Annotated in this window: 44 protein-coding genes, 1 tRNA gene and 1 pseudogene (1 of these 46 running past the window's edge); 12 read left to right on the forward strand and 34 right to left on the reverse strand. The window is 46.0% G+C overall.

Features of this window, described 5'->3' with window-relative positions:
* Positions 1 to 260: 260 nt before the first annotated feature.
* The gene (locus LLG96_18885; protein ID MCE5252272.1) at positions 261 to 2753 is read right to left on the reverse strand and encodes a hypothetical protein; all 2493 of its coding nucleotides are present in this window, start codon (positions 2751 to 2753) and stop codon (positions 261 to 263) included.
* Between the two features lie 193 nt (positions 2754 to 2946).
* Here LLG96_18885 and LLG96_18890 point away from each other — a divergent pair, with 193 nt between their 5' ends.
* The 6 genes and pseudogenes from LLG96_18890 (at position 2947) to LLG96_18915 (ending at position 9199) form a co-directional block, all read left to right on the forward strand.
* Complete coding sequence (locus tag LLG96_18890) at positions 2947 to 3063, forward strand: transposase (GenBank protein ID MCE5252273.1); 117 nt, start codon at positions 2947 to 2949, stop codon at positions 3061 to 3063.
* Positions 3064 to 3495: 432 nt separating this feature from the next.
* Positions 3496 to 4332 carry a class I SAM-dependent methyltransferase gene (locus LLG96_18895; protein MCE5252274.1) on the forward strand — a complete coding sequence of 279 codons (837 nt, stop codon included), beginning with the start codon at positions 3496 to 3498 and terminating at the stop codon, positions 4330 to 4332.
* Positions 4333 to 4441: 109 nt separating this feature from the next.
* Positions 4442 to 6322, forward strand: a complete 1881-nt coding sequence (asnB, locus tag LLG96_18900) for an asparagine synthase (glutamine-hydrolyzing) (protein MCE5252275.1) — start codon at positions 4442 to 4444, stop codon at positions 6320 to 6322.
* Between the two features lie 56 nt (positions 6323 to 6378).
* Positions 6379 to 7818: a B12-binding domain-containing radical SAM protein gene (locus LLG96_18905; GenBank protein MCE5252276.1), complete on the forward strand. Its 1440-nt coding sequence runs from the start codon at positions 6379 to 6381 to the stop codon at positions 7816 to 7818.
* 38 nt (positions 7819 to 7856) lie between these two features.
* Positions 7857 to 8801 carry a glycosyltransferase family 2 protein gene (locus LLG96_18910; GenBank protein ID MCE5252277.1) on the forward strand — a complete coding sequence of 315 codons (945 nt, stop codon included), beginning with the start codon at positions 7857 to 7859 and terminating at the stop codon, positions 8799 to 8801.
* 83 nt (positions 8802 to 8884) lie between these two features.
* A pseudogene (locus LLG96_18915) lies at positions 8885 to 9199 on the forward strand (class I SAM-dependent methyltransferase).
* A gap of 457 nt (positions 9200 to 9656) precedes the next feature.
* Here LLG96_18915 and LLG96_18920 read toward each other — a convergent pair.
* The 14 genes from LLG96_18920 to LLG96_18985 all read right to left on the reverse strand — a co-directional run bounded on the left by LLG96_18920 (position 9657) and on the right by LLG96_18985 (position 25733).
* The gene (locus tag LLG96_18920; protein ID MCE5252278.1) at positions 9657 to 10961 is read right to left on the reverse strand and encodes a hypothetical protein; all 1305 of its coding nucleotides are present in this window, start codon (positions 10959 to 10961) and stop codon (positions 9657 to 9659) included.
* Positions 10962 to 11591: 630 nt separating this feature from the next.
* Positions 11592 to 12347, reverse strand: coding sequence for a class I SAM-dependent methyltransferase (locus LLG96_18925; GenBank protein MCE5252279.1), 756 nt, complete (start codon positions 12345 to 12347; stop codon positions 11592 to 11594).
* A gap of 116 nt (positions 12348 to 12463) precedes the next feature.
* Positions 12464 to 13231, reverse strand: coding sequence for a class I SAM-dependent methyltransferase (locus tag LLG96_18930; protein MCE5252280.1), 768 nt, complete (start codon positions 13229 to 13231; stop codon positions 12464 to 12466).
* A gap of 163 nt (positions 13232 to 13394) precedes the next feature.
* A complete protein-coding gene (locus LLG96_18935; protein ID MCE5252281.1) occupies positions 13395 to 15104 on the reverse strand; it encodes a carbamoyl transferase in 1710 nt (569 codons plus the stop codon).
* A 26-nt stretch (positions 15105 to 15130) separates the two neighbouring features.
* Positions 15131 to 15838, reverse strand: coding sequence for a glycosyltransferase family 2 protein (locus LLG96_18940; protein ID MCE5252282.1), 708 nt, complete (start codon positions 15836 to 15838; stop codon positions 15131 to 15133).
* Positions 15835 to 16332 (reverse strand): N-acetyltransferase, encoded by a 498-nt coding sequence (locus LLG96_18945; GenBank protein ID MCE5252283.1) that lies wholly within the window; start codon positions 16330 to 16332, stop codon positions 15835 to 15837. Before LLG96_18945 ends, LLG96_18940 begins: the two co-directional genes overlap by 4 nt.
* Positions 16329 to 17432: a DegT/DnrJ/EryC1/StrS family aminotransferase gene (locus LLG96_18950; GenBank protein ID MCE5252284.1), complete on the reverse strand. Its 1104-nt coding sequence runs from the start codon at positions 17430 to 17432 to the stop codon at positions 16329 to 16331. Before LLG96_18950 ends, LLG96_18945 begins: the two co-directional genes overlap by 4 nt.
* Positions 17433 to 17527: 95 nt before the next feature.
* Entirely contained in the window at positions 17528 to 18487 is a 960-nt protein-coding gene (locus LLG96_18955; GenBank protein MCE5252285.1) for an NAD(P)-dependent oxidoreductase, read from the reverse strand.
* A 10-nt stretch (positions 18488 to 18497) separates the two neighbouring features.
* Positions 18498 to 19205, reverse strand: coding sequence for an NTP transferase domain-containing protein (locus LLG96_18960; GenBank protein ID MCE5252286.1), 708 nt, complete (start codon positions 19203 to 19205; stop codon positions 18498 to 18500).
* A 16-nt stretch (positions 19206 to 19221) separates the two neighbouring features.
* Positions 19222 to 20202, reverse strand: coding sequence for an NAD-dependent 4,6-dehydratase LegB (locus LLG96_18965; protein MCE5252287.1), 981 nt, complete (start codon positions 20200 to 20202; stop codon positions 19222 to 19224).
* Between the two features lie 152 nt (positions 20203 to 20354).
* Positions 20355 to 21428, reverse strand: a complete 1074-nt coding sequence (locus LLG96_18970) for a flippase-like domain-containing protein (protein MCE5252288.1) — start codon at positions 21426 to 21428, stop codon at positions 20355 to 20357.
* A 111-nt stretch (positions 21429 to 21539) separates the two neighbouring features.
* On the reverse strand, positions 21540 to 22955 hold the full coding sequence (locus tag LLG96_18975; protein MCE5252289.1) for a class I SAM-dependent methyltransferase: 1416 nt from the start codon (positions 22953 to 22955) through the stop codon (positions 21540 to 21542).
* A gap of 92 nt (positions 22956 to 23047) precedes the next feature.
* Positions 23048 to 24808 (reverse strand): ABC transporter ATP-binding protein, encoded by a 1761-nt coding sequence (locus LLG96_18980; protein ID MCE5252290.1) that lies wholly within the window; start codon positions 24806 to 24808, stop codon positions 23048 to 23050.
* A 40-nt stretch (positions 24809 to 24848) separates the two neighbouring features.
* On the reverse strand, positions 24849 to 25733 hold the full coding sequence (locus tag LLG96_18985; protein MCE5252291.1) for an ABC transporter permease: 885 nt from the start codon (positions 25731 to 25733) through the stop codon (positions 24849 to 24851).
* Positions 25734 to 26885: 1152 nt separating this feature from the next.
* On the opposite strand from LLG96_18985, the gene LLG96_18990 reads away from it, so the two are divergent.
* Both LLG96_18990 and LLG96_18995 read left to right on the forward strand, forming a co-directional pair.
* Positions 26886 to 27944 carry a glycosyltransferase family 4 protein gene (locus tag LLG96_18990; GenBank protein MCE5252292.1) on the forward strand — a complete coding sequence of 353 codons (1059 nt, stop codon included), beginning with the start codon at positions 26886 to 26888 and terminating at the stop codon, positions 27942 to 27944.
* Positions 27945 to 28138: 194 nt separating this feature from the next.
* The gene (locus tag LLG96_18995) at positions 28139 to 28963 is read left to right on the forward strand and encodes a class I SAM-dependent methyltransferase (GenBank protein ID MCE5252293.1); all 825 of its coding nucleotides are present in this window, start codon (positions 28139 to 28141) and stop codon (positions 28961 to 28963) included.
* Positions 28964 to 29064: 101 nt separating this feature from the next.
* Here LLG96_18995 and wecB read toward each other — a convergent pair whose 3' ends face one another.
* Positions 29065 to 30180 (reverse strand): UDP-N-acetylglucosamine 2-epimerase (non-hydrolyzing), encoded by a 1116-nt coding sequence (wecB, locus tag LLG96_19000; protein MCE5252294.1) that lies wholly within the window; start codon positions 30178 to 30180, stop codon positions 29065 to 29067.
* Positions 30181 to 30457: 277 nt separating this feature from the next.
* Between wecB and LLG96_19005 the strand changes: the two genes are divergently transcribed.
* Positions 30458 to 30961: a PepSY-like domain-containing protein gene (locus LLG96_19005; GenBank protein MCE5252295.1), complete on the forward strand. Its 504-nt coding sequence runs from the start codon at positions 30458 to 30460 to the stop codon at positions 30959 to 30961.
* Between the two features lie 78 nt (positions 30962 to 31039).
* On the opposite strand, the gene LLG96_19010 is transcribed toward LLG96_19005, so the two are convergent.
* The 5 genes from LLG96_19010 to LLG96_19030 all read right to left on the reverse strand — a co-directional run bounded on the left by LLG96_19010 (position 31040) and on the right by LLG96_19030 (position 37392).
* A tRNA-Tyr gene (locus tag LLG96_19010) sits at positions 31040 to 31124 on the reverse strand.
* 52 nt (positions 31125 to 31176) lie between these two features.
* Positions 31177 to 34278 carry an efflux RND transporter permease subunit gene (locus LLG96_19015; GenBank protein MCE5252296.1) on the reverse strand — a complete coding sequence of 1034 codons (3102 nt, stop codon included), beginning with the start codon at positions 34276 to 34278 and terminating at the stop codon, positions 31177 to 31179.
* Entirely contained in the window at positions 34275 to 35354 is a 1080-nt protein-coding gene (locus LLG96_19020; protein MCE5252297.1) for an efflux RND transporter periplasmic adaptor subunit, read from the reverse strand. Before LLG96_19020 ends, LLG96_19015 begins: the two co-directional genes overlap by 4 nt.
* A gap of 15 nt (positions 35355 to 35369) precedes the next feature.
* Positions 35370 to 36722 (reverse strand): TolC family protein, encoded by a 1353-nt coding sequence (locus LLG96_19025; protein MCE5252298.1) that lies wholly within the window; start codon positions 36720 to 36722, stop codon positions 35370 to 35372.
* A complete protein-coding gene (locus LLG96_19030; GenBank protein MCE5252299.1) occupies positions 36712 to 37392 on the reverse strand; it encodes a TetR/AcrR family transcriptional regulator in 681 nt (226 codons plus the stop codon). Before LLG96_19030 ends, LLG96_19025 begins: the two co-directional genes overlap by 11 nt.
* Positions 37393 to 37662: 270 nt before the next feature.
* On the opposite strand from LLG96_19030, the gene LLG96_19035 reads away from it, so the two are divergent.
* Complete coding sequence (locus LLG96_19035) at positions 37663 to 38748, forward strand: aldo/keto reductase (GenBank protein MCE5252300.1); 1086 nt, start codon at positions 37663 to 37665, stop codon at positions 38746 to 38748.
* A 71-nt stretch (positions 38749 to 38819) separates the two neighbouring features.
* On the opposite strand, the gene LLG96_19040 is transcribed toward LLG96_19035, so the two are convergent.
* The 5 genes from LLG96_19040 to LLG96_19060 all read right to left on the reverse strand — a co-directional run bounded on the left by LLG96_19040 (position 38820) and on the right by LLG96_19060 (position 48942).
* On the reverse strand, positions 38820 to 41222 hold the full coding sequence (locus tag LLG96_19040; GenBank protein MCE5252301.1) for a T9SS type A sorting domain-containing protein: 2403 nt from the start codon (positions 41220 to 41222) through the stop codon (positions 38820 to 38822).
* Between the two features lie 249 nt (positions 41223 to 41471).
* Positions 41472 to 42749, reverse strand: coding sequence for a T9SS type A sorting domain-containing protein (locus tag LLG96_19045; GenBank protein ID MCE5252302.1), 1278 nt, complete (start codon positions 42747 to 42749; stop codon positions 41472 to 41474).
* Between the two features lie 93 nt (positions 42750 to 42842).
* Complete coding sequence (locus LLG96_19050) at positions 42843 to 46136, reverse strand: T9SS type A sorting domain-containing protein (protein MCE5252303.1); 3294 nt, start codon at positions 46134 to 46136, stop codon at positions 42843 to 42845.
* A 2-nt stretch (positions 46137 to 46138) separates the two neighbouring features.
* Entirely contained in the window at positions 46139 to 46516 is a 378-nt protein-coding gene (locus tag LLG96_19055; GenBank protein ID MCE5252304.1) for a BlaI/MecI/CopY family transcriptional regulator, read from the reverse strand.
* A 500-nt stretch (positions 46517 to 47016) separates the two neighbouring features.
* Positions 47017 to 48942: a methyl-accepting chemotaxis protein gene (locus LLG96_19060; GenBank protein MCE5252305.1), complete on the reverse strand. Its 1926-nt coding sequence runs from the start codon at positions 48940 to 48942 to the stop codon at positions 47017 to 47019.
* 804 nt (positions 48943 to 49746) lie between these two features.
* On the opposite strand from LLG96_19060, the gene LLG96_19065 reads away from it, so the two are divergent.
* Both LLG96_19065 and LLG96_19070 read left to right on the forward strand, forming a co-directional pair.
* Positions 49747 to 50154 (forward strand): BlaI/MecI/CopY family transcriptional regulator, encoded by a 408-nt coding sequence (locus LLG96_19065; GenBank protein ID MCE5252306.1) that lies wholly within the window; start codon positions 49747 to 49749, stop codon positions 50152 to 50154.
* 211 nt (positions 50155 to 50365) lie between these two features.
* Positions 50366 to 50923, forward strand: a complete 558-nt coding sequence (locus tag LLG96_19070) for a manganese catalase family protein (protein MCE5252307.1) — start codon at positions 50366 to 50368, stop codon at positions 50921 to 50923.
* Between the two features lie 317 nt (positions 50924 to 51240).
* On the opposite strand, the gene LLG96_19075 is transcribed toward LLG96_19070, so the two are convergent.
* The 8 genes from LLG96_19075 to LLG96_19110 all read right to left on the reverse strand — a co-directional run.
* Positions 51241 to 51600 carry an NUDIX hydrolase gene (locus LLG96_19075; GenBank protein ID MCE5252308.1) on the reverse strand — a complete coding sequence of 120 codons (360 nt, stop codon included), beginning with the start codon at positions 51598 to 51600 and terminating at the stop codon, positions 51241 to 51243.
* Between the two features lie 314 nt (positions 51601 to 51914).
* Positions 51915 to 52844 carry a cysteine synthase A gene (gene cysK, locus LLG96_19080; GenBank protein ID MCE5252309.1) on the reverse strand — a complete coding sequence of 310 codons (930 nt, stop codon included), beginning with the start codon at positions 52842 to 52844 and terminating at the stop codon, positions 51915 to 51917.
* A 206-nt stretch (positions 52845 to 53050) separates the two neighbouring features.
* Positions 53051 to 53677 (reverse strand): methionine biosynthesis protein MetW, encoded by a 627-nt coding sequence (gene metW, locus LLG96_19085; protein ID MCE5252310.1) that lies wholly within the window; start codon positions 53675 to 53677, stop codon positions 53051 to 53053.
* A gap of 15 nt (positions 53678 to 53692) precedes the next feature.
* A complete protein-coding gene (locus tag LLG96_19090; protein MCE5252311.1) occupies positions 53693 to 54823 on the reverse strand; it encodes a homoserine O-acetyltransferase in 1131 nt (376 codons plus the stop codon).
* A gap of 88 nt (positions 54824 to 54911) precedes the next feature.
* Positions 54912 to 56207: an O-acetylhomoserine aminocarboxypropyltransferase/cysteine synthase gene (locus LLG96_19095; protein ID MCE5252312.1), complete on the reverse strand. Its 1296-nt coding sequence runs from the start codon at positions 56205 to 56207 to the stop codon at positions 54912 to 54914.
* Between the two features lie 22 nt (positions 56208 to 56229).
* Entirely contained in the window at positions 56230 to 56670 is a 441-nt protein-coding gene (locus LLG96_19100) for an RrF2 family transcriptional regulator (protein ID MCE5252313.1), read from the reverse strand.
* Between the two features lie 597 nt (positions 56671 to 57267).
* Positions 57268 to 57531 carry a DUF2007 domain-containing protein gene (locus LLG96_19105; GenBank protein MCE5252314.1) on the reverse strand — a complete coding sequence of 88 codons (264 nt, stop codon included), beginning with the start codon at positions 57529 to 57531 and terminating at the stop codon, positions 57268 to 57270.
* 3 nt (positions 57532 to 57534) lie between these two features.
* A protein-coding gene (locus LLG96_19110) for a YkgJ family cysteine cluster protein (protein MCE5252315.1) crosses the window boundary here: on the reverse strand, positions 57535 to 57671 show its end. 175 nt of this gene lie beyond the right edge of the window; only the last 137 of its 312 coding nucleotides appear in the window; the start codon falls outside the window, past its right edge; the stop codon is at positions 57535 to 57537.

Genomic DNA, 57671 nt, shown 5'->3' on the forward strand with positions numbered 1-57671 from the left:
ATATTGTTCCCCGGATTTTCTGATGATAGTATCGTAATTCAGTTGTCTGAAATATTCGATATCTTTGGTGGTGTTCATATTTATCCTCCTGTAAAACAACAAAATATATTGAATAATGATGTTCTGCTGATAAGCATGAGGCACATCTGCATGAGGAATTCATGATATCGACAGCTGTATGGTATTCCCCTTGCCGTTGACATCCTCCTTGTTAAGCGAGAAAAGCGGCTGGGTCGATTCAGTACCATTACAGGTAAAAGCTATTTATTCCGTAATTTCAAATATTCGGAAATCAGGTCATCGACATACAGGTTTTCCCTGTCAATAACCGTTAACAATTGTGGCTTGAAAACGGTAAATTTTGATGAGACAAAGGGTTCTTGTATCTGATAATTCTGCACAACGATGGTAATATGATTATTGTTTCCGGTGTTAATATAAAATGGATTATTATGTATCTGGGGATAAATCAGCCATGATTCGTTCTGGTCGAGTATCCCTACTCTTATCTGTCCCTGGTCGACTTTTATCGGAATAACAAGCTTTAAAAAGCTTTTTTGCGGGATTTGTATGGGAGGGCTTTTTATCTGATATCCCCACTGTGATTCATCGCCGCTGACGGTTAAAACAGAATCGGTGGCAGCGAGTATTTGAGCTTCTTCACTCCGTGTGCTGAGCAGCCATTGAGAAAATGGCGGAATCGACAGGGTATCATATTCTTTTTGTAAAGAGACAACAGGTATTATGGTTTCTATCGTGAATGTTGCCTCGGGATTTCGATCTATCTGACTGACATAAAATTCACCCCCCATATGTTCTGCAATCATGAATACTTCGGATTCATAGGGGAAATAAAGTCCGGGCCAAATACCGACACCCATGTCAGTGACCTCGTTTTTATAATCCGAAGTTGAAGTGCCTATCAATATACCCGTATACAGTGTGTGCCTGTTCTCTACCCGGGCACGGATCAGATACGTTCCTTCCGGCAGCTCTGTTTTGACAGAACGGTCACATGTTTTTGTGAGAATCTGTCCGCCATATGAGATAGTCATGGTTACGGGATCGCACGGCTTGAAATCTACCGGCAGCGGATCACTCAGTTGATAGGACCACTGGGAGCTGTATCCATGATTTACTGCAACAAAAGGTGTGGATGGTGTTTCGGTTTCGGAGCTTTTATGCTGATAAATTCGTGTTGTCCCATAGGGAGGCGCATGTACTAAACCAACCAGTGAATATCGCTCTTCGGGAAAAATAAATAGAAAATTCTGCATGAGCGGAGGGGCATTTCTTACTTCAAAAATCAAGATATCTTTTAGAAGGCTGGTTCCTATGAGCAGAAAGTCTGGCACCAATTCCTTTAATTTTTCCCGATCTATACCTTGAGTCATGGTGGTGGCATTATGAAATTCAACAACATTGACCCGCTTGCCGGAGTCCAGACCAAAAACCATCTCACCCCATGCTGTGGCGCCGTCAGGCAGCAGTCTGAGGGTTTGATCCGCATAGTCGTCAAAGGCAACCCACTCCTGTGCTTTTAATGCCCATGATGATGGTTTTGCCATGACATTTTGAATGCGGTTCAGAACGAGTAGTGAAACGATGATAATCGCTGCAATTTCTACAAAATACCATTTTTGGGGGTAATAAATTGATCCAAGCGCTCCGGCTGCGGCGAATAGTGAGGCGAAAGTCCAGGCCGCAAGTGTATGGGATAAAATAGTATATCCGAGATGAAAGTTACTGTAGAAACCCAAGCTGAAAAGGTAACTCAGTCCAAAAGCCGTCGGTGGCAGGACAAGCGCCAGAATAGAGGTTCTTTTCTCGTTCCCCATCCGGAAGGATAGTATGACCAGTATGGTCGAAACAAGGTAAATAAGCATGACAGAATAAAAATAAGAATTCAGTCCTCCCCACGTCCATATAATATGGCTTTCCAGGATTTCCCCATACGACATCTCTTTTTGGACGAAAGAACTATATGCAGAGAAAAAGCTTAAAAGATCCTTGATTCTGAATTCAATAGCAATGAAATACACAAGAGTACTGATTATTCCGCCCAATATCAGACCTGAAAAACACGTGAATACGATCTTTTTTGACCGTTCGGTCCATCCTTCTGTTTTTATGGTATTAAAAACCCATATACCAAACACTAATCCAAGAGCTGGTATCAACCCAAATGAAATCTGGTGTGTTGTAAACGCTCCAATTGTTGAAAAAGCGGCTCCCATCCATGCTTTCCATGAATTGACGGTAAAACCATAGTAGCTGAAAAGAAATGTCAAACCACAAAAAACGGAAATCATGATATCAGGTCTTACCATGGGCCAGTGACGTAGGGTAAAAATTACCGAAAGAACAACGGCAAGAATACCACCGGCGGCAATCGAGGATTTCCTGAAGACCCAAAAAGACATACCGACAATTGATATAAGTCCGAGGGGATGGAGAAATCTCATTATAGTAATTGAATTGCCAAACAGCCAGCACAGAAAAGCACCTATATAAAAATAAAAGGGACCGTAATTGTAAAACCCCCACGTTCTGATAGTGTAAACAGGCGCCATTATTGGTGTAGTGAGCTCTCCATAACGGCCATGAGTAACAAGGGCAAAAGAAACATTCGCAATAGTATCATCTATTGTAACATATGGGGCATTTCGTGTATATCCGAAAAACTGATGTATATGAATGGCTGCGAGAATAATGCAGAGAATGATGAGTATACTTTTAAAAACAGTTTTCATATACCGTACCTCTTATAAAAATATGGCAGATATGTCAATAATATTTTTAACCAAAATAAATAAACTACCCCGGAGTAGAACTCGAGGAATTCTTTTGAATAAAAAGACAGTGCATTAATTAAATGTCTGTATTATATTGTAGTTCTACACAAATATCCTCAAAACCAACCCCTAAAAACAAAGAGGCACTGCCATGGAAGAAAATAAACAACTTTCGCTTCAGTTTGCAAGCAATTCCGGAAAGAAAGTTACGGCTGATTTCATTGGTGGAGACGTCACATCTGAAAGTGAAGTACTGGCTATGAGATAGATAGCCTAAAAAACAGGAATAATAGAACGGCTTACACGAGCAATACATCAGGAGATTCTGATATATTTCCGGCAGTGAGGTACTTTATTTCTTTATCTCAAAACTAATCCCATTAGGAAAAATATTCTGGAAAGTTGACTTTTTACATAAGACATCGAAAATCCATCGTTTATCATAGTATTAATGAAGAATATAAATTAGCCGTATGATGATCGTAAATCATAATATATGGGAACAAAATTTAAGAATCCATATTTAATTGTCTATTATTTCTCGGACTTGATAATTGTGATTTTTCAGAGAAAATACCTTGTTTTCTAACAATACGCTTGTATATAACATCAAAAACTATTATACATTACGCATGAGTGGTTTATAAAAAGTTGTTCTTTTGTTGAATTTTTTTTCACAAATTACATGAGGATAAAAAAAATGTGCTCAAAAGATATTGAAAACGTCCGTCATTTCTGGGAAGAGAATCCTCTTTTCCAAGGGGAAGGTAAAAATGAAATTGGTAGCAAGGAATGGTTTATTGAATGGGAAGATGTTTATATAAATGATTGTTATGCAGGCCATGAACCTGAATCTATCTATACCAAAGGCTTACAAAAAGAAAGCAAGATTCTGGATGTTGGCTGTGGACCCGGTTTCTGGGTCAGGTATTTTTTAAAGAAAGGTTTTGTAAATGTGTCGGCTTGTGATTTGACATCCAAGGCAGTGGAATTGACTCTTAAGAGTCTGGAATTATTTAATATCACGTGTAAACCGAATATAAAAGTGGGTAATGCCGAACAACTCTCATATCCGGACGAGTCTTTCGACCACATCAACTGCCAGGGAGTTATACATTACGTCCCCGATACTAAAAAAGCCATTGTCGAGTTTCACAGGGTATTAAAGCCTCACGGTACTGCTTGCTTCTCCGTTTATCATAAATTCTTTCTGTTACGCCATCCTTTCCTGCTTAAAATAATTTTATTGATTTTAAGAAGAATTATCAATCTCCGTGGAAGAGGGCGTGAAACTATGTTGAACACAGTAGAACCTGATGAAATTGTCAGGCGCTATGACGGAGAAAACAATCCAATCGGACAATCATTTACCATAAAGGAAATGAAAACGATGGTAGATGGGCTTTTTGAAATAACGGAAATCCAACACTTCTATTTTCCAGCCAGAGCTTTCCCTTTTAAAATTCCCAAAATTGTGCACCGCTGGCTCCATAAACATTATGGATTATTAATTGTCATTCATGCAAATAAATGTTAATAAAGATGACAATTAAATGTTCAGAAATCTTTGAAACAATGAGAAAAAAATGATTTGTTGCTGGCCATATAACATTCTGTTATAGCAGAGAGTTATGTAAGAGGTTCATATGTGTGGTATATGCGGATATGCCGGTATCTGTCAGGATGAGAAAAAAATCGAAGAGATGGCGGGATACCTCGATCACCGCGGTCCCGATGATGAGGGTTATTATCAGGATAAACTTATTTCTTTCGCCCATAAAAGACTCTCCATTATCGACCTTGCCGGCGGGCATCAACCAATGTTTTCACGCGATAAACGGTATGTCATAATTTATAACGGTGAAATCTACAATTATCGGGAGTTACGGCAGCGCCTTGAAAAAAAGGGGCATGTCTTTGTTACGCAGTCAGACACCGAAGTGCTCCTTGTATGGGTGATTGAAAACGGTGTCGAGGGATTGACCGAATTGAACGGCATGTTTGCTTTTGCCCTGTGGGATTCACGGGAAAAAACCCTTCTTCTCGCGAGAGACCGTCTGGGAATAAAACCCCTCTATTATTATACGAAAGACGGTGTATTGATTTTTGCGTCGGAAATTAAAGCCATTCTGCCCGCGGTATCACAAAGAGAAGCCAACATGAGAGCAGTTTATGAATTCCTGACTTTTCAAAATATACTTGGTGAGCAGACTTTTTTTAAAAATATCTGGAAACTCTTGCCGGGAACATGGCTTTCCTGGAATCCTCATGGAATAAAAACAGGTATCTATTGGGATGTATCCTTTACGAGAGATAATGCTCGATCTTTTGAGGAGTGCCTCGAAGAATACGGCGAAACACTCAGGCAATCCGTCAAACGTCATATGATAGCCGATGTTCCGGTGGGAGCATACCTGAGCGGCGGTTTTGATTCTTCCGCTGTGGCAACACTTGCATCCAGATACCTTGACAGGCCGCTTCATACCTTTACAGGCGCTTTCAACGACAGCAGCTACTACGATGAAAGAGTCGGCTCAAGGGCTGTTGCAAAGAGTATATCGGCTGTTCCTCATGAAGTTGAAATCAAGGCAGAGGATTATCTGGCCAATATAGGTAAGGTTATTTATCATCTGGACGAACCCACCCTGGGAACAGGGGCGTTTCCTCAATATATGGTGTCAAAACTGGTATCACAGTCGGTCAAGGTTGTTTTAACGGGTCATGGGGGCGATGAATTGTTTGCCGGATACCAGGTCAACAAAGTAGCCTTGATCAAGGAAACGTTTAAAAAAAATCCTTTAAAACTCCTGCGGGTTTTATCAGGTATCAGGAAGGATGAATGGACGAGGGTACTGTATTTTTTGTTTTTCCCGTTATTGTATTCGGAAATCGGACATGGTTTGTTCATCATGACTCCGCGGAGAAAACGCACCTCTTTTTTCTCCCCGGATTTTCTTGCCCGTAATAAAGATTTCGAACCTTTTGATGTTCTTGCCTCATATGTGGACGGCAAAGGGTACCTGCCCGGTGAAGAGTTATTGGTATTATATCTGAAAACCTATCTGCCGACACTCTTCATCCAGGAGGATAAGGTCGGGATGGCTCATTCAATTGAAGCAAGAACGCCGTTGTGCGATAACGAGATGGTAGAACTTGCACTCAGGATTCCCCTTCATATAAAACTCAGAAACAACACCCTGAAAGCCCTGACAAAACAGAGTATGAAAACAGAGCTGCCGGAAGTTCTTTTCAAACTTCCCAAGCGCGGTTTCCCGACACCTTTTACGCGATGGTACAGGAAAGAACCGCTCCATACATTCATGAAAGACCTTCTCTTTGACAAAAAAACCATTCAGCGCACTATCGTCAGAACCGATTTTGTCAAAAACCTGTTCATGAAAAACCAGCAGTCCGGAATGGACACACTCTACGATTATGCCAGGGCAAATCAGCTCTATTCTATAAGTATTGTCGAGCTCTGGTTTCGGACCTTTATTGACAGCCGGATTCCTCAACCCGTTTTATAAGTGAAAGAAATCGGCAATGATACATACCTCTTTGAGGATGATGAAAAGATAAAAATATGAGGTTATTATTACTGTTCCCTTCTTCGGAACAGGGCGTACAATCCCTGTTTGTGCAAACCAAGGGCGGAGGTATCGGAAACAAGCCACCGCTCGGTCTTTTATATATTGCGAGTTATGTACTCGAAAATTCCAGCCATGAAGTTCTTGTACATGATCTGATGGCACAACCCCTCGATGATGATAAACTGATAGATAAAATCCGGGCCTTTTCACCCGATGTCGTGGGGATTACATGCTGGACCGATTTCTGGTATCCGGTATACCGGCTGATAAAGATAATCAAGGAGAATTTCCCCCAAGTACATATCACTCTTGGCGGACCCCATGTCGGTATCTATCCCCGTGAAACGCTGGAAAATGAATATGTTGATTCTATCGTTCTGGGCGATGGAGAAAAGCCGATGCTCAACCTGCTCAATAATCTGGAGCATGGCGAAAAACTTCTGGATGAGGGAATCTACCTTAAAAGAAATGCGCCTCCGCAAAAATTTTCATATTATATTGAAAAAGACATTGACAGTTTGCCTTTCCCGGCCAGGACTCTTCTCCCTCTGGATGATTACACTTCCGTTCTGGCGAAAGAGTCTATGATAACAACAATGATCACCAGCCGGGGATGCCCCTATCGCTGCGTGTACTGTAAGCTGAATTTTCAGAAGACTTTGAGCCGGAGCGCCGAAAGCGTTGTAAACGAAATGGCATTAATAGAAAACATGGGGATTCGTGAACTTGAAATTTACGATGACACATTCACATGGTCACAAAAGAGACTTGTCGATATCTGCCGGGGGATTATCGAAAAGGGAATAAAACTTAACTGGGCTATCCGTGACAGAGTTTCGAATATCGATGAGGAAACGCTGCACCTGATGAAACAGGCGGGATGTGTCCGTATTCATCTGGGTATCGAAACCGGCAATCCTCAGGTTCTCGAGAAGATCAAGAAAAACATTTCGCTCGAACAGGCCGGAAAATCCGTTGCCCTTGCGAAAAAAACAGGATTTAAAGTACTGACATACTTCATGATCGGACTGCCCGACGAGACGGAAAAGGAGGTCATGGAGACCATTGATTTTGCCGTTGCGCTCGACAGTGATTACGCGGAATTCAATGTCTGCATCCCGTATCCCGGCACCGAGATGTATAATGAGGGATTATCCGGAGGTATTATACCCGAAGATTTCTGGCGTGAATATGCCCTTCACCCGGTTCCTGACTTTGTGATGCCCTATCTCTATGAACAGCATTTACGAAAAGAAGAAATGGTGCGATTGAGTCATTATGCCACCAGAAAATTTTATTTGAGGCCGAAAGTAATCATCCGGGAGATAGTAAAGTGTTCGTCGTTCGGAGAATTCCGAAAGAAAACCCGTATGGGATTGAATCTGATAAAAAATGTTTTAGGCGGGAAAATTCATAATTCGGGAAAACCATAAATGCACATAAATATTATGAAATATAGAGGATAGAGACTATGATCTCGATTGTCTGTCCATTCTACAATGAAGATTCGATTCTCGAAAACTCGGTTCTTCTCATGCTGAGTAACCTTGTAAAACTGCAGGAAGAATGGGAGCTGATCATTGTCGATGATGGTTCCGAGGATAATTCCCTGGAAACAGCCCGTGCCCTTGAAAAGGAACACGGGAACCTGAAAGTGATCAGTTATCCGTCGAACCGGGGTCGTGGTTATGCAATCAGAACAGGAGTAGCACAGTCTCGCGGGGACATTATTGTCACCACGGAGATCGATTCTTCCTGGGGCGATGACATTGTATATGACATCGTGGAAAAATTCAAAGAGAAGCCGGACGCGGATATAGTCATTGCATCGCCGCATCTGTCCCCGGGGGGTTATAAAAATGTTCCCCTGAAACGTGTTTTTTTGAGCAAATACGGTAATTTGCTGATTCGCATGGCATTGAGTAAAAACGTAACAATGAATACGGGCATGACGCGGGGTTACCGCCGTGAAAAATTCCTTGCCTTGCCTCTGGAAGAAGATGAAAAAGAGATGCATCTGGAGATCGTCAACAAGGCAATTGCGCTTAATTATAAAATTTACGAGGTACCCGCCACACTCGAGTGGAAAGTGCAGAAACTCAGGAAAGATCCCGCAAAAAAACGCACTTCCTCATCGAGGATCAATAAGCTCATACGCACGCATCTGCTTTTCAGTATCGCTGTTGCCCCTTTCCGGTATATCTTTCCGGTGAGTCTGTTTCTCGGGTTTTTATCGCTTATAACGTTTATTCTGGCCCTGTATAATTTGTTTACCCCTCAACCATCAATATACTGGTTGATAACGTCATTTTTTCTCGGACTTTTCGGATTTCTCATTTTTGGCATTGGTCTTCTTGCCCAGCAGAACCGTGCCATTATGCGGGAATTGTGGATATTAAGGTCAAAAAAAATATAAGGCTGAAAATAATGGACAATCACAACGGGTATGATTGGGATAATAAGATGTGGAAGCATGTCCGTTATGCTTCTTTTGATTATATGACGAAGTATATATTTTCGAAGATGAATGAATTGTGTGATTTTACCGATAAAACAATACTTGAATTGGGATGCGGGCTCGGGAGATTAAGTTTTTTGTGTTTACAGAACGGTGCAAAAAGCGTTACATGCGTGGATTCATCCCAAAAAGCGTTGTCTGTCGCACGAGAGTTATTTAACAATGATGATCGGGCAACGCTGGTTGAAGATGATATTTTGAATTATCATGGCGATAAACATGATATTGTTTTTTCTTCGGGGGTGATTGAACACTTTGAAAACGAAGACAGATTCAGGGTTGTCCAAAAACATCTCGAGCTCGCGAATGAATGTGCTGTTATAATCCATCCATCGGATTCCCTGTATAACCGGTTTCTGGTGAGCAGGAAAATTTTCAAAAAGCTGTATGGTTTTCAAATGCCGTTTTCTGTCAATGAAATCAATAATTATATCGACAGATTACCCCACGGTTATTATGTTCATAAGAGATTTTATATGTTTTACTGCATTCCGCTCCTGCATAACAGCGGCACGGCAAACCGGTTTTTTCATAAACTCGAAGAGGAATATGGAGGATTGCTCGTTACCGTAATCAATCCTGCGTAACATAAACCGCCCTTCCATTCTCTCTGTCATCTTTGACTCCTTGTACCCTCATGTAAACTTATTTCAGGACAAGACATAATTTCCTGCCCCCCAGTACCGGGAAGATGTCACGAGGTGACGGAAGGGGGCTTTTATTCCCCGCAGCAAGCCCGGGGAATTCTTTCGATTAAAAGAAATTCGTCAGATTGGAAAGAATATGGATCAGGGACTTCCATGGATCAGGCATCGGGTTTATCGAAACACCGCTTATAATTGCCAGATGGCTTAAAAATGCGGGGCGAATGAGGGCGCTGTAGAGAATGAATCCCCAGCAGCACACAACGAAACCAATATAATTGTATGTATTCCTGAACCGGGAACGGGCGGTCATCATGAGGTACGATATGAGCAGCGCCGAACCCAGGATGCCCACCAGGACCTTGTATGAAAGATACGGTACGCTGTTCATCGGGCGGAATTTTATGAAAATGTGTGTCGGGCTGAGAACGGCGATCATGAGCATGAACACGGTGATGATGATGTAATGGGGTGATAACGTTTTAAAGGATTTCCGGATGACTTTGAACAGGAGATAATAAAAGACGACAAAAAACGCACCGGCATAATACCGCCATATGAACAGGTGATGCATGGGAACAAGGTATGTAAAAGGAGCATGATATCCATGCTGGAGCTCGATCAGCTTTTCCGCCCCGAAATGATAGAGTGAATTGGATGACAGCATAAAAGGCGGCAGGAAATTGGTGAGCGAGAGATAGAGATAAAAAAACACGTTTGAAATCACATCTTCGGTGGCGAGCATCAGATAGGGGTAATTGAAAACGACATCGGGCTCCGATCCGGGGGCTTGGCCGTATTGGTAATACCGGGTTTTGATCAATACATAAAGAATACCGGTTATGGTCGAAGAGACAAAAATAAATATCACTCTCGGTATTCGCCAGCTCTGACCTGACTGCGCGAAAATGACAAAAAGAAAAACGGAGACTATACAGATGAAAACAAGAAAATCAAGCCATCCCTCATAGGCCAGAGCGGTTATTAAAAGACTCAGCAAAAATAAAAATTTCCATAGTATCCGGTGTTTTTCACTCAGGAGAACTTTATATCCCGAAAAGAGAAGAAACATATAATAAATCAGGAGTAAATATAATGTCATCGTTCCGGTCACCAGATACGATAAATATAACTGCGTACCGAACCCCATGCAGATAGCCAGAGTATAGCTGAATACACGCGACCGGAACACCCACCAGGAAACAAAGAATGAGGCTATGATCACCAGCGCGTTATAGATAAACCAGATTGTTTCCGTGGATAGTATAAAAGTAAGAAAATGGGTTAAAATCAACGTGGTTGTTGTCCATGAACCTGTGAGCTCTTTAAACGGTAAAAAATATTTCCACCATTGATAGGTGGCAAGAACCTGAGCGAACTCGTTTTTGTAGAAGTAATTCATATAATTATACATGTATAGTTCTGAATGTTCTAAATAACGGCGCAATAAATAATTCGCTATTAACAGAATCGGTATACCGGTAAAGGGGCTTATGATACGGAAATACCTGTTATTCGTCCAATGCGAGAGAGTGGTCTTTATGTTCGTCCGCCGTGAATGAATAACAATGATGTTCGTCCAATGCGAAAGGTTAGCCCTGATTTTGTAGTTGTAATGGATCAATATGATGATGATTGTTTGCAGTTCGAAAAGCAGGCTCCAGTAAAGAAATGGTTTGAAAAAATTCTGAATTGTCAGACCGATCAAACCCGAGTGGATTATCCATAATGCCGTTATTGTGAACAATCCACTGATCAATACTGATGCAATCACAACACTGACACGGTTAAACAGTTTTTCCAGCACCGTTCTTTTTGATATTTGACTGTAGCGTAGAACGACGCCACATAGTATTGTTGCTGCAAGTGCACAACCTGTCATTCCCACATATACTGCCGGATATTTCTCATCACTCGGAGACAGATGTCTCAAAATATCAATAAGATGGTATGATACAAATATTCCTTCAACAAATAGTAGAGTAAAGTATACATTGAGATTTCTTTTAGAAATATGTAGCACTTCTCAAATCCTCTATCAATATTATTTGTTGATCTTGATGATTGAATAAATCATGAGCTTATACTTATTATATCCTTCCATAATTATTTGTGCGTTGCATTTTCGAGCATAATTACGGATTTCTTTTTTTGAAAATAATTTACATTGCGGAGTCATTATTGTATCCATGAAAATAATCTTCGATGTCCTTTTATCCATAATTCTACCTGTGCTAATTAACGTTAAAATTTGAAATAATAGATTTATGGGTGGATATATTATAAGTTCTATCTTTTTACTTATATTCCAGTAAAAATATCTAATGGGATAAAGAAATTTATATATCCAGTGGAACGGATTATATTTATTATAAACACCAAGTAAAATATATCCGCCCGGTTTCGTTATCCTTATAAGTTCTTGGAAAGCCTTAAAGGGATCCGGAGTAATCATAATAACACCATTACATACTGTATTGTCAGCAGTATTATCATTAAAAGCAATTTCAAGAATATTTCCGCATATTACATTGTATCCTTTTTTATTCAATTCCTTTGCATTTTCTGGAGAAAGGTCAAGACCATATATCTTTTCAATTCTCATACCATATTCTTTATATATATCAAACCAAAACCCCCGTCCACAGCCTATATCGAATAAATTATCGTCCTTATCTACATGATTAAAGAAGTCTTTTAAGAGCGCAATAAAATCTAAACGTACTTTTTTACCAACACTATGGATACCGAATCGATAAGTATTGTACATTTCAAGTGCATTTTTAATCGTTTTTTCCATGATATCTCAAGATGTTAAATTGTTGAAAATACATGATTTATTTTATTTAATATAGCGGAGTAATTTTAAAAAAATTTTGGTAAAAATCAAATAACCTTTGATCACTCAAGTTTAATTTAATCGGATGATTCTTTTTTAATAATAAACGAAATCATCAGATAATACATGATATACTTTGTTTTTAATATTTTAACATTACATTCAGATGCATAACGTTCCATTTTTTTAATGGAAAATAATTCCGCTTTGGGAGTAATCACCTGATCCATGAAAATTGTTTTTGCGGTTTTCTTATCCAATGATTCACCAATAGCGAAATATGAAAGGAGTTTATATAGAAAATAAAAAAAGGGGAAAAACACATTTACAATTTTTTTTGTCCAGTTCCAATAGATATATCTTATCGGGTATGTAGCTTTATATACGATATAGAAAAACGGATGCCAGACATTATAAACACTGACATATATATCCCCTCCTGGTTTGGTTATTCTCACTAGCTCTTTAAAAGCCTGAAAACTGTTATTTGTATGATGTATTACGCCATTGCAAATAGTAATGTCGGATATATCATTATCATAATCCAAATCAAGAACGGTTCCATACCTGACGTCATAACCTTTATTTTGTAACTGTTCAACATTGCCTGGGGCTAAATCAAGGCCATGGATAGCATTTTTAGAAAATCCATACTTCAGATAAATATCAAACCAGAAACCCGCTCCGCACCCAATATCATATATACATTTTGATTTATTACTTTTCTCAATCAGTTCGGTAAGCAAATGATAGTATTTTACTCTTTTATCTCTGTAGCTGAATTTACCAAAACGGTAACTATCATACATATATTCTGCATTTGGACTGATTTTATCTGTCGCCATATATAACCTTTTAATTATAGTATAATTATAATCTGCTAATTTATCTGTGAAGCATATTATATTTTAAATACTTTTTCATTTAAAAGAACATGTGGTTGACAAGAGTGATGAATGACAGGTGTTGGTGTTCCATTATAGCAATGCTTAAATTATGTTTACCAAATCATAGGTTATTTTTTTCAACAAAATAATTACCGATTGCGAGCGCATCAATACCTGTCCCTAAAAAACAATTGATAGCATCCTCGGGTGTCATGACTATGGTCTCCCCTCGCACATTGAACGAAGTGTTAAGTACCACGGGGACCCCCGTCAGCTTTTCGAATTCATGTATCAGTTCCCAGTAAAGTGGATTATGTTTTTTTTCAACCGTATGAAATCGTGCAGTACCATCAACATGGGTAACGGCTGGGATCACCGATCGCTTTTCTTCTTTGACGTTACAGATGAGAAGCATGAAAGGCGACGGGACTGGGAAATTGAAATATTCCCGATAATTCTCTATTTTACATGAAGGGGCAAACGGTCTGAAATCTTCCCTGTGCTTGATCCGGTCATTAATAATATCCATCATTTTTCTTTGACGTGGATCCGCTAAAATTGAACGATTACCTAAAGCTCTCGGTCCCCATTCCATTTTCCCTTGATACCAACCGATAATACGTTGTTTGGCCATCTCGGCAGCTGTATCTCTGGCTATATTCTCACACTTTCTGAATGTTATATTTTCATACTTCTTTAGAGTTGATAAAATTTCCTGATCATCGGCTTCGTAACCATAATAGACATGATTCATTTCATAATTACGAGGCTGTTTATAATTAATATGGTTAATCCATAAAGCACAACCCAACGAACATGAGGCATCATAGGAAGCTGGTTGAATATAAATATCATCATAAGAGGTGTTTTCTAAAATTTTAGCATTCATAACACAGTTCAATGCCACTCCACCTGAAAGACAAAGTTTTTTTGATTTTGTTCTTTTTTGTAAATCTTGTGCAATATGAATTCCCACTTTTTCAGTAATACTTTGAAGACTTGCAGCAATATCTTTATGATCCTGACTAATATCACTCTCAGGTTTTCTTGGTAAAAGGCCACTTTCATGAATAAAGTGCTTTGATATGTTTCCCCATTTATGTGAAAGTGCTATATATTGGGGATTAATTCTATATATTCCATGTTCCTTAAAGTATACAATTTTTTCAAATAATTTCTTGTATTTTTCCGGATCACCATAGCTTGCCAAACCCATTACTTTATATTCATCATTATTGACACGAAACCCTAAAAAACGCGTAATCGCACTGTATAAATAGCCAATAGAATCAGGGAAACAGTGAGATTGTATACGGGTTATCATATTATCTTTCCCTTGGCCTATAACCGTTGTTTCCCACTCTCCGATTCCATCAATTGAAATAATATCTGCCTCGGTGAAAGGTGATACAAAGAATGCTGAAGCCATATGTGCATCGTGATGTCTTACAAAAGAAAGATTTATTCCCTTTTTTAAATATGGAAAATGCTTTTTCAAACGGGAACGCATTGTTAGAGCATTGTAGTAGAGTAATGCTCTTGAGGCAAAAAGAATTTTGTTTCTTATTGAGTACCATGGCGATAACACAAATTTCCATGCCGTGTAATTCATCAAATCTTCGGGTTTTATATAAAAACTAAAAATATTAATTTGATTTGCGTCGATACCTGCCTTTTTAAGGCAAAACGATATTGATCGAAAAGGAAATCCCCCATAATGTTTTTTATTTCGTGTAAAACGTTCTTCCTCTATGGCTGCAACAAGTTTTCCATTGCACAGTAATGATGCGGATGCATCGTGACCTAGATAATTAAAACCAAGAATATTCATGAATTGATACTCCCTTTTTGATTTTTTCAATGGTTATGAAATAATATTTTATTTTTATAAAACTTAAACATTTCTTTTATAATTAAAAAAGGAGTAAAGAGTGTAATCGTTGATTCTCCTGATTGTCTTTCTATTAGTTCGACAGGTATTTCTATATACTTTACTTTGTTTTCTGTTATCCAATAGAGAATTTCAATATCAACAAACCAACCGTTTGAAATAAAAGTCATTTTTTGTAAGGTTGTTCTTCTGAATATCTTAAAAGCTGAACTGCTATGTTTCATTCTTAAACGAAATATTAATTTTATCAATGCATTGAATACAAACGATTGAATTTTTCTGAAGTAACTCCTGCGATTGTCTTTCGATCGGTAACTCAACACACAGTCATTCTGTTCCAGAAGCGGAAGCGCGCGAACGATCGTATCTAAAGGAAATGGCATGTCGGCAGTTATCACGCATACAATATCTTTCGCCGCATTATTGAATCCCAATTTCAGCGCAGACCCGAATCCATTCCGGCTGCCTTCATGTATCACCGTTATCCTGTCATAACGGCCCGAAAGCCTGTCGCAGATTTCCCCGGACCGATCGGTGCTTCCGCTTTCGATAATGAGTATCTCGTAATCGGTGAAATGCCGTGAAAGAAATGTATCGATCAGGGCAATGGATTCCTCCAGCAGCGTTTCTTCGTTATAAACGGGCGTCACAACGGTGATGGAATATGGTGTCATCGATTGTTTTTCGTTGTCTGGCGGGTTTCGATATAAGCCTTCAGTTCCGCAAGGCCGGCAAACGTACGGATGGTCTTTGCGGGATTGCCGGCGACAATGGAAAAGTCCTGGACATCGTCTGTCACTACCGCACCCGCTCCGACGATAGCATGACGCCCGATGGTCACCCCGGGTACTATCGTTGCGTTGGAGCCTATGCTCGCCCCCTGCTTAACGAGCGTTTTTTTGTATTCGACATGACGGTCGGTGCGGGGATAGATATCGTTGGTGAACATGACGCCATGGCCGATAAAAACGGCATCCTCGACAGTCACGGAATCACAGATGAAAGAATGGCTTTCGATGATGCAACTCTTCCCGATCTTCACATTTCTCGTGATTTCGACGAAGGGCCCGACAAAGGTGTTGTCCCCGATTTCGCATCCGAAAATATTCACCAGGCCGGGATCGAAAATCCTGACATTGTTTCCCAGAATAACATCCGGATCAATCATGCCGCACCATAGAATTCTTTGATGGTTTGTGCAACGAGTTCTATCGTTGCGGGTGACATTTCAGAATAAAACGGAAGCGCAATGATGCTTCGCGCCGTTTCCTCTGCATGCGCCAGGTTATAGGTCCTGTCAAACATACCCTGATAGGCCTTCTGGTGGTACAGAGGTTTGGGATAATATACGTTACACTGGATTTCACGGCTTTCAAGATGTGCGAGAAGCTCATCACGTCCCGATGAACAGCGGGCGCTGTATACATGATACACCGGTCGCACTCCTTCGGAAGCACATTGCGGGCGGATGAATTCCCCGGGCAGCTGACGTTCATAAAGCGACGCAAGTTCAATGCGCCGTTCGTTCATGGCATCGAGGTATTTCAGCTTGACCCTGAGTATCGAGGCCTGCAGCTCGTCGAGACGGCTGTTTATACCGTCGAATTCGAACTCGTCTTTGTTGATCATCCCGTACATGCGCTTTTTCTTCAGCATGTCGGCAGTTTCCTTATCGTTAACCGTGATCAATCCCCCGTCACCATAACCACCCAGATTCTTCGTGGGGTAAAAGCTGAAAGCTCCAAAATCCCCGAGCGACCCCGTCTTTTTGCCTCTCACCTCCGCGCCATGAGCCTGTGCACAATCCTCGACAATGAAAATATCATTTCCGATAAGGTCTCTGAGCAGCTTGATATCCACGGCATTCCCGAACAGATGAACGGGAACGACTGCCTTCGTCCGTTTCGTAATCGCATCGGGTACCCGGTGAACATCGATCAGAAAGGTGTCAGGGTTGATGTCGACAAAAACCGGCACTGCGCCTGCACGGCGGATGGCCGAATAGGTGGGAATAGCGGTAAACGGTGTCGTAATGACTTCGTCGCCTTCATGAATATCGCACATCTCGAGCGCCAGAATCAGCGCATCGGTGCCGCTGTTGACACCCACCGCATACCCGGTACCGATATATGATGCGAATTCGCGCTCGAAAGCCGCAACCTCGGAGGCCAATGTATACCGTCCCGAAGAAAGAACCCGCGTGATTGCGCCCTGTATTTCTTCTTTATATGCCTCGTATTGAGGGACGAGATCACATCTCCAGATCATGTTTGTCTGTTCCTTTTGTGGAGATCATGCTATTTTTGGTGCCGGCAGGTGTTGATGAAAACTCCCGGATTATGGTGGAAAATCCGTATATATGGTCAACCTGAAACAGTCTGTGATATGAAATAATCCACCGTGCTTCTGAAAGAATCCCCGAGAGGAGTAACCGGTATTTCTCCCAACATTCCCTTGAGTACCGAACAATCGAAATCGGCGTACCCGATGTCTGTCTTCCGAACATGGATCGGCATATCCACTTTACGGTACGTGCCATAACCGACTGTTTCTGTTATGGTTTTCATGATGTCTTCGATCGGAATATTCCAGCAGCATACGTTCAGGGCATGGAAACCCTGCAATGGAACGGCGCCCAGTCTGAATACGATTTCCGCAAGGTCTTTTACATATATGACCGGCCTTTTTCGCGCGGTATCGTATATATCGATCGTTTTCCCATCTAGTATCGACCGTATGAATGTTCCCACGAGGCCGATATCCGGACCGTTGACCGGTTGATTTTCACCATAACAATTGCCGATTCGCAGGCTCATGACGGGAATGTTGTACAGTTTGGAATATATGCGGAAATACGATTCCGCCGCGACCTTGTCGATTCCCTGAATATCTTCGGGCACCATCGGTGTATCCTCGGTAATGGTTTCGACCCGAGGACTCCCATATTGACCCCGTGAGCCCAGAAATACGATCTTTATGCCGGATTTGTCTTTTACTGCATCAAGCAGCGGCAGATGGGACAGAATATTCAGTTCGATATCGTAAAGGGGATTTTCAAGCGCACTGTTGTGCGCTGTCCATGCCATGCAGTCGATAATGAGGGCATTGTTATGTACAAGATCATGTAATGGTTCATAAGCTTCAATACGTGACTGAATAAAATGTATATCGTGAAGGATATTCCAAATATTTTCGATCCGACCGCCTGTCTGTTCGAGCAGACCGTCTACAACGGTAACATTCCAGCCGGCATTGACATACCATTCGGCTATGTTACTGCCGATGAAACCGGCTCCGCCTAATATAAGAACATTGGATTTCATGCGCCTCTTCTTACAGGTGCTGCTGCTGTCCGAAATGTTTTTTATATGCTTCCTGCGCATCCTGATAATCAGTGAATTGTCCGATATCGAGCCAGTATTCCTTCATCAGATATCTGCCGATTTTTTCCCCCTTACGGAGCATGTCCATGATAAGCGAATCGATGCCGTAATACGTATCTTCGGGAATAAACCGAAAGATATCCGGATGCATGAAATAAATCCCGGAGAGTATTTCGTGTTTGAAATTGGGTTTTTCCTGAACTTCGACGATAAAATTATCTTTACAGATGACTTTGCCGAAATTGAAAGGCAGGAGAATTTCTTTCGTTACGACAACCAGGCTTGCATCTATTTTTTTGCTGGCTTTATACGCTCTGTTGAAATTGAGGTTGGTAAGGATGTCGCCGTTCATGAGCAGAAACGGTTCCTGCAGATGCTCTTTCAGCAATGTCAGGGGACCGCAGGTCCCCATTGGCTGGGTTTCGGTGCTGAAAGTCAGCGTAACACCATACTTACTGCCATTGCCGAGGTAAGCCTTGATGTATTCGGACATGTAATTTGTCGCGATAAAAACATCGTTGAAACCGGAGGCGCTCAGGTTTCGTATCTGGATCTCGAGTACTGAGCTCTCTCCGATAGGCAAAAGCGGCTTCGGTATTATTTCCGTAAACGGTTTTAGACGGGTTCCGAGACCGCCTGCTAAAATGACTGCTTTCATCGCTGTGTTTTTTCACTTATATGTTATACAGGGTATGTTTATAATGCGATATATTATCTTTCAGCCATGCCACGGTCTCTCTGAGTCCGTTTTCGAGACTGTACTCAGGTTTCCATGGAGTGGATGCAAGGATTTTCGAATTATCGCACATAAGCCGCTCAACTTCGCTGGCTGATGGTCTCATACGGTTTTCAGCCATGGAAACTGTAATGTTCCTGTTCATCACCTGTGCTATTTTCTCTACAAGATTTCCAACGGAAATTTCCTTGTTCATGCCAATATTCACGACCTCGCCCAGAAAGGTATCACACCCGGCAATAGCCAGAAATCCCCGCACCGTATCCTTCACATATGTAAAATCCCGTGTCGGATCGATATTACCCAGTTTTATCTCATCCATCCCGTTTAAAATTTGACTTATCACAGTGGGAATGACAGCCCGGGCAGACTGCCGTGGCCCGAAAGTATTGAAAGGCCGTGCAATTTTTACCGGTAATTGAAATGAACGGTAAAAACTTAAGGCAAGCTGATCCGCCGCAATTTTCGTAGCAGCATAAGGCGATTGAGCCGAAAGCGGATGTTTTTCATCGATCGGCACATACTGCGCTGTACCATATACCTCGCTTGTAGAGGTAACAACAACATTTCCAACCGCATGCATGAGCGATGCCTGGAGGATGTTATTTGTTCCTTCGATATTTGTTTTTATATAAGCCGCTGGGGATTCGTACGAATACGGTATTCCGATGAGAGCCGCGAGATGAAAGACACTGTCAACCCCTTTGACAGCTTTGGATACTGAATCGAAATCACGGATATCACCGGTAATAACCTCGATATCCTTCAGATACCGGGAATTTTCCAGCCAGCCCCAGTAATTCTTCGAGTTATATCTCACAAACGCTTTTACCTGAATACCGGAATCGACACAGTATTCGACAAGGTGCGAGCCGATAAAACCTCCTGCACCAGTTATTAATACTTTTAAAATGTTCATGGGTCAATCGTACGTGAGATATTTTCTATGAAATAAGAATTAGAATAAACAACTTTTTTTAAAGACATGATTGTTTAAATATAGTTGAAAAAAAAAACAAGTCAATAATCAAAGAACGAGGGATGTTTTTCGGTATTCATTGTCAGCCTTATTCATTCATGTACGTTTGTATTATCTTCTTTTAATACCATTTCCCGGGGGATTGATCGCAACTGAGTTATTGATTGAAATGACAATTTTTTTCTTCCCAGACTCCAGATACCTGCAATCAGGAATGTTATAATAAACATTGCGTGAGTTACAACCGCATATCCCATAGCCATGCTTTTATCAGGAAGCCAAACTGATAAAGACAATATGGCCAGATAGTGATATATGCCAATTGATCCCGGAGAAGATGGTATGAGACTGCCAAGAGATGTTGTGAGCAAAACAAAAAATCCGGCATACCATGGAACCTGGAAACGAAACGCAATTACGTTGCATAAGGTACCTATTCCAAATACTGCCCATGCCAATAATCCTAACAACAGAACCGCCATGAATTGTCTGATGCTCGAAATAATTTTCAGTCCTTTTGTAAAAAACTGCAACTGATTGAGTATGAATTGTGAAATCGACAGGGGAAAAAAGCTAAGAAGACGACGCACAGAATGAGTAAAAAATACCTCGTTATAATTCAAAAAAACAACAACCACAACGGCCACAGACAAACCCGTTGTCAGCACGACAACACCCGTTTGGATAAGAGCTGGGAAATTGATCACAAATGACAGAGACAATGCGAAAATAAGTAAAGTCAAGGTATCGAAGATACGTTCGAGTATAATGCTTCCTAACACGTAACTTACACTGATTTTTACATAACGGCCTGTCATTAATGCCCTGGCCAGATCACCCAGCCGTGAAGGCAATATCAGGTTTGCACAATTGGTGATCATGATAAAATCATATGCATCGTTAACGGAAAGGCCGGATGATCTGCCCAAAAGTACCCGCCACCGTACGGCAAAAAGGAAATAGGCTCCGATAATACACAGTGAACCGAGTATCAAAAAAAGAGGATTGGTCTGCTGCAGAGAGGTTACGAAACTGTGCCAATTCAGTTTTCTTAACGATAAATATAGAAAAAAACTGCTGAAAAATATACCCAGAACGATATTCAATAATGACCGTTTTTGTACGGTCCCATTTGCAGTATCATCTGATGTATTTGTATAATTCATCTGGATATAATTGTCATTTTTTGTTTTGTACCGAGATATACGGCATCATAAAGTATTGTTATATTTGTTGGAACAGAGAAGATCAGCATGCGGAACCGGTTCATAAACCGTTCATGTTCTCCGAGTTATTCCATTCTTTAATGAAACCAGCTTTTTACTTACATAACATGCTAATTTTACTAAAGGATAGCTCAGTTTCCTTTTTGCATTCGTGAGCTCATTGTTTGCATTGGTAAGTTCATTGTTTAACATGTTGATATCACTGTAATAACTCTGCAATGTATCATTCATTGTCAGAATATCGTTCTTGCCTTTAATCGCTTGTGCCTTTATGATGATATCCTCAAGGATTTTTCCGCGATAATGATTTGATATTTCCTTAAAAACATGCTCCTTACCCTTTTTACAGGCAACAATTTTCAGTATGGGCAGTTTCAGGCTTAAACGATATACCAGTGAGATCGATGGCCACAGAAGGTTGAGAATATCCTCTGTTGTTTTGGTAAATGTCGTATTGTCCCCCTGATTGAGCAAGTAATCCCGGGCGCCATGGTGTAAACCGGACAAATAGGAAAAAAGTTCAAAGGGATTATCGGTGAACTGGACATCGGCGCATAAAAGACTCAATCCGGTTCTGCCGAGCAATTCCGTCATGTTATTTACATTGAACAGATTTATATGACCAGAGGTGTTATAACCGCCAAAAACATAACTGCAATCACCGCGGAGAAGACGCACAATGGGAGAATCCAGATTGGGAACTGTCAGGGCTATAATCCCGTGATCGTCAAGATACTGAACATACCTTTTCAATTCTTCCGCCGGAGCATTCATATGCTCCATCGTTTCCCAGAAGCTTATCAGTCCATAGGGTTTCGACTGGTTGAAGGCTTCGGGATGACAAATCAGCAAGCCTTTCTTCTGCGCAAGATTTACAGCAGTTTGATCAATCTCAACACCCTCGGGAAGAAATCCGTGTTCCTGTGCTGCAATAAGGGAATGACCAAGTCCGCACCCAACATCAAGATAGGAAAAGTTCTGAGATACTGTTTCGATAAAAGGGCGAAGCTCCCCAAGATATTCTCCGATTCTGTTAACATCGTCATGGATATTGGTCTGAAACGTACGTTTTTCAACCATTAATCCGGCAAGTACTCTGGCTTTCGGACAGCTTACGAAAAATTGCTCAAACAGAGAGGCAGTAATCGTTTTGGGTACGAACCAGCAGCCGCACTTCCCGCATTCGGAAAAAGGATATCCGTCATAACTGAAGAACAGGAAACGATTGATACTGCTTCCACAGGAAGGACAGGGGCGGTCGGCCAGTGATTTGATCAATGGCGCTCCGTGCTCGAGCCATAATGAAACAGCAATAGCCCAGTCCTTCTGTTCCATTGTGGTAAACGGGAGTTTGATATAGTGCTGATTCTGTGTTCCGGCAGGATCATCGACTGTATAATTTTCACACGCTTCGATTATACCCGCCAGAATATTGTCAGACAGGGCATTCAGAATATCACAATTCATGTATGGCGTTACCTTTCCGCGTCATACTGAGTAAATCCGGTTTTTGCTGAAGGAAATGCTCGCATGGATTATTAAAATTATAGAATATCATACTATTCATTGCTATTCCCGGGGATTTCTACATTCCAGATACCGGGGATGTGGAATATTGTTCCTGCAAATATCGGATCGTTCCCGGTAATCTCAAATTCGAAACTCTTGTCAATAAGGTCATAACGTTGTGATTCCTCAACAGCCTCGCCGAATAGTCCGACAGAAAACACATAATACCCATTCCCAAATTTCGGAGAACCCATATCGAGAAGGATAATCCTTTTCTGGTCCTTCTCGAGTTGTACCGAACAGATTGGTCGTTGTTCAAGGTAGTGTGTGACAAGAATACCGTCAAGCCGATAAATTGAAACAGCCGGTAATAAAGGGAACAGCCCGGTTTTATGTGCCTTTATCAATATCTTGACTATGATGGGCTCGCCAACCTCAAAAACAGTCTGTTCCTTGTTTTCACCGTTGACTGTTGAGACTTGTTCAATAGCCAGTGAACCCTCGCTTGGCCAACGCCTCACAGAAATGGTTTTTTCATTGAGATTCATGTGTGTCTGGGGAATATTCTCCGAATCGGCGCCTGCTGCTCCCGAAACGAGGTTTTTGAGCTCTATACAGCTCTTTGCCCATCCCTGCGTTTCGTTCAGCACATCTTCCTTATGAATGAGGGTATACCCGTTTTTCCATATTTCTACAGACAACGTGCAGGCATTTTCGCAGCGATAATCTATTTCTAAATCATATTTGGTATTATCGAAGAGCGCGTGAAACAGGAACGCTGCTTTCCCCGTCACCATACCTTGCTTCTTTGGAATATTAAGGCTCCTCCAGGTAACTTTTTCCTTTTTTTGCGGACTTGACCAATCACCTTCTTCGATCATCACAAAAGAAGAATGAAACGGATTGTTGTCCTGCGAACTGCCAACCATGAGCCGTTCTTCGATTTCCCCGTTTTTCAGCAGCCTTATTTCCGAAATATCACAGCATGCCTGATACTGTCCCTCAAGTTTGAAGACCACAAAAATATAATCGCCAAAAATATCATATGTATCGCTGCCGTATCGGGATGACATCCTCTTGTAATTCCGTGCTTTTATCCGACGGTCAGACAGCATGCGGACATACTGTTCATATGCTTTGACTACCTCAATGCTCGCCCCAAACATGACAATTCGGCCCCGATCCAGCCAGATAGTCTCTTCACAGAACCTCATGATCTGTTCAAGCGCATGCGATACGAGCAAAATGGTTGCGCCGCTTTCAGCCATCTTAAGCATGCGCTGGCTCGATTTTCGTAAAAAGTACGCGTCACCGGCGCCCAGAACTTCATCGATAATCAATATTTCAGGCTTGATTACCGTCGCAGTGGCAAAAGCGAGACGTGCCTTCATGCCGTCCGAATAGGTTTTGAAAGGCTGTGATAAAAATTGCCCGATTTCAGTAAAATCCGCTATCTCCTGTTCCGCTTTTTTTATTTCATTGAGGGTGAAACCCTGGTACGCAAGCGAAGCGCGAATATTCTCATATCCGGTGAATTCCGGGTGGAATCCTGTCCCGAGCTCCATCAGCGCCTGGATGTTGCCGTTTACTTCGACAGTCCCCACACTGGGAGGAATATTTCCGGAAATGACTTTGAGCAGCGTGCTTTTACCGGCGCCATTCGGGCCGATAATTCCGAGCCGGCTTCCCTTTTTCAATTCAAAATTAACATCCTGCAAAGCCCAGAATTCCCGGAATTTATACTTTTTCCAGAACGCCCATTCCAGAACGCCAAAAGCATCGAGGATTTTATCGCCCGGACTTCTGAACAATTTGTACATCTTGCCCAGATTATAAGCTTTGACAGCTGTTTCAGACATTATCGACAAAAATCACTTTCATTTTTGAAAAAAAGTAATACCCAACCATAAACATGACAATACCTATGCCGAAGGCAATAAACAGTGTCCCCTCACGGGGAAAACGGTTAAGCATGAGCGCATCCTGATAGGCTGTAACGTAATAATACAAAGGGTTTAACAGCAGGAAGGGCTTCATTGCTGCGGGTATCATATCGGGAGTATATGCTATGGGTGTGACAAACAGGAGCATAATGGAAAAGACAGGAACAATACTCTGTAAATCCCTGAAATATACATTCAGGCTGCTCAGTATCCATATCAATCCTATTGAGAAAAGAATCTGAGAAAACCAGATGACCGGCAGCAGAAACCCCCATATTCCCAGTTTATTGAGGATAATAAGTGCTATAAGAAGCAAACCCATTCCGGGAAACTGAGTGGACTGGCTGACAAGAACTGCTTTAACCGGAATGAGTTCGATGGGAAACAAGGTGTTTTTTATCAGGTTCCTGTTGGCAACAACAGAGGATACACCCATACCGAGCGCTTCGGAAAAACCAATGTAGGGGATGAGACCGCAGAAAATCAGGGCAACATACTCATAGGAATTGAATATCGCAAATCTTATATTAAAAATCACTATGTAGATAAAAGCATAAGAACCGAGCAGAAGAAGCGGGTATAACACTATCCACAGAAGACCCATTATCGAACCGGCAAAACGACCTCGAATATCATTGAATGTAGTCTGGAGAAGGAGGTGACGATTCTCCAGAATACTGTATATAGGTTTCCCCATGTTGTTTATATTGAATTTGGGCATGATTATGATTATTATCTTTCCGGTGGTTAAACAGTGATATCGGATAGCGTCATGCCAAACATGTTTCGGCATCGATTCCAATATAAGTATCGTTATTTATTCGCCGGATTAACAGTTTAATTGTGTTATTATGCAAATATTAATTGGAAAAATTCAATACTCCACTGATTATTCTGATATTACATACTTTAAAACCATCTTCAGTGCTTAGTATAATACGTAATTTCAGGATAATATCACACTGATTTTTTCACATGAATTCACTTGTTGAACCCGATAAGCCCACATGCTATGATCAATTGATACAGGATGTTCATAAAATATATCGTCATAAAACATTCATCGCTGCAACAGGAAAAATTGACCTTTTATAAAATGCTTACCGTAGATATATTGAAAAGCACACATTTATTTCAGGTATCACTTTATAAGTGTTGTGATAAACGCCATTTACGTGGATATAAGCTGTCAAGGGTCGGCACGAAGTGCTGATTTACATACCCTTGACAGCAACAAAACAACACATTTCGTCCCGGGGCTCGTGAAAAATATACTTTTTCACAGCCCTCTTAACAATTCCACTTAATAAGGTATTAATGCATGGCTATCAAAAACCTAACGATAATTCATAATCCAAACAACTATATATTCATGTGTGATAGTCATAAAATTGAAATTACACGAAAGAACTTTTTGAACCATATATTCAGGTATGACAGTATTACCTATTATTCGACAGAAAAGAAACTATCTCATATTTCCCTACGAACATTTATTATGCTAAAAATGTTAGGCAGAGGAAGTATTCTCATCCATTTTTCTGATTCCATTGAAGAAAACTTTAGCAATATAAAAATATTAAAGCGTATCGTTAGATATTTACTTAAGGTTCTGATACGATTTATAAAAAAAATTGGTCGCTTTTTACTGAAAATCAGGTTCTTATTTAAAAAAATTAAAAATGCAATACACTATTATTTCCACTATTATAATCGGGAACTGCTTATAAGAGAGGTCAAAAATCAGGTACGAGTACTGGCCAACACTGTTCCTTCAAAAGGTAATAAAAAGACTCTCGATTTATCAAAACCTCCCGCTTACCTGCGTACCATTCTTTCCTTTAACGTCCGCGCCGGCGGCTCGGTTGGTCATATTTCAGGAATACTCAACAATCTTGGGTATTTTACTCCACTCCCTCTTTTTTTGACTACGGATTACAGCCCGATGGTAAAAAAAGAAATCGAAACATTTCTTATCAAACCCCAGAAAAAGTTCATGAATATGGGGGTTGAATTATGGTATATGAATTCTTGCGGCACATTTATCAAAGAAGCTTTATCCATATTGAAAAACACAAAACCATCGTTTATCTATCAGAGGTGCAGTTTATTCGACTATTCCGGGGCAAAGCTGTCACGGCTTCTTGGTGTACCCTTTGTTTTCGAATATAATGGTTCCGAGGTCTGGGTGTGCAGAAACTGGGGGAATCCTTTGAAATATGAATCCCTGGCTCGGGATATTGAAGTGTGCAATTTCAAAGCCGCCGATTTGATCGTGGTGGTGAGCAAACCGTTACAGGATGAGTTGATGGAGCGCGGGATCGAACAGGACAAAATACTGTTGAACCCGAACGGAGTCGATCCGGATATCTACTCCCCGGAGGTCGACGGCACCGAAGTACGCAATAAATACGCTCTTTCCGATAAAACCGTTCTGGGATTTATCGGTACGTTCGGCCGCTGGCATGGCGCAGAAGTACTCGCCGAGGCATTCGGTGTGTTGTTGAACACATATCCCGGTTATAAGGATCGGGTCAGATTGCTCATGATCGGAGATGGCCTTACCATGCCGCTCGTGAAGGAAAATCTGAAAAAACACACTGTCGACGATTTCAGTATTCTTACAGGACTCCGTCCCCAGGAAGAGGGACCGCAATATCTCGCCGCATGTGATATCCTCGTTTCTCCTCATGTCCCCAATCCGGATGGTACTCCCTTTTTCGGCTCCCCGACAAAGCTCTTCGAGTATATGGCGACCGGAAAAGGAATTGTCGCATCCGACATGGACCAGATAGGTGAAATTCTCGAACACAAAAAGACAGCATGGCTGGTAAAACCACATGATATCGATGCTCTTGTCGAGGGTCTGAAAATGCTGATCGACAACAGGGAATTGAGGATAAGCATGGGTCAGGCAGCTCGGAAAGAAGTGGTTGAAAAGTACACATGGAAAGAACATACGGGAAAAATAATTGTCAAATTGAAGGAAATCGTCAATACATGAAACAGTGATTCCATACCTGTAGTAAACACACACTGTTCCACTGCCGGGCACAAAAAAAAATCCTTTTTCACCACCCTTTAATGGATTATGTTATTCCCTTGTCATACAATTTGAAAACTCGGTTCAAAAAGAAGTTGAATTATCATATTTATTGTGCTGTTTCATAAAAAATAAACATATCGGAGTGTTTTCGGATGAATGAAGAGGAATTAAAAGCCCAGGTAAAACAATATTGGAATAAACGGGCCTGCGGCACAGAAGGCTCGGATTCTGAAAAGCATTCGCGCAAATATTTCGATGAACTCGAGGATTACAAGTACAGTCTGGAATCAGAAATATTCTCATTCGCCCAGTTCACACGTTTTCATGGCCAGAAAGTACTGGAAGTCGGAGTTGGAACAGGAACCGATTTTTTGCAGTGGGTCAGGGCCGGTGCGGAGGCATACGGTCTCGATCTTACTGAGGAGGCTGTCGAACATGTCAGGAACCGGCTCAATGTTTATGGACTGGAAGCGAAAGAAATCATTGTCGGGGATGCCGAAAATATTCCCTATCCCGATAATATGTTCGATCTCGTGTATTCCTGGGGTGTTATCCACCATTCACCCGATACCATAAAAGCCCTCGAAGAGATTATTCGTGTTACCCGTCCCGGAGGTAAAATAAAAATCATGGTGTACAACAGGAGGTCGCTCATTACGTTCTTCCTGTATCTGCACTATGGTCTCTTTGTGAAGAAACCGTTCAGAACCATTTCCGATATTCTCTATCATGACATTGAAAGCATCGGAACCAAAGCGTATACCATTCAGGAATTCAAAAATATTCTGGCACGGTTACCGGTTCAGCTAAAGGACATAAGCGCCAAATTGCGGAAAGTCGAACTGAAATGGATTGTCCCGGGTTACGTCCGCTTCCTGCTTCGCATGGTGGGTTTTTTCATGGGGCACGATAAAACCGGATATTTTATGACAATAAATCTTGAAAAAAACGATGATATTCCCCCGGAAAAACAATAAGAATCCATCAATCTCCGCTCTGTATTACATGCAGCGCTAAAATACCGTATAACTTTATTACATATTGTAATATACTACATAATGCGGGCGGGAGACCGGGATTATCCGAAATCGCTCATGATCTCGACAATCCTGTTTCCCGCATGTCCGTCACCGTACAGGTCCGGGTGTTCGGTGTCGATTGTATCTGTGTTTATAAGTCTTCCTGCTTCACTGATGAGACGGTCGACATCCGTGTCGACGAGCACACTCCAGCCGGACTCGATAAGCTCCACCCACTCGGTTTCTTTCCTGAGAATGATACAGGGCACACGGTGGAAAAACGCCTCTTTTTGAACGCCCCCCGAATCGGTTATTATGACCCTTGCATTCTGTTCGAGCATGACCATATCAAGGTATCCCACCGGCTCGATGATTGTGAGTCCGGTGGATATCTCATCGAAAAAATCCATTTTTTTCAGCATGTTCGCGGTTCGAGGATGAAGCGGTACCACTACGGGCATTTCCTGAGCGAGAACTGCCAGACCATTGAAGATCGAGCGGAGCCGGGTCTCGTTATCGGTATTTTCCGCCCGGTGCACCGTTGCGAGAAGGTATTGCCCGGGCTCAAGATCAAGCTGCGTGATAATACGGCTTTTTTCGCGTGCCTTTAATCCGAAATACAAGCAGGCATCGAACATGACATCTCCCGTCCGGTGAATCATCGTACTATCAATGCCTTCATGCTGTAAATTTTTCACCGACCTTTCTGTCGGGCAGAACAGCAGGCTCGATATATGATCGGTCAGCACCCGGTTTATCTCTTCGGGCATGGTACGGTTGAAACTTCGCAGACCTGCCTCGACATGCGCCACCGGAATGTTCAGTTTCGCGGCTGCCAGCGCCCCCGCCAGCGTTGAATTGGTATCCCCGTATACCAGGACAATATCCGGATTTTCGTCGAGGATAACCTTTTCGATGTTTTCGAGCATCCTTCCCGTCATAGCGCCGTGACTGCATTCATTGATACCGAGATTATAGTGCGGTTCCGGGATACCGAGTTCCTGAAAGAAAATCCGTGACATGGTATCATCAAAATGCTGACCGGTATGCACCAGAATTTCCGTAACATGACGGGGCTGCGATGACTGGTTATCATTATAATCCGCCAGTGCCCGTGAAACGACCGCGGCTTTGATAAACTGAGGTCGTGCACCGACAACCGTAACGATTTTCATGACGGTTCCCTTTCGAATCGTTCGATACCCCAGAAAAATATGGGTATGCTGTGATGATTTATAATACAATTATATATTTACGAAAAAAACAAAAATCGCATGTCTCATCATCAGGTTAATCGGCAATACTTGTCTTTCGGAGAATTAATCGGGAACTCCGGGGACTTGACTGAGTCTTACACATGATTATCATCTCTCGTCAAAGGGCGAAAATCGACCTCTTTTCTCTCAGTCATTGAGTGGAAGCACAAGAGAAAAAATTTTAAAGGAGATTTATGTGAAGACAGTACAGAACTTTGCTTGGATTGGAATAGTCGCTCTGATGGTTTTTGCCTTTTCGCTGCCGGTGTATTCCCGGAAAGTCGCGAAAAAAGATATTCCCGCTGCCATTACTTCCGCCTTTACAACAAGCTATCCGAACGCGGTGATAAAAAAAGTATCAAAGGAGAAGGAGGACAGCAGGGTGCTTTATGAAGTGGAAAGCACAAATGGCGAATTCTCTCTCGACATCGTTTACTCTGCAGATGGAACCGCGCTGGAAATAGAGGAAGGTATTCCCCAAGAAGATTTAACGGCTCCGGTAAAAGCGGCGGTTCAGAAAGCATATCCCAAAGGGAAAATCACAAAAGCGGAAAAACTTACCCGTGGAAACCGGAGTGGATATGAAATCACCGTAGCTGTCGGCAAAAAAGTTCGTGCATTGGCACTTGATGCGAATGGAAATGCCCTCAAATCCAATGAGGAAGATGAGAAGGCGGAGCAGGAAGAAGGCAGGAAGTAAAATAACAGGGGGTAGATAACGATTATTCGTACAATGAAAAAGGACTCACGAATTATCGTAAGCCCTTTATAATCTCAATGGTGGAGGGGGGCGGATTCGAACCACCGAAAGCTGAGCTAACAGATTTACAGTCTGCTCCCTTTGGCCACTCGGGAACCCCTCCACCTTAAAAAGCAGGTGTTAAATATAATAGTATATATTTTATGGCGCAAGTATCATTTGTTCTGGCGATCCCTGAAATACTGATCGCTCCGCCCGAGGATCATGTACATGCTCGGCACGACCACGAGCGTCAGTAAAGTAGCCACCGTAAGCCCGTAAATTACCGCAACCGCCATCGGCGCCCACCATTGCGACGATGAACCGCCCGCAACGAACCTGAAGGTATGAATGTCGATCGCCCAGCCGGTTGCAAGCGGAATGAGTCCGACAATGGTGGTGATCGCCGTCAGAAGAACCGGCCTGAACCGGGTCTTTCCGGCCTCGATGACCGCCTCCAGTTTCGACCTTCCCCAGAAACGAAGCTTCATGGTGTAGTCGAGGAGCACGATGGCGTTGTTGACCACCACACCGGCAAGACTGATGACGCCGACACCGGTCATGATGATACCGAACGGCAGCTGCGAAATCATGAGCCCCCAGAATACACCGATAAGCGACAATATCACGCTGGTCATGATGATAAACGGCAGCACGAGTGAATCGAACTGGGTCACGAGAACCAGGGCGATGAGAAAAATGGCAATAACAAACGCTTTCACGAGGAATTGTCCTGCCTCCTGTGAAGCCTCGTCCTCACCGCGGTATTTTATATCATATCCCGATGGGAGTTTGTAGCTTGCCAGTTTCGCCTTGACATCGGTAAGAATGTCGTTTGCGAGCCGGCCGTGATTGCTGCCGGTGATAGTGACCACACGTTTGAGGTCAGCACGGCGGATCGATCCGAAACCCGCGGCAGGCTTGAATTCCGCCACACTTGAAAGCGGAATCTGTTTCCCCTCGTCAAATATGAAAATCTTGTCGAGATCGGGAATCGAGCTGCGATCCTGTTTTGCGAATCTGACGGTGATATCGTAGTCCTCGTCCTTCTCACGGAAATCTCCGGCATCGAAACCGTTGATCGCATTCCGCACCGCCAGCGCCACACTCATGGTCGAAATACCGAGCATGGCGGCTTTTTCCCTGTCGACGACAAGACGGATTTCCGGCTTCGAGCTTTCAAAATCATCCTTGAGATCGACAAGCCCGGGTATATCCTTGATGGTGTTGCGGATATCCTTGGCGAGGTCCCCCAGGAGGAGGAAATCGTCGCCCGAAATCTGTATTTCGACAGGCTCGCCGACCGGCGGTCCGTTTTCCTCTTTGTCCAGCTTGACCTCGGCGCCCGTGATGTACTTGATCTTGTTCACCGATTCGTTGAACGTTTTGAGCGAGGGCTGGCTCCGTTTTTCGAAATCGACAAAATCCATATAAATTCGCCCCTCGTTGGAGGTATCGAAACCGGGTGCAAGCCCGCTGGAACTCGTCGAGACCCCGACATTGGTAAGGATGTTCTCAATATCGGGGAATTCGGCGCATGTTTTTTCGAGCTGACGGGCGATTGCATCGGTCGTCTCGATGCGTGTTCCGACAGGTGCTTTGATATCTATATACATTGAATCGGGGTCCGAATTAGGGAAAAGCTCGACTCCGAGCCCGGCAACACTGTATACACCGATCGTGATAATCAGAATGAGAAAAGAAATCCCGAGCGTTATTTTTGGGTGTGTAACCGCTCTTGTAAGCAGCCTTTCATACTGACCGAGTACCAGCTTGAACAATCCTTTTCCATTCGAATCCGTCGCATCGTCCTTCACTTTCATGAACCGGTAACAGAGCACGGGATTGATAAAAATCGCCACAAAGAGTGAGGACAAGAGGGTAATGATAACCGTTATGGGCAGATATTTCATGAACTCGCCCATGATCCCCGGCCAGAAAATAATCGGGGCAAACGCACATACCGTCGTCAGCGTCGAAGTCGTTACCGCCATCGCCACTTCATTGGTCGCCTCTTCCGAACCGCGGAGGGCGTCTTTACCTGTATGACGGTGTCTGTAAATGTTCTCGACAATAACAATGGCGTTGTCGACAAGCATTCCGAGCGCCATGATGAGACTGAACAGAACGATAAAATTGAGCGAAATCCCCATAAGATCAAGCACGATAAAGGAAATGAGCATACTGAAGGGGATCGAAATCGCCACGAATATGGAATTGGTAAAGCCGAGGAAAAGAAATATACAGAGCATAACAAGAATAAAACCGTTGAATATGTTATTCTCGAGATCGGCAACCATGACACGGATAAACTTTGACATGTCCCCCTGGACAGTGATATGAGTTCCTTTGGGGAGTGACGGCTCGCGGCGTTTCAGGATTTCCTTCACACCGTCCGCGATATGTATGATATTTTCCCCGGTACGTTTGGTTACACTGACGGAAATCGAGGGTTTGCCGTCCAGACGGGCGATCGAGGTACGATCCTTGAAACCGTACTGAACCTCTGCTATATCACGGATATAAACCGGCCCCTGCGATGTCGCGGTAACGACGAGATCGTTGAACGTGTACGGATTCTTGATCTCACCGGGAACACGGACCGTGTAGGAGTTGTCACCGATATCGATGTTACCGCCCGGGATGGTTACATGCTCTTCCATTATCGTTTTCGTTATATCGCCGAGCCCTAAATTGTAATCTTTGAGCCGTTCGGGATCGACGTTTATCTGTACTTCACGTTCGAGGGCGCCGTTCACCTTCGCTTCGAGCACACCCTGAATGGTCTCGATTTCGTCGGACAGATCATCCGCCACTTCCTTGAGCTTGACAAGATCGTAATCGGCGGTGAGCACGACATTGATGATCGGCATGTTTTCAAAATCGATTTCGGTAACCGTCGGCTCCTCTGCTTCATCGGGAAGATTCGGTTTCGCTTTATCAACCTTGTCCTTGACCCGCTGGAGAGCAAAATCGAGATCAACATCCGGATTGAACTCGATGGCAATCACCGAAACGCTCTCCGACGAGTTCGATGTGATTTCCTTGACATCCTTGAGGTTCTTCAGTTCTTTTTCGATCTCTCTCGTAATGAGCGTTTCGATATCTTCAGGCGAAACACCCGAATAAATCGTCGTGATGATCATGAACGGTATATTGACATCCGGCGCCGCTTCTCTCGGAAGAGTAAAGTAACTCACAAGTCCCATGATCGTAATCAAGACAATAAATACATAAACTGTCGTATATTTACGTAATGCAAACCCAGTCAGCGTCATTGTCCGGTACCCTCCCTGCCAGCAGCAGTGTACTCACCCGTAATATTGATTTTTTCGCCTTCAACGAGATCGTGCTGGCCTTTAACTATTACGCGGTCACCGGAAAAAATCCCCGAAAGTATCATAACATCGGTCGTACCCGCGGGTCCCATTTCAACCGAGCGCTTCTCGGCGGTATTGTCATTCCGGGCAACATACACGATACGGCCGTTCTGGGTTTCGATCAAAGCATTGATGGGAATCATGAGTGAATCATTATAGACCATCCTCAGGATTGAAGCATTCCCCATGATACCGGCCCTGATAAGACCCTCACGGTTGTCGACGACGATCTCGGCCTGAAAGGTTCTCACCGAGGAGTTGGCTTCCGGGGCAATATAGTTGATCTTACCCCTGAAAACCTTTCCGGGGATAGCATCGAGCTTGACCTCGACATCGTTGCCGACCTTGAAATCGGTGATATATTTCTCCGGAATCCCGGCCTGCACTTTAACACGGCTTATGTCGATAATCCTGAAAGCGGGAGTTCCGGGACCGAGAATATCGCCAACTTCGACATGCCGCTGGGTTATCACACCATCGAAGGGAGCCTCGAGCACCGCATCCTCAAGCTGTTTTTTGGAAATTTCAAACGCGCTTTGCGCCTGGGAAAGCTGAAGTTTCGTGGCATCATGGACAGCTTCGGTGATACTCCCGTCCTTGAACAGCTTTTCGCTCCGGGCAGATTCCTTCTCCTGATATTCGAGATTTGCCTGCGCAACATTGAACTGCGCCTTGAGCATCACATCGTCGGTTTCAAGCAGGACCATATTCTGCTTTACCCGGTCACCTTTATCGGCATGCAGTTTAACAACCTTGCCTCCGCCCGTGATACCGAGATTCACTTCCTTGTTCGGTAAAACGACAACGGGAAGATTGATATAATCCCTGAACTGCGAGGGTTTGACCGTGAAAATCTCGACATTGGTAATTTTTTCCGGATCAGCCTGACTGTCGGCTTCCTGCTTTTTCCCGCAGCCGGCAGCGGCAATCACGAGTAATAAAAGCACCAGCGCTTTTTTTACAATGTTTTTCATCATGCGTTTCCTTTCTTACAGGTCGGTATCTAGAATCCCGAGATTCTTCTTAAGGGCTATTTCTGCGATTGTTCCTTCATAGAGCGAAACCACCATGTTTGTCTTTGCCACCTCGAGCGCCAGCTGTGCATCGAGTACTTCGAGCTGGGTCGCCTTACCGTTCGTATAGAGCGATTCGGCCATCTCAAGCGCTTTCTGCGCTTCCTCCACATTCATACGCTGGCTTTCTATACTGTTTACCGCCTTGCGCAGATTGAGAACGCTCTCACGGACATCTATGAGAACAGTATCATGTATTTTTTTGAAATCGGTCTTCGCCTTGTAGAAATCGTTTTTTGCCTGCCTGTATTTTGAATAATTCTTGAATCCGTCGAAAATCGGAAATGTAAGGGTGACACTTGCTGTCCAGTACCTGTTCCAGTCCTCCCGGTCATAGGTGAAAACATCGAAATTACCGTTATAGGCAAAGTTTGATCCTGCCGAGAGAACGGGCAGAAAATCACCCTTGGCAAGTTGTATGCCCTTTTCGTAAAGGTCCACATTGTATTCGCTCGCCTTGAGGTCGGGCCGCATCTCCATGGCAGTTTCGAACGTGGCCTGCTTGAAAACCGACGTATCGGGCTCGGCAAACTTCCCCGTGATGGTCAACGGCGAATCGGGCGCAACACCCATGACCTCCTTGAGCCTGAGCAGTGAAATCGTCACCTTGTTTTCGGCATCGAGAAGATCGGGTTTCATGTTTGCAACCTGCACACGGGCCCGGAGAAGGTCATAGTCGGTCGCCCGCCCCGCATTGAAAAGGTTCTTCACATTTTCGAGGTGTTTTTCCGCCTGTGCGAGCGATTCTTTGTTTATGGAACACATTTCCTCAGACAGGAGCGCGGAATTAAAGGCCTGAACAACTCCCGCAACCACATTCTGCCTGACAGACTGGAGCGTCTCTTCGGCCATGTTTTTATAGATTTTTGCCGCTTTGAGCGCGGTGCCGACCTTCCCGCCCACATAGATCGGCTGGGTAAGGCTCGCTCCGAGACTCATCGTGTTGTCGGTTCCTACCTTGAGACGGTTCTTTACGAGCACACCGTTACTGTCGGGAAAGGATATAACAAAAACCATTGGCTTGAGATTCCGCTCGTAATTCCAACTCCCGTTGATCTGCGGATAAGCAGCCGATGCCGCCTCGGTAATGCGGTTATTGGCCTTGGAAGCTTCTTCCCCGGCATTGATGACATCTTTATTTTTTTCAAGCGCAATTTTGACCGCACGTTCAACGGACAGGTCCATGTAACTCTCCGACTGTGCCCATCCAGCCTCCGGAATAACAACCGAACACAGGATTAAAGCGTACAACAGCATTTTATCGATCACTGACTACCTCCTCCCTCGCTGCTATTCCGTTGAGCAGGATATCGGCGAAAATCCGTGATACCTTTTCTATATCCTTGGAATTTTTACACTTGTAACTACATATGGAAAACAAACCGTTCAGGGCAACAAATATCGCTTCCAGGAGGGCGTCGGGCGGATATTCCTTCAATTGCTTATCTGAGATTGCCCGTGTAAAACGATCCATCATCCACCGGTTACCCTGATTGATAATTACGTGGAGTTCCTTTCCTTTTTCATCGGACAATCCAATGAAACCCATAGATCGCTGAATCTCAAGCACCTTGACAAGATCGGGGTTCGAAAACGCGAATTTCGCCGCTCCCACGAGGAAATCGACCAGCTCCTCCGTAAAAGGTTTTTTCCCCGAAAACGCCACCGAAAAAGCACTGTTCCGACTGAAAATTACCGTCTTCATGATACTGAAGAGAAGGTCTTCCTTGCTTGAAAAGTAGTTGTACAACGAAGCCTTCGAAAACTCGGCTTCCTGCGCAACCTCATCGAGCGTCGCGTGGAAATACCCTTTCCGCGCAAAAACACGGGTCGCCGCCGCCAGAATTTCCAGACGGTGGGTTTCCTTTTCGCGTTCTCTGCGTGGAAGCGTTTCATCAGTCTGCTCGAAAGGGTAATACAGATAATCAAATTTGTTCATGGCGCCTCCGTAAACTTCATTTTTAGTATATTGACACAGCATATTATTAATGACTAATTAGTAAATTACTGACCAGTCAGTCATAATATATACAGGGCAGTTTTTGAATGCAAGCGTTTTTTTCACTCATTGATTTTTCACGGTTTTTTTACTATGTTTTAATAGCGTGGTCAAACCTTTGGCCTCTTTTTCAGTATCGTAATACACAGTATATACCGCCGCACGAGATTCTTTATTCAATCATAATTACCAATAGAAAGGTATTACATCATGGAGACAAAATCGTTCAGGGGAATGAAGTGCCGAAGAATGGGTAATTCCGGGCTCTGGGTTTCGGAAGCAGGCCTCGGAACATGGAAGTGGGGCGATCCGAGCTATGATGGCTCCCGTGTGGGGGATCACGAGGGCTTCGACATCCTCGACCGTGCCCTCGAACTCGGGATCATCCACTGGGACACGGCTAATTCGTACAACCTCGCTTCGGGAAATTCGGAGCGCCTGCTCGGCCGTTACTTTGCGCGGCGCCCTGCTTCGGTTCGTGACATGGTCGTGCTTGCAACGAAGATTTCCAACTCGGCTCGCGAGGAACACGAGATGAAACGCGATTTCTCCCCCCATGAACGCGGCGCTTCGCGGAAGTATATCATGCGCGAGACGGAGCGCTGTCTCGAACGGCTCCAGACCGACCGAATCGACATTCTCTATGTGCATCAGCCATCGCTTATGGCGGACGGTTCGTGGGAGGCGCCCCTCGATGAGACCTGGGCAGCGATGGATGACCTCGTGAGCATGGGCATGGTCAACTATCTCGCCGTCTCCAACCGTACAGCGGCGCAGATCGGGGAGGAGATGGATGTCCTCCGTTCGGTTGCATCGAATTCATCGAGACGGATTATCGCGGTGCAGAACTGGTACAACCTCGCTGAACGCATAAAAGTGGCGACCGAAGGCGAGGACCGCACGGGGGGCGACGAGTCGGCATTCCTTAAATTCGTGGCGGAAAAGCATATCGGGCTCGTTCCGTTCTTCCCTCTTGCGAGCGGACTTCTGACCGGGCGGTACCGGAAAGGGAACATGGACGAATCGGGACGGATAATCAAGGATGGCGATTACTGGAAGAATCTCTTCCTCACCGAGCGTAATCTCAGGCTTGTCGAAGGGCTTGCCCCGATTGCAGAACGCAAGGAGTGCTCGATGGCGCAGCTTGCGATCGCATGGCTCCTGTCTCATAATGTTGTCTCCTCCGTCATAGCGGGCGTCACCCGTATGAGCCAGCTCGAGGACAATGCAGGCGCCGTCAAGGTCGAGCTTACCCCGGACGATCTGGAGGAGATTGACAGAATAACCGCGCCGTAATCGCGCCGTAAAAACGGAGGCGCCCGTTTTTTCGGGCGCCTCCATGAATCGTAAATTGAGAGACGGCCGGATTACTTGAGCAGCATCATCCGTTTCGTACTCACCTTGTCTCCCAGCTTCAGGTGTGAGAAATAAATTCCCGACGATACGGTCGACCCGTTACAGTCGCGGCCGTCCCATCTGATTGTGTATGTCCCGCGGATCATATTCCCCGAAACGAGCTCGCGGATTTTCTGTCCCATGACATTGTATACGGAGAGCGTGATGAATCCGTTTTCAGGAAGGATATACTCTATCGTGGTGTTCATGTTGAAGGGATTGGGATAAATCCCGGTAATGGCGAAATCGACCGGCATTTCACTGTCGACCGCCGACGGCTTGAGATAGACGTCCGGATCGAAACCGGCTGTGTAGATGTGTTTGAACATATGGCCGATTTCATCGGTGCCATACTTTTCAAGAAGGGCATAGCAGATTTTACTCCCGTCGGGAGAGAACGAGCATTCCGATGCCTTGATATACTCGAAGGGAGGCACAAAATTGAAAATCGCCCCGGTTTTAAGGTTGATTGCCCGCAGCCACTGATCCTTCCCCGCACTTTCGGAGCTCCCCGATTTGTCGACAACCTCGCATATGAGCCATGTACCGTCGCTTGTGATTCTCGGATTATACCACGTGAGCGATGTCGTCATCTGCACCGGCGCGCCGCCGTTGACCGGTGCTCTGAATATCTGGCTGCTGCCGTTGACACGGGCGGCATAGTAAACGGTGGAACCGTCGGGAGACACAACGGGCGACCGTCCGCTTTCCGACAACCGGTTTTCCTCGTTCGTCTGAATGTCACGAACGACAATCCCCGCCTCATACGAATACGGATTTTTCAAATCCCTGTTCTTATTGAATGAGGCATAGACGATTTTGCTGCCATCGGGTGTAAAGCTCAGCTCGTAAGCGCCTCTGACAAGCATGCGTGCTTCATGAGTCGCGGGATTGACCGCATTGATGACGGGTATCAGTTCGCCGGTGCTCAGAACATTGCCATGATCGTCCGTCACGACATTCGAACCCCAGTCTTCGTCGAAAACATACTCTCTGAAAACGACTTCCTCTCCGTCCGGAGTGAAGCACAGAGGCTGCTTGAGATAACCGCGGGTATAGAAATCGACATTATTGGTTTCGGATTTCACCCGCTGTGCGCTGATATAAAAGAGACTGGCTTTCCTGTCGGCAAGCGAGAGAGACCAGAGCCCGCATCCCGAATTGTCCGTAAAAACGATGCCTGAGCCGTCGGGGAAATAAACGGGAAACTGCTGACCCCGTTCGAGATACCAGTCGAAAGCGTCGGTCTGAGAACCCGAGGGATTCCTGTCAGTCCACTGAGTCGAAACATCGATTCGCCCACCTGTCGTTATATCGACAGCCGTTGTGGGTCCGATTTCCTCGTTATACTGATCGTACTCCGTTCCCTTGAATACGGTAACCGTGTTTCCCGGCTCATCGAGATCGATATTGAATGAGGTCAGCTCGACCAGCTCACCGGGATTGAAACCGATGACGTGGATTTCGGTCGAAAGCGAAGGAATATAACGGATTTCCTTGCAGCCGGGTGACCAGGCGATATACGAGAGTATTTCTTCTTCCTGCCAGTCCATGACGACATAATGCTTGCCGGATGCGATATTATACGCCAGCAGCGCGTATTTGAAAACGGTTTCTCCATCCGATTCTATTCTGTAGCTGTGTGTATAAAGTATGTACTTCCCGTCAGGGGAATACGCCATATCGGACACACCGCCGTGATTGAAAAAGGTTATCTGCTTCTTCGTTCCGTCGAGGTTGTATATGCACAGATCATGGACGATTTCTTCGTCGAATACTTCATAATATATACCCGCGACGGAGGAATTATCGGTGCTCACCGAATAGGGTGGAGTGCGGGAACCCGGCGTCATGTCTTTGGCTTTCATGATATTTTCCACACCGCCCGTCGAAGTATTGTAACGGTCGAGTATATATGACTTTACATCCGTCGCGTCCTTGCTGTAATAGTAGATATACTTGCCGTCCTGCGTCCACTGCGACATTATTGCATCGTCCGCAAAAACGGCGTGTTCCCCCGTGGCAACGGTGATATATTCGAGCCGGTAGAGCACGTCGTCGCCATTTTTATATACGCGGGTATACCAGAGCTCGCTGTCGTCCGCGGAAAAACTGCACAATCCCACCGTTTCCTCGGGATATTTCGTATTGGACAGCACTTTTACTGCTTCCCCATCGCTGCCGGGGATTATCCATATCCCTGTCTCAGACGATACCGCTGTCATTTTCCCGTTGTGTGAAATGGCAAATGATGAAATCCAGGTATCCGGAGCGATTATATCCGCAACCTGGATTTCACTCCTGTCTGCAGCTACCGATACGGCAGCCAGCAGCAGAAGAACGAACACTGTGATGAAGCGTTTTCGGGGTTTCATTCGAACCCTCCTCTGTTTATGCTGAAGCGGGGAGAAAAGCCTGTGATTGATGGTATTTCCATAAATCCCGATGATACATCCTATTCCTGAAGTTATTGTATTTCTTTCAGTCTCTTTTCACTCATTCTCTATTTTTCCTTGGTGGAGGCAGAGGAGTAGTAAATCCTGTCGATTCCTGCCTCCACCGGGGGAAAGGATGTCGCTGAGCGACAGAAAGGGAGCTTTAAAAGCCTCCATAAAATCGATTTTTTACTTTACATAGAGCATTTTATGCGTCGCCGCATTTCCTCCGGCCGTCAGTTTCAGAACATACTGTCCCGAAACGATCGCCCTGCCGGTGTCGTCCACCCCGTTCCATGCAATCCGGTGAATTCCGGGATCGACAGTATCCGAAAGAAGCACCCGTATCTTCTGGCCAAGAATGTTATACACTTCGAGACGCGTGTCTACCGCAATATCCGCCGAAAAGAGTACTGTTGTCACACCGTTGAACGGATTCGGATAATTACCGATCAGGGTGAATTCATGCGGTTTCATGGATCCGGCGCCGTCCGGATTCATTAAGGCGCCAGGATCGAAATCGATGGAGCAGACTTTCGACAGTACATTTCCTTCATTTTCCAAAAGAAGGATATACCAGACACTCTTTCCGTCGGGCGCCCATGCCGGCTCGATTCCGTGGAATGTCCCGTCGTTTCCGACAAGCGGATAGTATTCACGGGATTCAACGCTGTAAACCATAAGCTCCGGCCTGTATTTTTTACCATCTTCCTCTTCCGGAATTATGCTCGTGTGGGTAAAAAGCAGCCATGAACCGTCCGGCGAATACATCGGAGAATCGGTATACCCTTCCGTGAACGCCGTTACAGGTTCACGGTCGCCGGAAACGAGGTCAACGCGGTACAGATTGACCGGATTATTCGGGCCGGTTTCCTCTACATTGATTACAACATGCGAGTTGTCGGGGCTTATACAGTAAGGAACGCTGAAATACCAGTAACCTCCCAGCTCTTCGGTGGAAAGCACCACCCTTTTCGTCTCGTTTTCCCTGTCGTACAGTTTCAATGCCCAGACGCCGTACATGATTTCCTCGAAATACATAAAATAGCCGCCGTCACTGCTCCATCTGCCGTCTGTTGCATTTTCTTCGACAATAGTATGCTCTCCCGATTCTATACTCACCGACTCGATGACAAAACGACCCGGTTTTTCCACATCCATGGTATTGGATCGGGTAAAAATTATCTCACGGTCATCGTGTGAAAAGCTCGTATACGTCAGCTCTTCGCTCACACTGTCACTCATGACGAGCCTGTATGGCAGCAACCCGTTGAAGGTCGCAATCCATATTCCGTCGCTGGCAGTGACCGCAAGCATGTTTCCCTCATGAGACCATGCCAGTTCACGGAGCGTGCGGTTTCCGCCGTCGAGTTCACCGCTTAGATTTATCTCTTTCCCCCCGGCCGTACACAGCCCGACAAAAGCGAACACGATAAGTGTCAATCCAATGCTTCTTATGGTTTTCATACATGATTTCCCTAAAACAGTATCAATCCGTGTAAATCCACGTTTTATCGAACCATATAAATGGAATGGGTTGCTTTCACACTGTTCTTTCTTTTACTTCACGAGCGCCATTCTGTGCGTTTTCATCCTGGAACCCATTCTGAGACGGGCGATATAGGTTCCCGACGCCGCGCGCTGCCTGTTGTCGTTGTTCCCGTCCCATTGCACTTTATACAGTCCGGCTCGTTTAGGCTCTTCGACCAGTGTGCGAATACGCTGACCCGTTATGTTGAAGACTTCCACGGTTACAGGGCCGTCTGTATCGAGCACGAATTCAATGGTGGTGCTCATGTTGAACGGATTCGGATAGTTTCCTTTCAGTGCAAACTCAAGCGGCATGATCTCATCGGTGTTTACCGGCTTTTCAGAGCCGCTCCCCGAAAATTCCCCTATATACAGGTGACAATCGTACTTTTTATATTCGTCGTTTTCCCAGTTTTTGAGGAGATGATAGCAGAACCCGGTCCCGTCGGGCAAAAAGTTGCCCATCGCCGCGAATACGAAATTTTCGGTAGGATAGAAGTCCCTGATATCGCCATTCTCAAGGTTGACAGCCCTGAACCAGGTGTCCTTTTCGTACGGCAGAGTGCTGTCGTAGACAAGACTCATGACCCATTTACCGTCGGGAGTACAGCTCGGCTGATGCCAGTACCCTTCCATGGTCAGCTGCTCGCTCTCTCCGCCTTCGAATGGAATTCTGAAAAGCTGGGGATTGTCCGAGTAATTTTCAACATAAATGACATGCGAGCCGGACGGAGTTACAGAGGGCGAATGAGCGTTTTCCGCCAGCATCCGCTCTTTTCCCGTCACTGTATCGAGCACCATGATACAGGATAACGTTATGGTTTCTGTCTGCCGGTCACCGGTTGCTCCGGTTCTGGTTCTGGTATAAATGAAAAACCGTCCGTCCGGATGCCAGCACCCGCTGCTCGCTTCCTCGGCAATTGTCCGGCATGCCCCGGTTTCAAGATTCACGCTCCTGATAACCGGTATATACCCCGAAGTCGAGCGGAGATGGCCGGATTCGTCTACAAGTGCCCTCGATCCCCGGGATTCATCGTACAGTTCATCGCGAAACGTTATTTCTTTCCCGTCGGGAGTAAAACAGATAGGTTGTTTGTGCTGACCGCGAACCGTGTATTCAAATCCGTGTTCCTCCGATTTTAGCAGCTTGGTGTCCGAATAGGCGAGAGACGGCTTGTAATCCTTCACAGGAAGCGTCCATATCCCGCACCCTGACCAGTCGGTAAATGCGATAACCGAACCATCAGGCGACAGTACAGGATATTTCTGGCCTCTGCTGAGATACCATTCGAGCTCGTCACGGGCGGTGAGGTCGTTGGTGTATTCATACTGCTTTTTATCCCATCTGGTGATGACATTCACTTTCCCCGGTTCGATTGTCGTATTCGATTCATAATCATAACCGATAAGGCTGTATCCGGGATCGTGTATTTCAAAATCCGTCAGTACCAAGTCCGGTTCACCGCCGGTCAATTCCGGTTCCAAAACCACCTGTTCGATGCTGCTCTTATCGCCCGGGCGAAAATCCTGAGGAAGCTGTATTCTCAGAGCGCTTTTATCGGAGTTCGATACATCGGCCGACCGATTATCCGGTTTCGGGCGTCCCGATTCTTTTCTGTCCGTCCCTGTTTCAACTATCGCCCGCGCACCACCGGTATCGGTCCCGGCTGTTTCCGCAATCTTACCTGTTACCTTGATTTCCGCATTGGTATCAAGGTTCTCTGAATGCGAATCCTCATTGAAATCTATAGCGGATATGATTTTCCTGCTCTCTATAACTGAGACAGGCGACGGTTCGGATGGCGTGCCCTGTTCTGCGGGTATGTCCCCGGACTCTGTGATCGTACGGGAAACAATCTCCGAATCATTGCCGGCATCGGACAGCACCGTCCGGTCATCGGCAGGATGGGTATATTGCGGCTGCTGTTCTCCCTTTATCCGCAGCTCTTTCATCGTGTAGTCGGGGTTTTCGGAAGCCTGGCTCTCGGTGATCATGGGTTTCCCCTTTATACCGATAAGACCACCGAAGAAAGACGAGATAAGCGAAAGGGAGGAAATAAGCACGAGCACGAGCGTACTCACCCGCAGGTACAGCCGCCGCGACCGGTCAAGAATCCTGAGAATACGGCGCTGCAGGGAGGATTTGAACGATATGAATCCTACACCAGCCGCCCTTTCAGGACGGGATACCTGAAAGCTCTCGGCAATATGGGCAAGGCTGTAGGCGTACGATTTATGGCTTTTCCCGTGATTCAGCACAAAATCGTCGCACACATAATCACTCATCTCTTCTATCCAGTGTGAGAGTACCCACAAGAGCGGCTGAAACGGGAGCAGGGCGGTTGCGATCTGCCTGAGCTGGTTCCACAGAGGATCCCGTCTCTTCAGATGCGAAAGCTCATGGTAAAAAACATCCTCCATGGGAATGGTGGAATCGAAATCATGTACGGGCATGATGATGACAGGACTCAACACACCGGTCAGCAGCGGTGTTTTCGTGAGTGGAGACCGTAAAACTTGCGGCGGTGCAATGCCGAGCTCGCCCGATACAGCCCTGCACAGGTCACTGTGGGATGTCTTTGCCTGAAAGGCTGAACGGCGTATATACTGGATGTACAGGTTCGCTCCGAGCAGCCTGACCAGAAGGAAAAACGTCCACGCAAACCATGCAAGCGTGCCTGCGATATAGAGGCCTGCCAGCATTCTCGTCTTCGTCGCTCGTACCGGTGCTGTCGGACCGGCGCCGCTTTCTGCTGTTCTCTCAGGGTTGTCCTGAACGGCATGGAGTCCGGTTCGCTGGCTGAGTTGGGGTGTGCCGGGAGAATTCGACTGCGGCGCCGAAGAAACGGGTTTGTCGGTACGCTTTTCACCGCGCTGTGTTTCCGCAGATTGTTCAGGGGAAGCGATGACAGTTTCCGGCGCTGTACTGTTGACAATCCCGGTGTCACGGTTGTATTCCCGGCGTTGTTCCCGGGATTGCTTCAGGGGGTTTTCTTCGGGACGGGAGGGCATATCCCCGACTGTGCGGAGCGCCGCAGACGAGTCTTTTTTCAGCGCATTACCCGGTATGCGCGGAATATACACCGTCACCTCGAGGATTCCCGCTTTTTTCAGGATGAATGACACCGGCGGACCCAGAAACACCGCGATGAGGAAAATCCTCAGAATGATCGATTGAAGGGCGGCTCCCCTTTTTCTCAAACCATAGGCTGCTCCCAAACCGACTGACAGAATAACGGTGGACTGTATCAACAGGTATATACCGATCGAAACGGTTCCATTTGCAACACCGGGCAGCCATTCAACCAATCGGGTTCCCCACATGGCTATTTCTCCTCTTTATCACCGTCCAGCATCTCGAATATCTTTTCAAGCTCTTTCCGGGAAACGGATTTGTTCCTGACAAGCGATGAAACCAGATTCGCCACCGACCCGCCGAACACGGTATCGATCAATTCCCGGATACCATTGTTGATGACCTTTTTTTCCATTATTAACGGGTAGTAGATATGAGTCCTGTCCTGTATATCGTAGCCGATGGCGCCTTTTTTCTCCAGCGCCCTGATGAGAAGTTGAACGTTGTTGTGCGCAACAGGCTCGATCTCGTTGAGCGCTTTTGAGATTTCACGGGCGGTTGCGTGTTTTTTCTCCCATAGAATCTGCATGATCATCAGCTGGATTCTTCCCAATTGTACGTCTGTCATGTCGTTTCTCCCGGATATGTTTTGATTACCAGTTTAAATTTACTGTACTACGTTATTTCTGTCAAGCACTTTTATACAGAAATAAATAATCACTTTAACATATTGATAACCAGTGCTATATAATGTTTCAGCACGGTCGTTTCAATGGAAATTTTCTCGTCTCCTGTTTACTGAACAACGTGTTAATCCCGCATGATATGCGTACATTTCCCCGAAGTCCGCACAATAAAAAAGGCCCCTATCCACCGGCGCCTCTTTGGTAAATTCATTGATTGACTGCAGAATTATCCGCCAAATATCTATAATCCGAAAAACTACGCCTCAACTCCCCCACAAAGCTTTGAACCGGGATTCTCAGGATTATATGGATTACCACGATGCATAATACACCGGCAATCACGGTATGGCTCACACAATATAAACTGGACCGGGATTTCTCACGATGAAAAAATCCCGGTAATCCTTTAAATCATGGGAATCCCGGTTCAGGTTCCCCCTCTCTATTCCTCAACATCGGGATAGAGCTCGTCGGCGCGGGCAAGGAGCTTCTCTCCGGCCTCGAAAGCCCGCTCCAGTATCTGCATCTGCTCCTGCGCCAGCCCGGCGGCATCCTGCACCATGCTGACAGCGGATTCGACGGATACGGTGATGTCCTTCATACTGTCGCGGCTTTTATCGATGAGCTTCACGAGCTTCTGGGCGGCTGTGACGGTTGCCGAGGCCTTTTCGAGAACGGCGGGCACATCGCTGTCTGATGTTTCGGAAATCTCCTCCAGTATCCCGGTCATGGCATCGGCGCTGTCCCGCCACCTGACATCGTCGCCGCTCGATATGATGCCGAGGGTTTCATGGCGAAGAGAATCGGAATACTCCTCGAGCGTTTTCACCGTGCCCGCTATCCGGACAGCGATGGCGTCGAGATGCCCGGGAATGGAGGCAAATCCGGAACCGTGCTGTCCTGCACGGGTAACCTCGAGCGCGCTGTGCAGCGATATGCTGTCGAGCCTGGCCGCGCATACCGCCCAGGCGTTCGCAATCCGCAGGATGGACTGAGCCTTACGGTCGAAGGCCTGCATATCCCGGATAAAAGTACGGGTATCCTCATGAAGCAGCCCGATTTCGCCCGTTATCCCCTTGAGGGCGGTTTTCGATTCACCGATGGTTCCCCGCAGCTCTTCGAGCTTCTTCCTGATTTTTCCCGATGCATCCAGGATATCGGCGGCGTTACGGGCCATTATACCGAGCCGCTCACCGGTGTTTTCGACAATCCGCTCCATGCTCTCCATTTCACTGGCCGCTTCGGCAAGTTTATCGTCCGCGGACTGGAGCTCGTCACCGGTATCCTCGGTAACTCCCATGAAATCATCGGCGATGTTCATGATCTCGTCCAGCAGGTCGGGGATATTTTCCCCGGCGGCGAGCTGCGAAACAGCAGCGGATATTTTCCCTGCCTGTTCCAGCGCCGGAGCGAATGCGTTTTCACGGATTTCGAAGGCTGTTATGGCAACATCAGTCAGCCCTGCCGCACGGTCGATTGTATCGAGAACAGGCCCGTTGCAGGGAAGTGCGCTTTCATCGTCCGCAAAGGAATCGAGCGCATTGTCGGTCACGGTTCCGGACAATCCCGCCAGCTCCGTAAGTTCAGTGCGCACATCTGAATACGCGTTTCTTACTCCCTTCACCATAACCAGAATCGTCCGGATTCTGTCACCGAGACCTTTCTGTTTTTCAGCGAGTTCCTGCACGTCTGTTTTAAGGTCTCCAAAGAAAACACCTGATTCCTCGGCATTTTTTTCACATACGGCCGATGCCTGACGGATACGGCCTGTGATGACGGTAAATTCTCCGCTGTGTCCGCCCGAACGGTCCGCTTCGAGAGAAGCGTTGAGTCCGGCAACATCCAGAAGACCAGCGATTCCTGTAATATCCTCTATGATTCCGCTTGCTTTATCCTCGAGTTTCGCAAGATTTTCCAGCCGTTTCTGAGTGGAGCTCTGGGCCTGTGCGGCGCCATTGATTTCATCGATGATATCCGATAGAAAGCCGGAATCCTCTTCGAAAAAACGTCCCAGAAAATCAACCGAGGCAAAGATTTCGGAAACATCCCTGTACATCTCCCCCGAGCTTTCGTCGAGCGTTTCGGAGAGATGCCCCGCCGACCGTATTTCGGTTTTCATGGAATCAAGGGCTTTCCTGCCGGTATCGAGAGATTTTTTTATCCTGTCCGTCAGGCCTGCGAAATCTTCGATTGCGGAAGAGACTTCCGCGCTGAGAGAAGCGATCTGCCCTGCCTTCCGGAGCTGCCGGGCGAGAGCACGGTCGCGGGTTTTTCCCTCCGCGGCTTTGTTGATGACCGTGTTTTCTCCCCCGGAAGCCGTGGAAGCGGCATCCGCTTTTTTATCTGTATTCGCCAAACCTTTTTTCATCGTTCGGTCCTTTCTGCAATACCGACAGTCATAAACAGGATGTATATACACCCTCTTTTGCGCCTCCAGATGCCGCCGTTATCATTACCGTATTTCTACGGTTTTCGTCATATATGGGATTTCCCCCGGCGTACAGGGTTAATATTACGAAGAATGCACCTCGATTGTCAAGGTCAAGAGCAGTCCGGCTGTATCATTTTTACATTTTGCGGAATCCGATGCAGATAAATTACTTAACCGGGAGTATTCATGAAAATATTCAACCACGAAGTCACGAAGACACAAATATATATAACATATTATTTATACTATTATTAGCAATTATTAAACGCTGACACCTGAAAAAGGTATTATTGCTCCGGTGGTTAAACAGTGACATAAGCATTGTATCATGCCGAACTTGTTTCGGCATCTATTCCAAATATTAGTATCAATATTTATTCGCCGGAGCAATAATAAAAACAAATCCGCGAAAATCCGCGTTCTATTTAAATTTATGAATAACTTCCATGACTACAGATAATCACATCGAAGGATGAAAAATCTATTCAGGCTGCATATGGATTCCCGATTAATGATTCGGGAATGACGGTGTCACAGGGACTCCAGACATCGGATATGGGCTTATGTACCGGGAACCGCAAATGCATTTTCAGCTAAAAATCCTTGTTCTATTTAAAATTATGAATAGATCGGGTTGAATCTGATCGAACATTCAGGCTCTTTCTTCTTGACAAATCGCCCGGGAAACCATATTGTTCGAGAAATAATTCTCGACATTCAACCTTCAGGGGGAGGTAGTATATGGCTGCTCGTCGAAGATCACGGACATTCACCGAAGTCGAGCTTGAGTTCATGAACATTGTCTGGGAACTCGGGGAAGCAACTTCGGAACAGGTCCGGTCGGCTCTCCGCGACAAGGGAACGGAGCTTACGGACGGTTCCGTGCGCAAGGTGCTTTCAATCCTCGAGGCCAAGGGGCATATCGAACGCCATCGTGAGGGAAGAGGATTCATATACAGCGCTATTGTGCACCGGACGGATGCGAACCGTTCCATGGTAATGGACCTTCTCGGGCGGGCGTTTGATGGCTCGGCATTGCTATTGGTAGCTTCGCTCCTCGACAGCCGTAATATTTCATCCGATGACATGGAAAAAATCGAAAAGCTGATCGCCGAACATAAAAAGAAAAACCTCATACAGCCTGTATAAATCCCGGGGATAAGTAACAAAACGGGAAATTAGTGTTGACATGACGCTTTCATCTGTGGTATGATTTTATTATCATGTGATATAATTCCGAAAAGATGTTTACCTGAATGTATATAAAGTTCGGCCGCACACAGGTAACAGAAATATCTGTTTTCGGGAATCGATAGTGCGAAGTACAGTTAAATTCTTTCGAGAATCCGGAGGTCCCCCTATGGCACAGAGTACAAAAGAACTGCGCAGAAGAAAGGTCATCGAAGTCCTCAACAAGGCCCGCGCCATGGAACTGCAGGCAATCACACAGTACATGAACCAGCACTACAATCTGGACGACATGGATTACGGCGATATGGCGGCGAAGATCAAGCTCATTGCGGTCGATGAAATGCGCCATGCGGAGATGTTCGCCGAACGGATCAAAGAGCTCGGAGGCGAGCCGACCATCGATCCGACAGCAAAAGCAGTAAAAGGCCAGGAAATCCGGACTGTCTTCGCTTTTGACGCCCAGCTCGAGGACGACACGATCGACACGTACAACCAGTACCTGCTCGTATGCAGGGAGAACGGCGACAGCACGAGCCTGAAAATCTTCGAAGCGGTCATCGACGAAGAACAGATACACTTCAACTACTTCGACAATGTGAACGACCACATCGAGAAGCTTGGCGAGACCTACCTCGCCCAGATCGCCGGGACACCGTCCGCCACCGGCCTGCAGACACTGGGCTTCGTCGCCCGTCAGGGATCGGGAGCTCCACAGGGCGGCGCGTGACAGCAAATTGAGGAGGTGCAGAATGCACTACAGTAAATTTATGATTCTCTTACTACTGTTATTACCGATTGGATTCATTACTTTCAGGAATGGGAAGAAAAAGGATTCGCTGTCATTGATCATTGGTGGTTCAGCAATTATGTTCGTACCCGCTATATTATTATTTTTATTATACTATTTTCAGGGTTAACCGTGTTGTAGAGGTTCAAAGGGGTGTATTTATAAATTGCCCCTTTTTTACAAAGGTAATCCATGATAATCCGCTTCATCCGCGATAATCTACGTTCTATTCTCATGCCTGTAAGCGTTTATGAAATCTAACGGCGTTCCGAAAAATAATCGTGCAGAATGATTCCGTGGTCGAACGCGAGGGGTGATGGAAGGTGGTCCGGGTCGAACAGTCCGGTCTCTGCGGCATCGTCTCCCGCAACCGGTGTTTCCGTGCTCGCTGCTCCGAACACCACGGTGATGGTGTGAAAGCGCGGGTCACGGCCCGGGTCGGAATAGCAGCGGAACTGCCTGAGACCGATGATACTTATCCCCGTTTCTTCTTTTATTTCACGGACAGCAGCTTCTTCCGCCGATTCGCCGTACTCGATAAACCCGCCGGGGAGCGCCCAGCCGGACGGTGGATTTTTGCGTCTGATCAGGAGCACTTTGCCGTCAATTTCGATGATGACGTCAACAGTCGGAAACGGGTTCTTGTGACGCTCTATGATATGTCCGCATACGGGGCAGATTATTTTTTCTTTCACAGTCTGATACACCTCTCATCATATAGAATACTTAATAACAGGGTGGAAAACTGAAAACTAAAATGGTTTCCGTGCGAATATTCCTGCAGAATCCACTTCACACACGCCTGTTTCAGGGTTCCCGATCAAGCTGACAGCGACAACTCAGTTGATAAAATATTGCCGTCACCATAGTGTCATAATGACGTCATTGTCGCTATTGTACTATTCGGTCATTTCTCAGCTCATGGAGCTCATCATGCGCTCACCTGTGCAAAGAGTTCGGTCGACAGATACCGCTCGCCCGTGTCGCATCCGATGGTTATGATGAGTTTGCCGTGGTTCTCCGGGCGTTCCGCCACCCTGAGCGCCGCCCACACATTCGCCCCGGCGCTTATTCCGACGAGGATGCCCTCCTCGCGGGCAAGACGGCGTGATGTTTCCATGGCATCCTCGTTGGTAACCATGACAATTTCATCGAGGATTTCCCTGTTGAGCACATCCGGTACAAATCCGGCGCCGATGCCCTGGATTTTATGCGATCCTGGTTTCCCGCCCGAAAGCACCGGCGAGGCCGAGGGCTCTACCGCTATGACCCGGAGCGAGGGCTTTTTTTTCTTGAGAACTTCGCCGATGCCGGTAACCGTGCCGCCGGTTCCCACACCCGCAACAAACACATCCACACCGCCATCCGTATCCTTCCAGATTTCCTCGGCTGTGGTGATGCGGTGAATTTCGGGGTTCGCGGGATTGCCGAACTGGTTGAGCATAAGGGCATTTTTTGTGGTTCCGACTATCTCCTCCGCCTTGCCGATCGCGCCTTTCATACCCTCGGCCGCAGGAGTGAGCACGAGCTCAGCGCCTAAAAACGCCAGAAGCTTCCGCCGTTCGAGACTCATGCTCTCGGGCATGGTCAGTATCAGCCGATACCCCCGTGAAGCGCAGACAAACGCGAGCGCGATACCGGTGTTTCCCGATGTCGGCTCAACCAGCACGCTGCCGGGGCCGATTTTCCCCGCCTGCTCGGCCGCGACTATCATGTTGAGACCGATTCTGTCTTTCACCGAAGAGAGGGGATTGAACGATTCGAGCTTGACCGCGACCCGTGCGTCGGGAACAGCCATACGGTTGAGCATCACGAGCGGTGTGTTGCCGATTGTCTGTGTTATATCCTTATAAATCATTATGATACTCCTTTTCTGTCCGAACACATGTCCTCTCAAAATATGGACATATACTGGTCTTTTTCATCTTTCATACAGATGTTATTCCGGATTACTCATGAAAATTTTTTACCACAAAGACACGGATTATGGGTAATTAATGAATGATCCCTACAATGTTACATCGGTCAGATATATAAAAACAAATCCGCGAAAATACGTTCGGATTCTTACCGCGTGCGGGTGATCACGAACATGCCGGTCAGGGCAAGCACATTCGCCAGCGGATTGACCAGCGTCGACCACCGCCATTTCCCGAGCATGAAATACTCTTCCCTGATAATCGAAATATCCTCTTCCCTGCAGAAATCCTTGAAGTCTTTTATCGTGAGTTGATGTATGTTCGGCGTGTCGTGCCATTCGAACGGAAGCCTCCGGGATTTCGGCATCCGTCCCCGCAGAAGAAGGCTGAGCCGAAGATGCCAGTGCCCGAAGTTGGGAAATCCCACGATGCCGCACTTTCCGACACGGAGCATCTCCTTTATCACCGTCCGCGGCTTCGTAATGACCTGGAGCGTCTGGTTGAGAATCACATAATCGTACGCGTTATCGGGAAAATCCGCAAGCCCCTCGTCCAGGTTGCCGTGGTACACAGAAAGCCCCCGCTCCATGGCGTTGATAAGGCTCTGCCAGTTGATGTCGACACCACGGCCTGCAACGCCCTTTTTATCCGTAAGCTCGGCAAGCAGACCACCGTCGCCGCACCCGAGATCGAGCACATGAGCCCCCTCGGGAACGATTGCCCCTATGATGTCGCGGTCAGCCCGTGTGAGCCTGTCTATGTGGTTGTTATTCAAGGATATTCCATTCATTCATTTGGCGACACTGTCCAGAAACGCCGTGACTATTCTCGTTAGCTGCTCCTCTTCGATGAGAAAAGCATCATGACCGTAGGAGGAATCGATTTCGATAAAAGATACATCCTTGTCATTCGCAAGGAGCGCCCGGACAATCTCTCTTGACTGCTCGGTCGTGAACAGCCAGTCCGAGCTGTAGGACACAAAGAGATATTTCGCAAGCACATCGGCGAAAGCCCGTGTAAGAGGACCGTAACTTCTTGAAATATCGAAATAGTCCATGGCTTTGGTGATATAGAGGTAGCTGTTGGCGTCGAAACGCTCGGTGAACCGGTGTCCCTGGTAATTGAGGTACGATTCGACAGCGAATTCGGTGGTGAAATCGTAGCTGAAACGGTCGCCCGACTGGAGACGCCGCCCGAATTTAGAATCCATGCTCAGTTCCGACAGGTATGTTATATGTCCCACCATGCGTGCGATTGCAAGACCGTGCAGCGGCCCCGGAGTGCCATAGTAGTGACCTCCCATCCAGTCCGGATCGCTCGTGATGGCGTGACGGCCGACGGCGTTGAACGCTATCCCCTGCGCGGAAAGCTGTGCACAGGATGCAACGGGAATCGCCGACCTGACCATCCCGGGATACCGGAGCGTCCACTCGAGCACCTGGAAACCGCCCATCGATCCGCCTGCCATCGAATAGAGCTTCGTGATGCCGAGATGGTCGATAAGCCGCTTCTGGGCATCCACCATGTCACCGATCGTGATAATGGGAAAATCGAGGCCGTACGGTTTTCCGGTCGCGGGATTCCTCGATCCCGGCCCGGTCGATCCTTTGCATCCGCCGATGATGTTCGAGCAGATAACCCAGTATTTCCGGGTATCGAATCCTTTTCCCGGCCCGATCATGCCGTCCCACCACCCCGTCCGGCGGTCACGGGGCTGATGGTATCCCGCAGCATGGGCGTCGCCTGACAGGGCATGGAGAATGAGGATGGCGTTCGAACGGTCGGCGTTCGGCTCCCCGTAGGTTTCGTATACGATATCTACCGGGCCGAGGGTTTCGCCCGATTCGAGCGTCATGGGATTATCGGCGGAACCGAAAGAAAATTTCTGCTCCTTCACAAGTCCGACTGAATTCTTTTCCATGAACCGGTCAGCTCCTCACATACAGCATTTCATCACTCACATGCCCATCGTTCGACAGGACGGCTTCACCAATCGAGAGAATTGCTCATCACGTACAACCGACACTCATCGTGAGCGCACGGTCAAGATCGCCGATGATATCGTCGACATCCTCGATACCGATGCTCAGGCGAATGAAATCCGGAGTCACTCCGGCCGCGAGCTGTTCTTCTTCCGTGAGCTGCTCGTGCGTTGTAGTCGCGGGATGGATCACGAGGCTTTTTGCGTCGCCGATGTTGGCAAGATGACTGAACAGCCTGACTCCCTCGATAAACTTCACCGCTGACTGCTTTCCGCCCCTTATACCGAACCCGATGAGCGCGCCCTGGCCGTTGGAAAGATACTTGTCCCTGAGATGGTATGTCGGCGATGATTCGAGCCCGGGATACCGCACCCATGTCACGCAGGAATGCCCTTCGAGGAACCGCGCCACCTTCAGCGCATTTTCGGAGTGACGTTCCATCCTGAGGTGAAGTGTTTCGAGCCCCTGAAGAAACATCCACGAGTTGAACGGGCTCAGCGCCGGGCCCATATCACGGAGTCCGATAACCCGTGCCCTGATGATAAACGCCAGATTTCCGAAGGTTTCCACAAACTTCAAGCCATGGTAAGCGGGATCGGGCTGGACAAACGACGGAAACCGGCCGGAGCCGGCCCAGTCGAACGTCCCCGAATCGACAATCAGGCCGCCTATGGATGTGCCGTGGCCGCCGATGAATTTCGTTGCCGAATGAACCACGACCGCTGTGCCGAATTCGAACGGCCGTTCAAGATATGGCGTGGTGAAAGTGCTGTCCACTACGAGCGGTATACCGTGACGGCGCCCGATTGCAGTAATCTTTTCGATATCGCAGATTTCGAGTTTCGGATTGCCGATGGTTTCGGTATAAAACGCCTTCGTTTTATCGGTCACAGCCCGTTCCCATGCATCGAAATCGTTGGGCGGAACATAGGTCACTTTTATGCCCAGTTTGCTGAATGTGTGGGTGAACAGGCTCACCGTCCCGCCGTACAGGTCGGTGGATGATACGATCTCGTCGCCCGCTCCGGCAAGGGTAAGGAGCGCTATGGTTTCCGCTGCCTGACCCGACGCGACCGCAAGGGCTCCCACTCCCCCTTCGAGCGAGGCAATCCGCTGTTCGAGCGCATCCGAAGTCGGGTTCATGATGCGGGTATAGATATTCCCGAATTGTCTCAGCGCGAACAGGTCCGCCGCATGCTGTGTATCGTCAAAAAGAAACGATGTAGTCTGATAAATGGGAACCGCGCGCGCATGTGTGGTGCTGTCGGGCGTATGCCCGGCATGGACAGCCCTGGTTCCGAAACCCTTAAAATGTTCATCCATGATTTTGTCCTTTCAGTATACTTCAGATGATATATTCATACGCCCTTTTTCTATTGAGCTCGTGGTGTCTTCTGACCATCTCCGCGAGTGTCAGTTCATCGAGTACACCATCGATGGCGAGTTTGACCTCGGTCCAGATGTCGCACATGATGCATTCCGGGATTCTCCCGCAGTCCCTGTCGCCTGTGCACGAGACAATGTCCATGGGACCCTCGAGAGCGCGTACGATCTCACCGAGCGTAATATCCGATGGCTGCTTTGCGAGCTCGTAGCCGCCCTGGGCTCCACGGGTACTCTTGACAATTCCCGCGGCGCGGAGTGCGTTCAGTATGTGTTCGAGGTACCGTACCGATATGTCCTGGCTCTCGGCGATCTGGCGAACCATGACTACTCCCTCGCCATACCTGAGCGCCAGCTCGAGTGCGGCCCGTGCGCCATATCGTCCTTTTGTCGAAAGCTTCATCTTTTCCTCTTTTTTACCCTTTAAAAAACAGAATTAATGCACCATGCATAATAGTGTTATCCGGTTATCCAGCTAAGCCAGCTGACATCATTAATCCCACTCGGCTTCGCCGTGTCTCCCTTACAAAACAAAGGGGGAACCAACCCATTCCCCTGTCCGTTTTTTCCTCCCTTAACAAGGGGGGATGCCGCAGGCAGGGGGGATCACATAGTGTCGAAGAAATCATATATTTCTGACTAAAACGTTTCCCATGCTTATCAAAAGGGATATCCAGTATTTTTTATATTTCAGATAATCCACATACCAATCGATTGAAAAGCACCAGTAATACATACAACACACATACTAACTGCATAATGAAAGGGAAAAATATCCTGAAACGAGTTCAGAACACCTGTCATACCGAACTCGTTTCGGCATCTTTCTCCGAAACAATACACCGTAAGTAACGGTGCCACAAAACACTTTTCAGATAACCGGTCTTAATTATTACTATTTCAGTAGGAATAATGATATTAAAAAGCGGGTGATTTGTCAAGCGGTTTTTACATTGCATGATCTTGGGGGAGCATTATCCGGAGAAAACCGCCGAAAGCTTTATTCTTCGGGAAATTCGTCCGATTCCGAAAGCGACGAGGATGGGTCTTCCGAAAAACGCGCCGCGATTATCTCCAGCGCCTGATCCGCCTCGTTTTCGGGGACACGTATCTCGATCTCCCCGAGACCGTCCATGGTGAACGGATAGACCGACCGTGGAACATCGGCCAGTTTGGTGGCATTCAATCCCTCAGCACGGAGAAGACCAACCGCCATGTCCGCGGTCGGTTCATCCCAGGTGCGGAATACCGTTATCTCTTCCACAATCTACTCCTCTTTCCCTGAACCGGTTTCCGCCATACGCTGGCATACATACCGTCGGCAGTTTTCCGGTCTGTTGTCATAATTCATGCACCTGAGACCATCCTCCGAAACATACCTGCAGCGCATGGGCCACTGAATGT

Source organism: bacterium (assembly GCA_021372535.1).
Classification (GTDB): domain Bacteria; phylum Latescibacterota; class Latescibacteria; order Latescibacterales; family Latescibacteraceae; genus JAFGMP01.

Excerpts from the sequence above, each read along its gene's own strand:
- LLG96_18885 (MCE5252272.1), bottom strand. The coding sequence starts at position 2,753 with ATGAAAACTGTTTTTAAAAGTATACTCATCATTCTCTGCATTATTCTC.
- LLG96_18890 (MCE5252273.1), top strand. The coding sequence starts at position 2,947 with ATGGAAGAAAATAAACAACTTTCGCTTCAGTTTGCAAGCAATTCCGGA.
- LLG96_18895 (MCE5252274.1), top strand. The coding sequence starts at position 3,496 with ATGTGCTCAAAAGATATTGAAAACGTCCGTCATTTCTGGGAAGAGAAT.
- asnB (MCE5252275.1), top strand. The coding sequence starts at position 4,442 with ATGTGTGGTATATGCGGATATGCCGGTATCTGTCAGGATGAGAAAAAA.
- LLG96_18905 (MCE5252276.1), top strand. The coding sequence starts at position 6,379 with ATGAGGTTATTATTACTGTTCCCTTCTTCGGAACAGGGCGTACAATCC.
- LLG96_18910 (MCE5252277.1), top strand. The coding sequence starts at position 7,857 with ATGATCTCGATTGTCTGTCCATTCTACAATGAAGATTCGATTCTCGAA.
- LLG96_18920 (MCE5252278.1), bottom strand. The coding sequence starts at position 10,961 with ATGTATAATTATATGAATTACTTCTACAAAAACGAGTTCGCTCAGGTT.
- LLG96_18925 (MCE5252279.1), bottom strand. The coding sequence starts at position 12,347 with ATGGAAAAAACGATTAAAAATGCACTTGAAATGTACAATACTTATCGA.
- LLG96_18930 (MCE5252280.1), bottom strand. The coding sequence starts at position 13,231 with ATGGCGACAGATAAAATCAGTCCAAATGCAGAATATATGTATGATAGT.
- LLG96_18935 (MCE5252281.1), bottom strand. The coding sequence starts at position 15,104 with ATGAATATTCTTGGTTTTAATTATCTAGGTCACGATGCATCCGCATCA.
- LLG96_18940 (MCE5252282.1), bottom strand. The coding sequence starts at position 15,838 with ATGACACCATATTCCATCACCGTTGTGACGCCCGTTTATAACGAAGAA.
- LLG96_18945 (MCE5252283.1), bottom strand. The coding sequence starts at position 16,332 with ATGATTGATCCGGATGTTATTCTGGGAAACAATGTCAGGATTTTCGAT.
- LLG96_18950 (MCE5252284.1), bottom strand. The coding sequence starts at position 17,432 with ATGATCTGGAGATGTGATCTCGTCCCTCAATACGAGGCATATAAAGAA.
- LLG96_18955 (MCE5252285.1), bottom strand. The coding sequence starts at position 18,487 with ATGAAATCCAATGTTCTTATATTAGGCGGAGCCGGTTTCATCGGCAGT.
- LLG96_18960 (MCE5252286.1), bottom strand. The coding sequence starts at position 19,205 with ATGAAAGCAGTCATTTTAGCAGGCGGTCTCGGAACCCGTCTAAAACCG.
- LLG96_18965 (MCE5252287.1), bottom strand. The coding sequence starts at position 20,202 with ATGAACATTTTAAAAGTATTAATAACTGGTGCAGGAGGTTTTATCGGC.
- LLG96_18970 (MCE5252288.1), bottom strand. The coding sequence starts at position 21,428 with ATGAATTATACAAATACATCAGATGATACTGCAAATGGGACCGTACAA.
- LLG96_18975 (MCE5252289.1), bottom strand. The coding sequence starts at position 22,955 with ATGAATTGTGATATTCTGAATGCCCTGTCTGACAATATTCTGGCGGGT.
- LLG96_18985 (MCE5252291.1), bottom strand. The coding sequence starts at position 25,733 with ATGCCGAAACATGTTTGGCATGACGCTATCCGATATCACTGTTTAACC.
- LLG96_18990 (MCE5252292.1), top strand. The coding sequence starts at position 26,886 with ATGGTAAAAAAAGAAATCGAAACATTTCTTATCAAACCCCAGAAAAAG.
- LLG96_18995 (MCE5252293.1), top strand. The coding sequence starts at position 28,139 with ATGAATGAAGAGGAATTAAAAGCCCAGGTAAAACAATATTGGAATAAA.
- wecB (MCE5252294.1), bottom strand. The coding sequence starts at position 30,180 with ATGAAAATCGTTACGGTTGTCGGTGCACGACCTCAGTTTATCAAAGCC.
- LLG96_19015 (MCE5252296.1), bottom strand. The coding sequence starts at position 34,278 with ATGACGCTGACTGGGTTTGCATTACGTAAATATACGACAGTTTATGTA.
- LLG96_19020 (MCE5252297.1), bottom strand. The coding sequence starts at position 35,354 with ATGAAAAACATTGTAAAAAAAGCGCTGGTGCTTTTATTACTCGTGATT.
- LLG96_19030 (MCE5252299.1), bottom strand. The coding sequence starts at position 37,392 with ATGAACAAATTTGATTATCTGTATTACCCTTTCGAGCAGACTGATGAA.
- LLG96_19035 (MCE5252300.1), top strand. The coding sequence starts at position 37,663 with ATGGAGACAAAATCGTTCAGGGGAATGAAGTGCCGAAGAATGGGTAAT.
- LLG96_19040 (MCE5252301.1), bottom strand. The coding sequence starts at position 41,222 with ATGAAACCCCGAAAACGCTTCATCACAGTGTTCGTTCTTCTGCTGCTG.
- LLG96_19045 (MCE5252302.1), bottom strand. The coding sequence starts at position 42,749 with ATGAAAACCATAAGAAGCATTGGATTGACACTTATCGTGTTCGCTTTT.
- LLG96_19050 (MCE5252303.1), bottom strand. The coding sequence starts at position 46,136 with ATGTGGGGAACCCGATTGGTTGAATGGCTGCCCGGTGTTGCAAATGGA.
- LLG96_19055 (MCE5252304.1), bottom strand. The coding sequence starts at position 46,516 with ATGACAGACGTACAATTGGGAAGAATCCAGCTGATGATCATGCAGATT.
- LLG96_19060 (MCE5252305.1), bottom strand. The coding sequence starts at position 48,942 with ATGAAAAAAGGTTTGGCGAATACAGATAAAAAAGCGGATGCCGCTTCC.
- LLG96_19065 (MCE5252306.1), top strand. The coding sequence starts at position 49,747 with ATGGCTGCTCGTCGAAGATCACGGACATTCACCGAAGTCGAGCTTGAG.
- LLG96_19070 (MCE5252307.1), top strand. The coding sequence starts at position 50,366 with ATGGCACAGAGTACAAAAGAACTGCGCAGAAGAAAGGTCATCGAAGTC.
- LLG96_19090 (MCE5252311.1), bottom strand. The coding sequence starts at position 54,823 with ATGGAAAAGAATTCAGTCGGACTTGTGAAGGAGCAGAAATTTTCTTTC.
- LLG96_19095 (MCE5252312.1), bottom strand. The coding sequence starts at position 56,207 with ATGGATGAACATTTTAAGGGTTTCGGAACCAGGGCTGTCCATGCCGGG.
- LLG96_19100 (MCE5252313.1), bottom strand. The coding sequence starts at position 56,670 with ATGAAGCTTTCGACAAAAGGACGATATGGCGCACGGGCCGCACTCGAG.